Raw genomic sequence first — 57,671 nt, 5'->3', positions numbered from 1 at the left:
ACCCAAACACCCTTATTGGATTACCACTGATACGCTTGGTTAGTTGGCTAGAGAAAGAAGGAGTAGCGCTACCCTGCTGATAGCGCATGGTTGCCCGAACAAGCACATTGAGCTTGTTCGGGTATAGAAGATAGGCGCGCTTAGCTTAGCGCGTCACAGACCGCTTTAAGATCATCGGGAAGCGGCGCTTCTAGCTGCATGGTCTTGCCAGTGGCCGGATGCTCAAAGTTGATCCGCCATGCGTGTAAGAACAGTCGCTTTAAGCCTTTTCCCTTCATCTCGCTGAGTTGCTCGTTCTCGGCATACTTGTCGTCGCCGGCGATTGGGTGTCCAGCCCACTGACTATGAACCCGGATCTGATGGGTGCGGCCAGTAACCGGACTGGCTTTTAGTAGCGTCATATCGCTGAACTGGCGCTCAATCCGATAACGCGTCAACGATGGCTTACCTTCTTGCTGGTCGACAATCACCATCCGCTCGCCCGATGCCACGACGTTCTTACGTAAGGGCGCATCGATGCTACGCTGCTTTTTCGGCCAACTGCCATGGACCAAGGTCAGGTAGTCTTTTTGCACATGCTTTTCGCGAAGCTGTCGATGAAGCTCACGCAAACTGGAGCGTTTCTTTGCCACCAACAAAATACCAGAGGTGTCCCGGTCGATACGATGGACTAGCTCTAGGTAGCGGCAATCGCTACGCAATGAACGCAGCGCCTCGATAGCGCCGAAGCTCAAGCCACTGCCACCGTGCACCGCCAAACCACTGGGTTTGTTTAACACTAATAGGCAATCGTCTTCATAAAGGATGTGCTGCTCGAGTTGGCTAACCTTGTCGAGCTTGTTAGAAGGCAGCTCGCTAGGCTCAGCCAAACGGATCGGAGGAACCCTCACACTGTCTTCAGCTTGCAGCTTGTATTCGGGTTTTACGCGCTTTTTGTTAACTCGAACTTCGCCTTTTCGCAAAATCCGATAAATTCGACTTTTAGGTACCCCTTTCAGGCGCCTGACGAGAAAGTTATCTATTCTTTGGCCAGCTTCATCGGCAGAGACCTCGATGAACTGAACAGCTTGGTAATCGGTATTCATAGACAAAAGTGTAACATGTCCGGAAATTAGTTTGATGGAAAAAACTGGCTTTGCTATATTTGAACGGTTATATGCGCCTAATTTTCAAGTTTTCTATCAAGGCGCGAGCAAAAATCGGCGGATAAGACGTTCATAACGACGGTTTAATTATATGAAACCGTGCCGAGAAAAACAGAATTTATTGCAACCGTAGCAGGCAGTACCGCACGCCTTAATTAGCTATAGCGAACAGTTTTTACAGCTTGGCCAACGCATCCAAACACACAGCGTTGGCGGGGCTTGCATAATAGACACGCGACAATGCGCCCTAAAGGAGCCGCTAGCCGAGATGGCTACCATCTACTCTCGAGAACACAGGGCCTAGCCAGTTAAGGCAGGTTGGATGCTGTCTTGCGGTTGTGTAACAACACAATCCAAGGCATAGACATGAAAAGAATGTTAATCAATGCAATGCAGCTCGAAGAGATGCGCGTTGCATTAGTCGACGGCCAACGACTATACGACCTCGATATTGAGAGTCCTGGCCACGAGCAGAAGAAAGCCAACATCTACAAAGGTAAGATTACCCGCGTAGAGCCTAGCCTAGAAGCCGCTTTTGTTGATTATGGCGCTGAGCGCCACGGTTTCCTTCCAATGAAGGAGATCGCCCGTGAGTACTTCCCTGAAGGTTATACCTACCAAGGCCGTCCTAACATCAAAGAAGTGGTGAAAGAAGGCCAGGAAGTTATCGTTCAGATCGACAAAGAAGAGCGCGGTAACAAAGGTGCAGCACTGACCACCTTTATCAGCTTGGCGGGTAGCTTCCTGGTATTAATGCCAAACAACCCACGCGCCGGTGGTATCTCTCGCCGCATTGAAGGTGATGAGCGTACCCAGCTTAAAGAAGCGATGAATGGTCTGGAACTGCCGCAAGGCATGGGCCTGATTGTTCGCACCGCGGGTGTAGGCAAATCGGCAGAAGAGCTGCAGTGGGACTTAAAAGTACTGCTTAAGCACTGGGCGTCTATCAAAGAGAGTGCGGACAACCGCCCTGCTCCTTTCCTGATTCACCAAGAAAGCAACGTTATCGTACGTGCCATCCGTGACTACTTGCGTCGCGACGTGGGCGAAATCCTGATCGATAACCGCAAGATTTTCGACCAAGCCAAACAACATATTGAACTTGTTCGCCCCGACTTCGTTAGCCGCATCAAGCGCTACGAAGGCGAAGTACCGATGTTCAATCACTACCAGATTGAGTCGCAGATTGAATCAGCTTTCCAACGCGAAGTGCGTCTGCCATCTGGCGGTTCAATTGTTATCGACCCAACCGAAGCACTGACCTCCATCGATATTAACTCAGCCCGTGCAACCAAGGGTGGTGATATCGAAGAGACCGCCCTGCAGACTAACCTAGAAGCTGCTGACGAAATCGCACGCCAACTGCGTCTGCGTGACCTTGGTGGCCTGGTGGTTATCGACTTTATCGATATGACCCCAGTTAAGAACCAGCGCGAAGTCGAAAACCGCTTCCGTGAGGCCGTCAAGCAAGATCGCGCCCGCGTACAAGTCGGCCGTATCTCTCGCTTCGGCTTGCTTGAGATGTCACGTCAGCGCCTACGCCCATCACTGGGTGAGTCGAGCACTCACATCTGCCCACGCTGTAATGGCCAAGGTACCATTCGTGATAACGAATCGCTGTCGCTGTCTATTCTTCGCCTGTTTGAAGAAGAAGCACTTAAAGACAATACCTCTGAAGTTCACGCTCAGGTGCCAGTGCCTGTTGCCGCCTTCTTGCTTAACGAAAAGCGTATTGCCATTAACAAGCTGGAAAAACGCCACAATGTGCGCTTGGTCATTATTCCTAACCAGCACATGGAAACGCCACACTACGACGTTACCCGTATCCGTAAGGGCGAAGAACCAGAGGAAGTTAGCTACAAGCTGACCAACGAGCAGCCGTCTCCGGTTTATCAACCAAATGTGCTCGCCACCGAAAAAGCCCAAGCTGAGCAACCTGCTCTTCAAGGCTTTAGCGCACCAGCAGCGCCTAAGCAGCCAAGCAAGGCTAAGCCTAAGAGCCAGCCAAAAGCCAAGGCCCCCGCTAAGAAAGAGGCAGCGCCGTCGCTACTGGCTAAAATCGCCGCTTTCTTTAGCGCACTATTTGGTGGCACGGAAGAGAAAAAAGAAGCCGAGCAACCTAAACAGCAGTCAAAAGGCAATGGTAACTCTAATCGCCGCAATGACCGCCGCAACGACCGCCGCCGTGGCAACCGTTCGGGTGACAAACGCAGCAGTCGCTCAGGTGAGAATCGCAATGGCCGCGATGGCGAAAGCCGTAACAAGTCGCAAAAGAGCGATGAGCGCCGTGACAAGCCGTCTGGCAGCAAGCAACAACGCTCTGACAGCCAAGAAGAGGTCAAGCAAGAGAAAGCTAAGCAGTCCAACCGCCGCCGCTCACGCTCTCGCTCTGCCAAGGCAGACACTGCCGAGGAAGAAGGCAGCAAGAAGCAGCAACAGGTTCAGGAGCGTCGCCAGCGCCGCAATCTGCGCAAGAGCGTACGTAATCAGCCTGTAGAAGCCAAAGCAGATGCTCAGCAAACTGCAGAAGCGCCAAAAGCAGCACCAGAGACTAAGCCAGAAGCGCAAAGCAAACCCGCTGCGCCGGAGAAAGCTGAAGCAATCGTTGAAGCAGTAGATAGCTCGACCGAAGCCAAACCTGCCGAGGAAAAAGCGAAGAAGCCTCGCCGCCGTCGCCGCAGCTCAAGCCAAGCCGGTCGCAAACGCTTTAGCGATTTGCCAAAAGCCGAACTGTCTGCCGATGCAGCCGCAGAAGCTGCTCAAGAAGCAGCTCCTGAAACCGTAGTCGAGACCAACGGTGAAGCCGCGATTGATGCACGCTACCCAGAGCAGCAAGAGCAAGAAGTTGTTGCCAGCACTGAGGTAAACGAGGGTGTAGAAGCACCGCAACAGCTTGAAACGCCTGCTGAGCAAACACCTGTCGTTGAGCCAGTGGCAGACGTTCAAGCTGAAGAGCCAAAGGCTACTGAAGTTGCAAACGTAGAGCCAACTAATGCGCCAGCTGAAAATGTTGTTGAACAGCCCCAAGTTGCGACCGAGCAAGTAGAAGCTGCACCAGCTGAGGAGCTAGCACCTGCAGAGGTTCACGTTGAGGCAGCATCTCAAGAAGAGCCTGTTGAAGTTTCAGTTGAAGAAGTCGATCAGCCAGCAGAGCAAGCCTCAGAAGCTGAGGTTGTGGCTGAGGTGAGCGAAGCACCAAAAGCTGAGCCTGTAGAAGAGCAAGCTGTAGCTGAAAAAGCTCCTGAAGCAGAAGCAGAACAGCCTGCGGCGGTTGCCGAGCAGCCACAACAGATTGTGGTTAAAGGTGGACGCGCCAGCGCCGCCATGGCCAAGCCAGCTGAGTACCCACAAACCGAGTACCCAGAGGTTGAGGTGAAGCCCTACGAGCGCAAAGCAACGCTAAGCAGTACCCGTGTTGCGGGTACTAGCGATGCGGTGAACAGTGCCTCTGCACCAATGGCTAAACCAGCAGAGTTCTAATCACGCTGTGATATCTCGGGCCATTCCAGGCCCGAATCGAAACCGCCCTTAGCCTTGCTAACGGGCGGTTTTTTATTGCCTAAGAGATATTTGTGCCGGGCGACAAACAAAAATATGCACCCAAGTTTAGGCGCTTATGATATTGCTAATGAACATTAGCGATGTATGGTGTTAGCGATCATGTTGTTGATATGACGAAACCTTCCCCTCTTCCATCATATCGAGAAGTCGCTCCGACGCTTCTTCAATGATATCGAGCACTCGGTCGAAGCCCGCGACACTGCCGTAGTAAGGATCAGGGATCTCACCTTGCTCCATACCCACATAATCGAGCCAAAGGTGCAGCTTATGTTGAAACTCCGGCGGACAGTGTTTCTTCATATAATCGATATTGCTCGGCTCCGCGGCAAGGATCAGGTCAAAACGCTCGTAATCGATGGCGTCAATCTGACGCGAGCGGATCCCCTTAAAGCTGTAACCTCGTTTGGCTCCCACTCTCGCGCCGCGTGGATCAGCGCCCTGCCCGACATGAAAAGCAGCAACGCCCGCGGAATCGATATCCATGTCCATGCCTCTGCTGCGCGCTTTATGGCGTAGCACCACTTCGCCGGTGGGCGAACGGCAGATATTGCCAATACACACCACCAATACCGACGGAAACAGGCTGTCGCGTCGTTTACTAAATCCAAACATTAATTAAAGAAGTTCCCTAATACGTCTTTTACCTGATCGCGTAATCCTTCATCTTTAATCACGCGGTCGACTTCTTGTCCGACTTTCTCTTTCACTTCGCTACCAAACTGAGCCTCTAACAACGCTTTGAAATCAAGGTCGATCTTCGGTTGAGTCCAGGTACCAGCAATATCTATTGGGAATGTCACGCCGGACAAGTCGTTGTTACCTCCCTGTCCTTCAAGGCTTGATACCACTTTGACCAAAAAACGCAGATCAAGTGTTTCCTTAACCAAGTGAGTGCTGCCATCGCCATCTACCCGTAATAGTGGACTTTGCATGCTGGCCGTGTTGAGCTTCGCTACGCCCTTGCCCAACAGCACATCGAGGATGAGCTCACTAAAATCGGTCTTCTCTTCGGCAAGTTGGCTTGCATCGGCGCCGGTCAGGCTTGTCTTGGCTTGGCGGATCTTGTGGGGGATGTTGATGCCATAAATGGCCCCATCGGTGAACGTTGCCTTCAATGGCCCGGCAATCTTGCTACGCAGTGCGGATTCTGACAGGCCTATACCACTGAGATTGGCATCGGCATTGAGGGTGCCAGCAACGATTTCCAGATCGGCAGCGGCCTGCAAAAGAGGTAGAGCTTGCACGCCGTTTATCGCTGAGTTGAACTTAAATGGCGCTGGGCTTTTGTTGCTATCTAACTGACCGCTAAGGTTGATTGCCCCTTGATAGAGCTTGGCGCTGGTTTGATTTAGCTTTAACAGCCCGCTTTGCAAACTGGTGTGCTGCTCAATGTCAGTCACTTCTAGCTTTTGGAACAGCAGCTTTCCAATACTCAGCTTCCCATCCAAGTTGAACTGACTAAGCGCAGTGAGATCTGGCTCTTGTTGCTTATCCTGTTCACTTTTCGGCGCACTTTCCGGCTCACCGTTTGCGCCTTGCTCCTCGTTAGCCAAGTATGGGTTTACGTCTAACTCTGGGATCGAGAGTTGGTAACTAATTGTCGGCACGCCTGCGTAGCCAACCCCAAGCTCACCGGAGATGGTAATTTGCTCATCGATTTGGGTGACAAATTGCTTCCAGCTAAGCTGTTGGGCGGTTTGGTCTATGTGAATGTTGCCCGAGTTAGATACGCTAACCTTGCCGTTGGGAAGCGCTTCGCCCTCTGCCACCAATTGGTTACTAAGCTCTTCGATGGTAATTGTTGCCAGATCGCTCGCGATGGTCAGCATGCCTTCGGCCGACTGGGTGAGCGTGATCGCACCATCGTCATACGCGCTGTCTAATGAGAAGCGGTTCGCAGTACCTAAACTGAGCCCTTCCAAGCTGAGGTTAATAGGGCCAATAAGCTGCTGGGTGCCCGCCTGATGATCAATCAGATTGGCAGTTGCGTCTTTGATGTTAAGACCCGCTAGCGAGATAGCCCACGGTTCGGCGCTCGCACCACCTTCGCTTGTGGACTCGCTACCGGGATCTTGTGTGGAAGATTCGTCGCCTTGCAGCAAGTCATCAATGTTACTCGTGCCGCTTTGATTAACCTCATAGCGAATGCTGAGGCCTGATAGCTCAATGTCACCAAGTTCGATTTGACGATCAAGCAGTGGCATCACTGCCACCGACATCGATGCTAAGTCAAAGCCCAGAGTGGGCTGAGTGCTGAAATCAGGGTGATCCATCAGCTGAGTCTTACCCAGCTCAAAGCCAATACTTGGAAAGAAGCGCCAGCTGAGATCGCCTTCAATAACCAGCTCGCGACCAGTTGCTTCACGTACCTGTTTAACTAGAAGCTGTTTGACATCTTCAGTGTCCACCAGCAAAACGACAGCGGTGATTGCAATGGCAATGACCGCGATTAAAGCGACAAATACATAAAGCAACTTTTTCATGAGATATCCCTATGCTCAAACTTGCGGTTAGTCTTGGTTGATTCGACTCGCTACAGCGCCTTGCTGGTCTTTGTACTTAGCGTTATCACGCTTGTTATATGGCCGCTCGGCGCTACCCGATAAGGTTTCAAAGTTAAGCGCGCCGATACACATTTTCGGGCGCAGCGCCAAAGGCAGCTTACCGGAGTTGTAGAACTCTAATACGATGCGGCCACTCCAGCCAGGATCGATACGGTGGGCGGTTACGTGAACCATCAGGCCCAGGCGCGCTAGCGACGAACGTCCATCAAGCCAGCCGACGATATCGTCAGGCAGCGTAACGGTTTCGTAGGTGACGGCCAACGCGAGCTCACCGGGGTGGAGGAAAAAGGCGTCGCCATCTTCAATCAGGATCTCGTCGCTCATCACCTTTTCAAGCTGTTGGCTTACCTGCTCGCGTGGACCACTTAAATCAATATAAGGCGCGGTATGGTCGTTAAACACGCGGAAAGAGTTGCCCAAACGCACATCCACGCTAACACCTGAGATGGTGTCTTCACTTGGCGCGGGATCGATCTTGATACGTTGTTCGGCTAAGTAGGCTTTTATGTCTCGGTCACACAGACGCATTGAATAACTCCGTTACTGCGATGCCAACAAGTGGCGGATCTTTGAATTAATAATATCAATGGCGATTTTGTTCTTTCCGCCGCGCGGAATGATCACATCAGCATATTGCTTGGAAGGTTCGATAAACTGCAGGAACATAGGGCGAACCGTGGCGTGGTACTGGGCCAGAATCGAATCGAGTGAACGCCCGCGCTCTTTCACATCGCGCTGAATACGGCGCGCCAGGCAAATGTCCAACGGCGTATCGATGAAGATGCTGATGTCCAGCTGCTCACGGATGGCTGGATCGGTTAGCAACAAGATCCCCTCAACGACCACCACCTGGGCGGAAGCGATGTTCTTGGTCTCGGCGGTACGGTTGTGTTCGGTATAGCTATAAACCGGGCAGTCGATGCTTTTGCCCTGCTTTAACTGTTTGATCTGCTCCACCAGCAGCTCGTGGTCCATCGCAGAAGGATGGTCGTAGTTGGTTTGAACCCGCTGTTCCATGGTTAAATGGCTTTGGTCGTTGTAGTAGCTATCCTCTGCTACTACCGAAATGGTCTCCTTGCCTAACTCATGGCGGATGTCTCTGACGATGCTTTTTGCAAATAAACTTTTGCCGGATGCAGATGCACCAGCAATGCCGATAACGACACAATGACGATCTTGATTATTCATGGGAACTACCTGGAGGATTTGGCGTAAATTATAGGCCTTGTAATTGGTTACGTCATCCAAAGAATCACATACTTAAGCACGCTATGCGGTCTTTCCAGCCTAGGCATTCCATGCCGCTTGAGGTAGTATTAGCGCCCTATCCGATTAATCAATTCGCTTTGGCACGAAGTAGATCTCATGACAGAACAACAAAGAAACATTCTTGTTACCAGCGCCCTCCCTTATGCAAACGGCCCGATTCACCTTGGCCACATGTTGGAGTACATCCAAACCGACATATGGGTTCGTTTCCAACAGCTGCGTGGTCATAACTGTATCTATGTATGTGCGGACGACGCCCACGGTACCCCAATCATGCTGAAAGCTCAGCAGATGGGTATTACGCCGGAAGAGATGATCAACCAGGTGCACACTGAGCACAGCAGTGACTTCTCTGAGTTCCTGGTGAAGTTCGATAACTACCACAGCACCCACAGCGACGAGAACCGCGAGCTGGCGCAAAGCATCTACCTGAAGCTGAAAGAAAGCGGCCACATTAAGACCCGCACTATCTCTCAGCTGTTCGATCCTGAGAAAGGCATGTTCCTGCCGGATCGCTTTGTAAAAGGCACCTGCCCGAAATGTGGCGCAGAAGACCAAAACGGTGATAACTGTGAAGTATGTGGCGCGACCTACTCGCCAACCGATCTTAAATCACCTAAGTCGGTTATCTCCGGCGCTGAGCCGGTACTGAAAGACTCAGAGCACTTTTTCTTCGACCTGCCAGCATTTGAAGGCATGCTGAAAGAGTGGACTGCGTCTGGCTCGCTGCAAGATGAAATGGCCAATAAGATGAACGAATGGTTCGAGCAAGGCCTGCAGCAGTGGGATATTAGCCGCGACGCACCTTACTTTGGCTTTGAGATCCCCGGCGCCGAAGGAAAATACTTCTATGTATGGCTAGATGCGCCTATCGGTTACATGGGCAGCTTCAAGAATCTGTGTGACAAGCGCGATGATCTCGACTTCGATGCGTTCTGGTCAAAAGACTCTGACGCCGAGGTGTACCACTTCATCGGTAAAGACATCATCTATTTCCACAGCCTGTTCTGGCCTGCAATGCTCGAAGGTGCCGGTTACCGTAAGCCGAACAATGTATTCGCCCATGGCTACGTCACGGTAAACGGTGAGAAGATGTCTAAATCGCGTGGCACCTTTATTAAGGCGCGCACCTACTTGGATCACCTCCAGCCAGAGTACCTGCGTTACTACTACGCGGCTAAGCTTAATAACCGCATCGTGGATATCGACTTAAACCTAGAAGATTTCACCCAACGCGTGAACTCAGATCTCATTGGTAAAGTGATCAACATCGCCAGTCGCACCGCTGGCTTTATTACCAAGCGTTTTGACGCGACTCTGGCCTTAGAGTGCGCCAACGTTGATTTGCTGGACGAGTTCCTAGCAGCCCAAGACACCATCGCCGAGCTCTATGAGCAACGCGAGTTTGGTAAAGCTATGCGCGAGATTATGGCGCTGGCCGACAAAGCTAACCAATACATTGCAGAGCAAGCCCCTTGGCAGCTGGCTAAGGCCGAGGAAACCATGGTTCAGGCGCACAACGTTTGTTCGCTAGCTATCGAGTTGTTCCGCATCCTGCTGACCTATCTCAAGCCAGTGGTGCCTGAGCTTGCAGCCAAAGTTGAAGCCTTCTTGGGCCGTGAGCTGACTTGGGCCGGTTTAGAGACCACCATGTTTGGTCAAACTATTCAGCCATTTAAGGCCCTGATGCAGCGCATCGACAGCAAAGACGTTGAAGCCATGGTTGAAGCATCCAAAGAGAATCTGGCAGCAGCCGCTGCGCCGGTTAAATCGGATGCTCCAGCACAACAGTCAGCCACCAGCAGCGATATCGAGCCAATTGCCGACACCATTAGCTTTGACGACTTCGCCAAGGTTGATTTGCGCATCGCGCGCATCGTTAAGGCTGAACACGTGAAAGAGGCCAACAAGTTGCTGCGTCTCGAGTTGGATTTGGGGAATGAGACTCGTCAGGTGTTCTCTGGCATTAAGTCGGCTTACCAGCCAGAAGACCTTGAGGGTAAGCTAACCGTGATGGTCGCAAACCTAGCGCCACGTAAGATGCGTTTTGGCGTGTCAGAAGGTATGGTGCTGGCCGCGGGCCCAGGTGGCAAGGACATTTGGCTCCTGAACCCAGACGACGGTGCCCAGCCTGGCATGCGAGTAATGTAAACGCGCTCAACTAAGTACCAAAAAAGCCCACCTTTGCGTGGGCTTTTTAGTTGGTGCTGAATTGAGAATAGGTTCTGTCAGTAATCTCGTTAAGTGCAACGACGCTGACAGACTCCACATTTGCTGCCGGCGATCCTTGCTGTAGCCACAGCTGCAAAGCTTTAAGTGATTGCTCATCACCCTCTGCAATCACTTCAACCCGGCCATCAGCTAGATTGCGCGCGATCCCTACAAGAGACAGAGTGTTTGCTTGCTTCTGGGTGAAGTAGCGAAAACCGACTCCTTGCACTTTTCCGCTAACCAATGCGTGGAGTCGTTTCATCGGGTTGCCCTGCCTTCGTTAGCCGGTGAACTCGGCGTTCAATTCAACAAGGGGTTGATGGGCGTTGGGCTGGATAGGAGTTCTTGAGCGAAGGATTGTTTGGCGTGTTTACTGATGGGGATGGCGCACTTGTCGAGGTCGAGTTGGAAGAAGCGAGTGGGTTTGCCTTTACCGTTAACCCCATCAAGTTCGTTGAAGCCAAATTGGCCAAGGGTCCAACGCAAACGCTGGTTATTGCACTCACAAATCAAATTAAGCAAGGTATAACCACGTTCTGTCGCAAAGCGGCGCGACCAGTCAACCATCTGCTTGGCGTAGCCGACTCCCGCATAATCGCGGCGTACAGTAAGCTTGCGCATAAACATGCTTTCGCGGGTGCTTTTCTCGTCTAGCTGAAGGCTATGGGTTTGATTATTCAGAACCATCGCAGCGACGGGGACGCCACGACTAAAACCAAGGAACATCTCGTCTAAGCGGTACTTAGCGAGCAAGGCATGGGGGGTAATATCTTTACCGGTCCAGAACTGTTCGCCGGTATGCTCGGCCCAGTTGGCCGCTTCCATTAAAATGTCGCAGAACTGATAAAGTTCCAGACAAGTAATCGCTCTAATTTCCAAGCTGTTTTGGTGCTCGGTCAGCATAGTATCCCCAATATTTTCAGCGCTCTTATCGTCCTGAAGCGCACTTAACCGTTGTCTGCCTAGATGAATGAAAGACTTTCAAACGACCTAACTACTATTAATCGATGTGGATTAAAAGCGCAGTTGTCACGTGCTGTATTCATGAGCTTGATCTCATTTTAGTTGATCTGCACGCCAAGAGCAATGTAAGGAATCTGAAACATTGCGCTTCCATTGTTCTCAATCAAAAGATTTGTAATGCTAGCGCAAACGCAATAAAGCAAGGACAAATTGCCCCTATGGACCAATGCGCAAGCCCCGGACTTCTCGACTTCCACGCCGCCCTTACTCAATTGACCCAACACGTACCGCTGCTTTGTGGTGAAGAAAGCGTCGAGCTTAGCGATTTACTTGGACGAATCACTGCACAGGCTATCGTCAGCCCCATCAATGTGCCCGCGTTCGATAACAGCGCAATGGATGGCTACGCCTTTAACGCAGCATCACTTGAAGGCGACACCCTCACCATAAGAGGTAGCGTACTGGCCGGTGATTACGACGATTTGCCACTACAACCCGGAGAATGCGTGCGCATTATGACCGGTGCGCCTATCCCACCCAATGCAGATACGGTGGTAATGCAGGAAAACACCGAAGCAAGCGGCAACGTGGTGCGCATCTTAAAACACAAAGCGGGTTCAAACATTCGTCGTGCCGGTGAAGATATCAAGCAAGGTGAAACAGCGATTCCAGTAGGTCATCAGTTAAAGACCGCCGATATCGGACGACTGGCCAGTTTGGGGATTGCCAGCGCTATGGTACGTACACGCCTTAAAGTCGCGCTCCTATCCACCGGGGACGAGCTTACCCAACCCGGTACACCACTTGCTCCCGGGGCGATTTATGACAGCAACCGTTTCGCCTTGCACGCAATGCTATCCAAGTTACCGATTGAGCTGTTCGACCTAGGCGTAATCAAAGATGACTATCACGCTATTCATGACGCCTATGTCCATGCCAGTGAACTCGCAGACATCATTATTTGCAGTGGCGGGGTATCAGTAGGTGATGCTGATTACACCAAGACGGTATTGGACGAGTTAGGCAAAGTCGCGTTCTGGAAACTGGCGATGAAGCCCGGTAAACCCTTCGCCTATGGGCCTATTGGCGATAGTCACTTCATTGGACTACCCGGTAACCCAGTGTCAGCGATTGTGACCTTCTATCAGCTCGCTATGCCTATGCTGGCGAGCGCTATGGGCTGGGAACGTCCGTCACCGACTAGCGTCAAAGTTAAGGCGGGCTGCGCTATCCGTAAGTCGCCCGGTCGAACCGACTTCCAACGCGGCATCTTAGGTTGTGACGAAGATGGTAACCCCGTAGTGACGACCACCGGGGCTCAAGGCAGTGGTGTGTTCAGTAGTCTGAGCGATGCGAACTGTTTTATTGTACTGGAGCGTGAGCGCGGTGCAGTTGCAAAAGGTGAACGGGTTAACGTGGAAATGTTCCGGGCACCACTAGTGTGACGCTTGGCTTTCTTCGAGCGGCGCGTAGCCAAAGGCTTTAAGGATTGCGCGCCCCTCTTCTGATTCGATAAACGCTTATAGCTCACTGACTTCTTTGGTTTCATCAAGAACGGCGTAAAACTGCTCTAAGGGTTGATAGTAGTGCCGGGGTACTAACCAGTAGTCTCCAGCAGGCTGGTAAATCACTTGAGCCAGAGAGACAAAACCGGCCGGGACGCGATCTGCCAAAATGAAATGGTAGGCTTGTTCTACGTCGCTGGCGATAACCGGCGTCGCACGACCATCGATTTGACTAATCACCTGCTTAGCAGTTACGCCATAAGGGGCATTGAGCGGGTTAGCTAACACATACGGTTGCTGCCAATTCTGCCAGGTGGACTGATCCACCCTTCCCTGTTCACCTTTACTGGTGCTTGGCGCCCAAAACACTAAACGGCCTTGAACATAAGCGCTAATACGCGATGCTACACCACCATCATGCAAAAGCTTCGGCCGCAACTTATCGGCAGAAAAGAAAATGTCTATCTCTTCGCCCTGCAGAATTTGCTGGTAAAGAACGCCGCTTGAAGCGGCTTTAATCCGAAGGTGAGGCATATGGGTGCGTTGCTGATAACCTTTCACCAACGCTTGCAAGGCAGGCTCGAAGTTACTCGATACACCGATATCGAGGGTATGGGCGCCGGCTGGCGCCCACGACAATACTATGCTCAGTAAGCTTAAGACCAGCGCTTGCTGGCAACCCTGTCGCTTTCTCTCTGCTCGAGCCATTGTTCTCCTTGATCGCTAAGCTCCTTTTTCCAAAAAGGCGCTGAGGTTTTAAGGTAGTCCATTATGAACTCGCAGGCATCAAAAGCTGCCTGACGGTGGGCGGAATTAACGCCGACAAACACGATTTGCTGATTGACCTCTAACCGGCCAACCCGATGCACCACTGCCACATCGTTAATCGGCCAGCGCTGTTTGGCTTGTTCGACAATATCCGAGAGCGCGCGTTCCGTCATCCCCGGATAGTGTTCGATAAACAGCGCGTTGACTGCCGTGCCGAGGTTGAGATCGCGCACCAGACCGGTGAATGTCACCACGGCGCCGCTTGATGGGTTCTGCTGCAGGGCTTGGTATAGCGCAGCAACATCGAAGTCCTCTTTTTGCACTGAAATCACCCGACTATCCGCCTGTGACCGGGGGGAAAAAGGCGACTTCATCATTGTCTGCCAAACGATGCTCGCCACTGACTTGCTGCTGATTGACTGCACAGAGGATCTCTTGCGACTTTAACTGCGCCCAATTGTCGCCTCGAGAAGCCAGTTGGTCGGTAAGTGCCGCTACCGTTGCACCTTCTGGGCATTCACACTGAACGCTATCGCCCAATTGCTCGCGTAGGCGCGCGAACAAACGTACGTTAATCTTCATCGCCAGTTCCCTTGGTAGTGTTAGTATGCTGCTCGCCATGCTCTGCGATAAAGTGGCCTGACTTACCGCCGCTTTTCTCCAAAAGCTTTACCTCGCTGATCACGATGTCTTTTTGAACCGCTTTGAGCATATCGTAGATGGTAAGTGCTGCGACACTGGCTGCGGTTAATGCCTCCATCTCGACACCGGTCGTGCCAGTTAGTCGCACTCGGCTTTCCACCCGGATCTGATACTGCGCCTCGTCCAACTCAAACTCGATAGCCACCTTGGAGATCATCAAGGGATGACACAAAGGAATAAGGTCGCTGGTCTTCTTGGCCGCCATAATGCCCGCAAGCCGAGCGCAACCTAGTACTTCGCCCTTAGGATTGTTCTCGGCAGATAGCGCCGCCCAGCACTGGGCGGATAGCGAGACTCGCGCCTGAGCACGCGCCTCGCGCACCGTCTGCTGCTTGGCAGAGACATCAACCATCTCTGCCTCGCCGTTGTGGTTCAAATGACTTAGCAAGCGTCCACCTCCTTGACATGAGGGGCAAAGTTACACGGCTTGTGGGTCGAGTCTAGCTGCTCAAGCAAGATGCTGTTCCAAGCTGTTTTGCAGGCGTTGGTTGAACCGGGAACGCAGAAGATGGCCGTCTTGTTTGCCATTCCGGCAATAGCACGACTTTGCACGGTAGAGGTACCGATCTCTTGGTACGACACATAGCGGAACAGCTCACCGAAGCCTTCGATGGGTTTATCAAACAATACGCTTAGCGCTTCGGGAGTGTTATCACGCTCAGTAAAACCAGTGCCTCCCGTTGAGATAACACATTGGATAGTTGGATCCGCAATCCATTTGCTCACGATTGCGCGCAGCTTATATACGTCATCGATAACGATCTGCTTGTCTGCAACCTTATGACCGGCTTCGCTTAGCGCCTCGACCAGAAAAGCACCCGAGGTATCGTTTTCCTCGGTTCGGGTATCAGATACGGTAAGAACTGCCACGCGCAATGGCTTTTTTTCTGCACTTGCCAAATGGCCCATTAGTTACTCCTTAATTGTTGTATGTCACGCCACTGCTGGGGCGTATTCACGTTTCCAAATACCGCGGGTTGCTCGCTGCTTACTAGCGCTTCGCTTTGAGTCGTCTTGAGAAAAGCGCGAAGGCGGTAGTCTCCCTGAGCGAGTTGTTGTGAAATAACCGCGCGAGTGTCAGGGGTGTTTTGCACGATAAGGGGAAAGAGCGAGTCTTGAAAGTGATAACTGCCGGGCTTTGATTGATAACTGTGAGCAAGTTGCTCTAGCGCGCTTAACGATAACAACGGCATATCGACCGGACAAAACAGCCATGCAGACTTGCTCGGATTGGCATTAAGACAGCTTGCAATGCCACCGAGGGGGCCACGTTTTTCATATAGATCCGGGATACAAGCGAAACCTTCGTAATTGCCGCTTACATAGCACTGTTGGCACAACTGCGCTAATAGCTCCATGCTGTGTTGCAACCACGTTTTGCCTTGCCAAGGTAGCAAGGCCTTGTCCTGACCCATCCTTGTCGATAATCCGCCCGCTAGAACGGCTGCAGCAGGTACCACGTCTAACCCTTTACATCCCTATGCTTTTACAAGCTTCTACTTTGTTACCAGCATGCCGTTGCTATTAACAAAAATAAAGGCCTCTCAGCCATTTTTGACTGGAGGCCTCGATTATCATCAATGGTTTACTGATCCCAGCGGCGTAATATCAGCAAGCTTACCAACGCCACAGCGACAAAACCTCCGAGCAAAATGGTGGGTATCGCCGCATAGCCCAATACATGCCAAATAATTGATTCTAGTTGACTCATCTCGGCTCCTTATTGCCAGCCTTCAACACCGGCCATATCCGGCAAGCGGTGAGCAATGCCCTTATGGCAATCTACACAGGTCTTGTCGCCATCAGCCAGCGCGGTGGAGTGCTGTGCAACACTGCGAGGACCTTGTTCAGTGAAGTCCATATATTCGAACTCGTGACAGTTACGACACTCGAGTGAATCGTTCTCTTTCAAGCGATGCCACTCACGTTCAGCCAAGTGCTTGCGGCGAGCCTGAAACTTCTCTTCAGTACTGATGGTTCCCATGATGTGGGCAAACACCTCTTTACTGGCTTGCACCTTACGCACCATTTTGTCGGTCCAGTTGTGTGGCACATGGCAATCGGAACAGATTGCTCTGACCCCGGAGCGATTTGAATAGTGGATGGTAGATTGGATCTCTTTAACAATGGGCTGGTGACAGCCGGCACAGAACTCTTCTGTGTTGGTCAACTCCATCCCCGTATTAAATGCCCCCCAAAACATGATCCCACCGAAGAACCCCAACGCTAGCACAATACCAACCGCGGCCTTACTGGGACGTGAGAGGGCCTTAAAAAAGGCCTTTATCCATTTCATACTGCTGCCTCTTGGTTAACGGAGTGACTCTACTGGCTCAAACTGGTTGTCGACCAACTCTGGAGCATCGACCTGCGGCACATGGCACTGCAAGCAGAAATAACGACGTGGTGATACATCGGCCAACACCTCACCATCGCGACCGAGATAGTGGGTCACACTCACCTTGGTGGCGCGACTGGCAGGTGCATTCTTCCAGCTATGACACGACATGCATTTGTTGGCATTCAAGCTCATCTCATAGTTGCGAATATCATGGGGGATCAACGGAGGCTGAAAGATATAGGCATTGGGATAGGTGGTATCCTGCTCAATCACCGACTGCATGGTCGGCGGTTGGGCCTCTTGGTTCAGTTCGGTGCTACCACGCAGTGAGCTAAGCCCACCGTTGGTAACGTATTCGTCCGCAGTAACCTGTCCGATGGCAAAGCTGGCGAACAAAACAGCGAATAGGGTTTTAGTCATTGCTTGTTTCTCCTGCTCTATGCCTTGACCATGCGCACTGCGCACTTCTTAAAGTCGGTTTCTTTGGATAGTGGGTCGGTCGCATCCAGCGTCAGTTTATTGGTCAGCTGTTTGGCATCGAACCATGGCATGTAAACCAAGCCTTTCGGTGGACGGTTCCTGCCGCGTGTTTCAACCCGGGTACGCACCTCACCGCGACGGCTCTGCAGCAACACTTCATCACCGCGGCGTAAATCACGCTCTTTGGCATCGTCGGGGTGAACATAAACCACCGCGTCTGGGTAGGAGCGATACAGCTCTGGTACCCGGCGCGTCATCGAACCTGAGTGCCAGTGCTCGAGCACCCGGCCGGTGCTTAGCCACAAATCGAACTCTTCGTCTGGCGACTCAGCTGCCGGCTCATAAGGAGTTGCGATAATCAGTGCTCGACCATCGGGCTTACCATAGAATTGGTAACCAGCCCCCGCTTTCACGTACGGATCGCTGCCTTCACGATAGCGCCACAAGGTCTCTTTACCGTCGACCACCGGCCAACGCAGACCGCGTACTTCGTGGTAGGTATCGAAGTCAGCCAAATCATGACCGTGGCCACGGCCAAAGGTGGCGTATTCCTCAAACAGACCTTTTTGCACGTAGTAGCCAAAATGCGCTGACTCATCGTTAAGCGGTGAGTCAATTTGCTCCACGGGGTAAGAATCGATCTTACCGTTGGCAAACAATACGTCATACAAGGTTTTACCGCGATACTCTGGTTTCTTAGCAATCAGCTCTTCTGGCCACACTTCCTCTACACTGAAGCGTTTAGAAAACTCCATCAACTGCCAGAGATCCGATTTCGCCTTACCTGGTGCGGATACCATCTGATGCCAGAACTGGGTACGACGTTCAGCGTTACCGTAAGCTCCCTCCTTTTCTACCCACATCGCGGTTGGCAGGATCAGGTCGGCAGCTTGGGCGGTAACTGTGGGGTAAGGCTCTGAGACCACAATAAAGTTGGCGGGGTTACGATAACCCGGCAAGCTTTCCTCATTGATGTTTGGCGCAGCTTGCATGTTATTGTTACACATCACCCAGTAAGCATTGAGCTTGCCATCTTTAAGCATACGGTTTTGCAGCACTGCGTGATAACCCGGTTTGGGCGGGATGGTGCCTTCAGGCAGCTGCCAGATATCTTCAGCAATTTGACGGTGTTTCGGGTTGGCAACCACGTAGTCTGCTGGCAAGCGGTGAGCAAAGGTGCCCACTTCACGCGCAGTACCACAGGCGGAAGGTTGACCGGTTAGACTGAACGGGCTATTGCCTGGCTCGGAGATCTTGCCGGTAAGCAGGTGGATATTGTAAATCGAATTGTTGGCCCACACACCACGGGTGTGCTGGTTAAAGCCCATGGTCCAGAACGAGGTCACCTTGGTTTTGGGGTCGGCGTAGGTTTCCGCCAAACGCAATAAACGTTCTTCAGGCACGCCACTGAGCTCAGACACCGACTTCAGGTCGTAGTCTTTCAAGAACTCGCGATACTCATCAAAAGACATATCGCTCATGGCGCCGCTATCTGCATTCGCTGCGGCTTTTTGCAATGGATGCTCGGGACGCAGCCCGTAGCCGATATCGGTATCACCACGCTTAAAGTTGGTGTGCTGGTTCACAAAGTCCCAGTTAACTTTGTCGTTCTCAATGATGTAATGAGCGATGTAGTTGAGGATCGCCAAGTCAGTTTGTGGCGTGAAAATCATGCCGTTGTCAGAGAGCTCGAAACTACGGTGCTCAAAAGTAGACAGCACATGCACCTTCACATGGGGGTGAGAGAGGCGTCGGTCAGTAATGCGCGACCACAGCACGGGGTGCATCTCAGCCATGTTGGAGCCCCACAGCACAAAGGCATCGGCCGCTTCCATATCGTCGTAACAGCCCATGGGTTCATCGACACCAAAGGCGCGAATAAAGCCAACCACTGCTGACGCCATACAGTGGCGAGCGTTGGGGTCGATGTTGTTGGTACGGAAACCGGCTTTGTGCAGCTTGGCCGCAGCGTAGCCTTCCCACACCGTCCATTGGCCAGAACCGAACATGCCCACCGAAGTCGGACCTTTTTCTTTAAGCGCGGCCTTCCATTTCTCAGCCATCACATCAAAGGCTTTATCCCAACTCACCGGGGTGAACTCGCCTTGCTTGTCGTATTCGCCGTCGGTCATACGCAGCAGTGGCGTGGTAAGGCGGTCTTGGCCGTACATAATCTTGGAGAGGAAGTAGCCCTTGATGCAGTTGAGGCCCTTGTTGACCGGCGACTCTGGGTCACCTTGGGTGCCGACGACTTTGCCGTTCTGGGTGCCCACCAAGATACTGCAGCCGGTGCCACAAAAACGGCAAGCGGCTTTTTGCCAATTGACTCGGGTTTGATCCGATGAGGTGATCAAATTGGTTGCTGCTGCAGGTAGCTGGATCCCTGCCACGGCGGCCGCTGCGCTGGCAGCGTTCGCTTTAATAAACTGACGTCGAGTCCACTTCATCACCCTTCCTCTTTTTCGTTGTGATCGTTACTTTCGTATTGGTGGTATACCAAGTTGGCACACAGTACTTTCGGTAAACGGTTGATTTCTTCGATGACATCAACCAACCCGGAGCGCTCTCCGCCTTCTACGGTGACAACCAAACGACCTTCAGGGTGGAAGCCATGGACTTCTACACCTTCGTAGGCTGTGAGTTCTTCGATTAATGCTTGGATAGACGGAGGCTGGCAATACACCACCGCACTGCTGACATGAAATTCGTCCATTTGATTCCCAGGCTGCTGCTGCTGTGTTTCTTAAGTATTTGTATTGTATTAACCCTAGTAGCTATAAGCTTAAAGAGCGAAGACAAGATAAGACTAGTCAGACTGTGCCCGGTACGGTATACCCCTTTGGGGTGAAATTAGCCCAACGACATTGATTTAACGCAAGTTATCCGCCGATACTTGCCAAGTGCGGGGTAGCTCCCGTGTTCCCCTCTTGCAGAAAATGGCTGACCTTTTTCTCCCTCAGCGAGGCTTCCAGGAATGTCATCAACTCGCCTTGCTGTTGATCGTCTTCTAAAAGATGGCGCAGCGAGTAACCTTGCTCTCCAAAAAGACACAGATGCAACTTTCCGGTTGATGAGACCCTGAGGCGATTACAGCTAGCACAAAAATCCTGCTCATAGGGAAGGATTAACCCTACTCGGCCTTGGTAGTCAGGGTGTGCGAATATCTGAGCAGGCCCGGCATTATGGGAGGAAATCACCCGCTGCCAGCCATGATTTTTTAAGTAGGCCTTAAAACGTTGTCCACTGATATGGTTGCGGCGGAAGTAGTCGGGGTGCTGGCCCATCTCCATTAGCTCGATAAAGCGAACATCTAAGGCCCGGTTTTTAATCCAATCGAGATACTGGCCAAACTCACGCTCAGCGCTGCCCTTAAGCAGCACCGCATTCACCTTAACCCGTTCAAAGCCCGCCTGTAGCGCCGCTTCTACACCGTCCATTACCTTGGCGTAGGTTTTTGTGCCGGTGATCGCATTAAACTCGCGCGGGTCGAGACTATCGACACTAACGTTAACGCTGGTTAGCCCAGCGTCCCGCCACACTTGCGCTTTGCGGGCTAAACGAAAACCGTTGGTGGTCATCGCAACCTTCTCAACCCCCTCGACATCAACCACCCGCGCGATGATCTCATCGAAGTCTTTACGCAGGCTAGGCTCACCACCGGTAAGGCGGACTTTGTTAGTGCCCATTTTCGCAAACCCGCGCACCACGCGAGTGATCTCCTCACCGCTAAGATAGTTCTTGGGCTCTTGGCATTGATAGCCATCGGGCAGACAATACTGACAGCTGAAGTTACAGGCGTCTGTGATCGACAAACGCAAGTAGTAAAACTTGCGGGAAAATGAATCTTGTAGCATATGCACCTTTCCAATACGGGAGGCCTGCTCGTTTCCTTACAAACCCTGCTCAATCATTGTTGAGGGCCAAGCTGCCATATCGGGTGACTTAGGCAGTCGAGGCTTCGGTTTCTTTATTCAGCGTAAACGCTTTTTAGCACTTTGTTAAGTACCTGCATTCATTGTTACACTTAAGGAGTAGTTACGTTTTTAGCCCCATTCTGGAGTCAAGAGTGAAAGGATTCAGTAGTCGCCGCTCCTTGGGAACCATGGTCATTACGCTACTTAGCACGATGATCCTCATATTTGTTGTGGTTTCCTTGGTCTCGTTAACCAGCCTACGCAATAGCCTCAATGACGCCGAAGCGATCAACATCGCCGGTTCATTGCGCATGCAAAGCTATCGGCTCGCTTATTTGCAAGTGACCGACAACCAAGAACGTTTTGCAAAACTTGGCGAGTTCGAACGCTCGTTAGCCAGTCCCGCGCTGGTATTCGTCACTAAGCAAAATGATGAACTTGAACAGCTGTTTGCTGGAGTTCTCGACAACTGGCGCCAAATGAAACCCTACATCGAGACGGACGACCCTTACTATCCCCAGCATGTGGCCCGTTTTGTAAACCGCATTGATCACTTTGTAAATCGCACCGAATACTACTCCGAGCTCAAGGTTCAACGACTAAGCCAGTGGCAACTTGCAGGGCTCATCACCAGCTCGCTGATGGCCTTACTCACCCTTGCCTATTTGCGTTTCCGGGTTGTTCTGCCTCTGTATCAATTGGAGAGTTCTGCCCAGCAAATACAAGAAGGTAACTTTCAGATAGCCGCTCCCTCAGGAAAAGGTAGCGCCGAGTTGGAGCGCTTATCGGCGGCGCTGGTGGATATGGCCAAGCAACTCGATGTTTCCTACCAAAGCTTAGAGCGGCAGGTTGAAGCGAAAACCCGCGCACTTTCACAAGCGAATGCCGACTTGAGCTTTCTCTACCAACAAGAGCAACTGCTATTCAACAACCAGCTCGACGAAAAACTGCTGCAGCACAGTTTGGGCTTGCTGTCTGAAAACCTGGGCATTAGCCACGCCTCGTTAACCATCGATACCCTTGGCATCACGGTAAACCTGGGTGATGAGTCCCAAACCTACAACTACCAGCAAACCCTCACCAACAACGACCAAGCATTTGGACAACTGCGCTTACAAAGCGTGCCGGTCGGGCGTGAGGACATTGTTGCCAGCTATCAGCGAATCATCTCCAAGGTAGTTCGCTATGAGCAGGGCTTGTTGCAACGTCAAAAACTGCTGCTAATGGAAGAGCGTGCCATTATCGCCCGAGAGCTGCACGACTCGCTCGCGCAAACCCTCTCCTACTTGAAGATTCAAACCAGTCTCTTGCAACGTAGCCTTAGCGACCCAGCTATCGCGGAGGTCAACCCACCAGCAGGCTACGCCGATGAAATCCACCAAGTGATTAACGACGCTTACGTGCAGCTACGCGAGCTACTAAATACCTTCCGTTTAACCATCAAAGATGCCAGCTTGGCTGACTCGCTATCAGCCTTGGTCAAGGAGATGGGTCAGCAAACCGAAGTGACGATTAAGATCAACTCAAAGTTGGGCAATGACCTCGTACCAGCCCACCAACAAGTCCATATTATTCAGATATGTAGAGAAGCTATTGTTAATGCAATCAAACACGCAAACTGTGATAGCATCGAATTGAGTTGTGTCGATTATCCGACTAAGTTGTTGGTAAGAGTTAGCGACAACGGCCAGTCTGGCCAAAAACTTCAACAGCAGTCCGAACACTACGGGCTGCAGATTATGCAGGAACGCGCAGAACGCCTTGGAGGGCAACTAGAGTTCGGCAGCAGCCCCAGTGGCGGCGTCATCGTAACCCTCGAACTACCGCGCGAACAAGCTACAACAGGGAAAGTTAATGAGTCATCCATTGAATATAGTGGTCATTGATGATCATCCACTGATGCGCAAAGGCATCATTCAATACCTCAGTGTTGATCCTCAATTCAAGGTCGTAGGCGAAGCCAATAACGGCGCGCAAGGCCTTGAAGTATGCAGTGAGCTCGAGCCAGATATCGTGCTGCTCGACTTGAATATGAAGGGCTTATCAGGCCTGGACACCCTCAAGCTACTGCGCGAGAACCAAATCACCTCGACCACATCATCTTGACCGTCTCCGACGCTAAGCAAGACGTGATCAGGCTGATCAATGCCGGTGCCGATGGCTATCTGCTAAAAGATATGGAGCCCGAACAACTGCATATCCAGCTGCGTAAAGCGGCCAATGGCGAACAGGTGATGAGTGAATCGCTGCGTCCCTTTCTGCAGTGCCTCAATGAAAACGATGAGTTTGACAGCAAATTAGCCGCATTGACCAAGCGCGAACGTCAAACCCTTGCAGAAATTGCCAAAGGCTCCAGTAACCGAGAGGTGGCTAACCGCTTGAATATCACCGAGGGAACAGTCAAGGTCCACGTTAAAAGCCTGCTCAAGAAGATGCAGGCGAAATCGCGGGTCGAATTGACGGTGATGTATCTGGAACATAGCAGCTAGGAGCGGACAACGGTGGGACAAGTACTTGGACTGGCAGAATCAGCCACGTTAATCGTAGGTTTGGCGTTTGTGATAGTTGCCATTTGGCTTTACGGGAAACGCAAATCCGATTGGCTCGCGCCGGTTAAAATCGTGTTTAATCGCGTCGATGATATCCAGCCCAACGAGTTTGCAAAGCTGCGCATTGGTGTTGCACTGCTTATCGTTACAGTGGTGCTGCGTTTTGTTAACCATCTGATGTTCGCAGCCTGAGGAGCGCCATGAAGATTCTTTTGGTCGATGACACCCTTACTGAACGATTGGTATTAAATCGCTACCTCACCGCGATGAACCATGAAGTCGTGATGGTCGAAACCGGCGAACAAGCGGTAACGGCGTTCGTGGAAGCTCAACCCGACCTGGTACTGCTCGATGTGATGCTACCCGGTATCGATGGCTATCAGGTGGTGCAGAAGATCCGCGAAGTGGAAAGGCATTGGACCCCGGTCATCTTTCTTAGTGGTAAGAATACCGCTGAGGATATCAAAACCGGTATTGATGCTGGTGGCGATGACTACCTCACCAAGCCGGTAAACCGTTTGGTGCTTACCGCAAAGCTGCAAGCCATGCAGCGCATCGCGGATATGCGACAGACCTTGATCCAAACCCAGCAGCATCTCGAAGAAGCTAACCAAAAGCTCTCAGAGCAAGCGATTCGTGATGGCCTCACCGGCATCGCCAACCGTCGCCACCTGGAGCAGATACTGGATACCTCGTTTAAACGTGCTCAACGCACCCAATCGCCGCTAACTGTGATGATGTGCGATATCGACTGGTTCAAGCCCTTTAACGATCAGCTTGGTCACCTCAAAGGCGACGAGTGTTTGATTCAGGTGGCACAACTGATGTCTGAGGTCGTGCAACGCCCATATGACCTGCTAGCGCGCTATGGCGGTGAGGAGTTCTGCGTAGTATTAGGGGAAACAGACTTAGGCGGCGGGATGCACATCGCTGATATGCTACTGAACAAGATCCGCAACGCCGCAATCCCTCACCCCACTTCGCCTAACGGCATCGTCAGCATCAGTATCGGTGTTGCCTGTTCGCACAACCAGCCCGCCGAGAGCTATGAAGCCTTGCTCAAACAGGCCGATAAATCCCTTTACCAAGCGAAAGAGCAAGGCCGTGACCGCGCAGTTTGTTTCGACGCTTAGTTCTTTGCGAACTGCTTTTTGGTAAAGCGCGTTGCTGCCCGTTGCACACCCTGGTTGCGCATCGGTTTACCTCGGCGCGTTCCGGGGCTACCGCGGCGGTTATCAGCCGGTACCAGTTGGTGCTGGCCATTACCGATTAGCTTGGCCAAGCCCATGTTCTTCAGACCCTCGCGAATAATAGGCCAGTTGTCTTGGTCATGGTAACGCAGCAAAGCCTTGTGCAGGCGGCGCTGGCGCCCTTTCTTAGCCACCGACACCTTCTCAGCGTCATGGGCAATCTTGTGCAGCGGATTCATCAGGGTGTGGTACATCGTCGTAGCATTGGCCAGCGGCGACGGATAGAAGTTCTGAACCTGATCCAAGCGGAACTTGTTTTGCTTAAGCCACAGCGCCAACGCCACCATATCCTCATCACGGGTACCCGGATGGGCAGAGATAAAATACGGGATAAGATACTGCTTCTTGCCAGCCTCGGCCGAGTACTTATCAAACAGTTCCTTGAAGCGATGGTAAGTGCCCATGCCCGGCTTCATCATCTTGGACAGAGGACCGTCTTCGGTGTGTTCCGGTGCAATCTTCAAATAGCCGCCTACATGGTGCAGCGCCAACTCTTTCACGTAGCGCGGGTCTTCAATTGCTAAGTCGTAACGCACCCCAGACGCAATCAGGATCTTCTTAACCCCTTTAACCTTGCGGGCACGGCGATACAAGTCGATGGTCGGCGTATGGTCGGTGTCCATATGCTTACAGATGCTTGGATAGACGCACGACAATCTACGACAAGTTTTCTCGGCCTTCGGGCTCTTGCAGTTGAGGCGATACATGTTGGCGGTTGGGCCACCAAGGTCTGAGATAACACCGGTAAAACCGGGTACCTGATCGCGGATCTGCTCAATCTCGTTGATGATCGAATCTTCGGAACGACTTTGGATAATCCGCCCTTCGTGTTCGGTAATCGAACAGAAGGTACAACCGCCATAACAGCCACGCATAATGTTGATGGAGAACTTGATCATCTCATAGGCAGGGATCTTGGCTTTACCATAGCTAGGGTGCGGCTTGCGCTGGTAAGGCAGTCCAAATACCCCGTCCATATCTTCAGTGCTAAGTGGCAAAGCGGGCGGATTAATCCACAGTAAGCGATCGCCATGGCGCTGCACAATGGCTCGCGCACAACCGGGGTTGGTCTCCAAATGGAACACCCGGGACGCATGGGCATAGAGTACCTGATTAACCTTAACCTGTTCGAAGGCGGGTAAGCTGATATATACCTCTTCCCAAGGCTTTTTGTTGTCACGTTGCAGTACGATGGGCTTGGCAGCCTCGGCTATAGCCGGCTCAACCTGTTGTACATCGCTATCTTTGCTGCAGCTTTCCTCTTGCTCGGCATAGGGACTGAGGATCGGCTCAATTTTGCCCGGCTTATCCAAATGGGTCGAATCGATACCCGACCAACCGGGGATAGCTTGCTTGCGGATATGCGCAGTGCCACGTACTTCCGCTAACTGTTCTACGCTCTGCCCTTCATTCAAGCGATGGGCTACCTCGACCAATGGGCGCTCAGCATTACCGAAGATCAGCAGGTCTGCCTTGGCGTCAAACAACACTGAACGGCGTACTTTGTCAGACCAGTAATCGTAGTGGGCGATACGGCGCAGGCTAGCCTCGATACCGCCAAGGATCACAGGAACGTCTTTGTAAGCCTCTTTACAGCGCTGGCTATACACCAAGGTGGCGCGATCCGGGCGCTTACCGCCCACGTTGTTGGGTGTGTAAGCGTCGTCGTGACGCAGCTTACGCTCGGCAGTATAGCGGTTGATCATCGAGTCCATATTGCCGGCGGTGACGCCGAAGAATAGCCGCGGCTTGCCCAGAGCCATAAACGCGTCTTTGCTGTTCCAGTCGGGTTGGGCAATGATACCCACGCGGTAGCCTTTGGCCTCCAACATACGCCCGATCACTGCCATACCGAAGCTTGGGTGGTCGACGTATGCATCACCGGTAACGATGATAATGTCGCATTGATCCCAGCCTAACTGTTTCATCTCCTTGCGCGACATCGGCAAGAAAGGCGCAGGTTTAGCGATTCGGTTGGCGCAGGTTTGCGGCTGAAATAGGACACTGGCTGTTTGCATGGATTGGGGCTCTTTGACGCTCGGGGGCGCAATTATAACCAAATTAAACTTTGACGATAGCCTAAGTTAAGCACATAAGAAAAAGGGTATAATAAACAATCAGATGACTAGGTAATCAGGAACACATTTGTCGTTAGTACGCCGTATCTTTGCTTGCATGCTCACACTGGCCGTCAGCTTCCAGCTGTTTTCTTGCGCCCAGCGCCCAGAGCAAAGCCATATTGACGCACTTAAACACCCCAGCGAGGCGATATTACTCGACCCGGCCAGTACACTGGCAGAGGCCGCATCCGAGCATGCCATGCTTCTCACTGGCAGCAACGGCGTCACCCTGTTAAGTAGCGGTATTAGCGCCTTTGCTGCACGTTGGGAGTTGATTGAGCACGCCGAAGTCAGCGTAGATGCCCAGTATTACCGACTCAACAACGACCTTACCGGCAAACTATTTCTCGTTGCCCTACTCCGAGCGGCTGAGCGCGGCGTGCGGGTGCGCTTGCTGGTAGACGACATCAGTACTTCCGGGTTTGACCAACTGCTGAACACCCTCGCCGCTCACCCCAATTTATCTGTACGGGTTTACAACCCCTTCTACGACCGCCGCTATCGTGGCAGCCAGTTTGTGCATAGCTTCTCGCGCTTAAACCATCGTATGCACAATAAATCACTCACTGTCGACGGCGCTTTTTCGATAGTCGGCGGGCGAAACATTGGCGATGAGTACTTCAGTGCTCGCCATGATATGGAGTTCAGTGACCTCGATGCTATCGTCTTCGGTCCGGTGGTGGCCGACATTCAGCAAAGTTTTGACGAGTATTGGAATCACCACATCGCCTACCCCATCGAAGCCTTGGCGAACCCGCCTGCGGATACCCACAAGGTCTTACTCGAGCTTGAGCAACAGCTCTATGCGCAATCATTGCGCCCTTACCTACAGGCAACCCAACGCTTTGAAGACTATTTTTCTCAGCAAGGTAGCGAGCTAACGCTATTTGGCTGCGAGGCCACCTTGTTGAGTGATACGCCCGGGGTATTGGTGGGCTCACAGGTTGCAACCAAGCTGGGGCTGAGCATGGTGCGCTCAGCCGAAAGCATTGTGGTAGCGTCGCCCTACTTTGTTCCGCGTAAGCATGGCGCTGAAGGGCTGGCGGACCTCGCCGAGAAAGGTATCGAAATCTCGATTCTTACCAACTCACTGGCCTCCACCGATGTAGTCGCCGTGCACTCTGGCTATCAGCGCTACCGAAAGCAGTTGCTGGAAGCTGGGGTTAATCTGTTTGAGCTAAAAGCGGATGCACCTCAAGATAAACGGGTGAAGTTCTTCGGTAATCAAGCTCAGCGCTCAAGCCTGCACAGCAAGGTGTTCGTATTTGATCAAACACAGGTGTTTATCGGTAGCTTTAACTGGGATCCGCGCTCCATCAATATCAACAGTGAGATGGGCCTGCTGTTTGATTGTCCAGAGCTGGCCAGCTTTGTCTACCAAGGGGCATTCAGCGACTTGAAGCAAGATGTGTACTTTGTTGAGCTGGAGGGTAAGCGTGTAAGATGGCGGGAGTATCAGGGTAACGGTGAAGTACGGCAATACCGCTCAGAACCAAACGCCTCTTGGTGGAGGCGTTTCCAAGTATGGGTAGCATCATGGCTACCCATTGAAGACCAGTTATAGCTGCAGCAAGAATGGCCTAGTGGCCCTTGCCACCACAACATTCATGATCGTCGTCTTCATGGCCTTTGCCACCACAACACTCGTGGTCATCGCCCTTATCGTGGCTACCACAGCCGCCGTTACCGCCACAGCAACTGCTGCTAGGCTGATGGGCGTGGCCGTGAGCGATCTCTTCTTCAGTCGCTTCGCGGGTTTCGACGATTTCAACGTCAAATGCCAGGCCCACGCCAGCCAAAGGGTGGTTGCCATCAACAATTACATCGTCGCCTTCAACGGCAATCACCATCACCGACTGCTCGCCTTCTTCGGTGGTTGCACGGAACTGCATGCCCGCTTCCACTTCTATCTCGCCAAACATCGACAGCGGTACCGCTTGTACCAGGTTGTCGTTGCGCTCACCGTAGGCATCGGCCGGTTCTAACTCCAGCGCGAAGGCGTCACCGGCTTGCTTGCCAATAAGCGCAGCTTCCAGGCCTGGAACCAACTGCATATGGCCAATAAGTACCGCCAACGGGGCTTTGCCGGCAGTGGTGTCTAGCTGCTCACCGTTTGCTTTAACGGTGTAGTTCATGGTAACAACGGTGTTTTGGGTAATCGCCATTAAGCTTTCCTGTGAATGTGCTTGCTTAGCATATCGAAAAAAGGCGAGTTTACTCTTATGCCGCCTCTGGCTCCAGTATTTCTGTTTAACCTTGATGTTTTGGATGTAGTCTCGTGGACCTCACTAACCTTTTGTTGTTTATTCCTACCTTCTTTTTAGTCTCCATTACCCCCGGTATGTGCATGACCCTCGCGATGACGCTGGGTATGACTGTGGGTATTCGCCGCTCGCTATGGATGATGGCTGGCGAAATGGTAGGCGTAAGCCTGGTCGCCATTGCCGCCGTGCTTGGCGTGGCTGCCATCATGCTCAGCTATCCTCAGATGTTCACCGTGTTTAAACTGATTGGCGGCAGCTATTTGGCCTACCTGGGCATACAGATGTGGCGTTCGCGGGGGAAGATGGCGATTCCAGATACCCTATCAGCCCCGCCAAAGATTGGTCGAAAGGATTTGGCCACTCAAGGCTTTGTCACCGCAATCGCCAACCCGAAAGGCTGGGCGTTTATGATATCCCTGCTGCCGCCGTTTATCGAACATGGGCGAGCTCTTTGGCCGCAACTGAGCACTATGGTAGTGATCATCGCACTGAGCGAGCTGACCTGTATGCTTATCTACGCCAGTGGCGGCAAGAGCCTGCGCTTGTTCCTTAATCGCAGTGGTAATGTTCGCTTGATGAATCGCATCTCGGGCAGCCTGATGATTGGCGTCGCGCTTTGGTTGGTATTGGGGTAGTCGCGTTCTTCAGACATAAAAAAGGCCAGCATCATGCTGGCCTTTTTTCTAAAGCGTGAACGCTTATTTTAGCTTAGCACCTACAGGGCTTGCGCTACCCGCTTGGTCTTTCCACATCGGATCAACCAACTGCGCTTCAAGGCCCGGTACGGTAGCTGCGTTAAAGCTCGGCTTCTTACCCGCTTTAAGTTGCTTCTCGTAATCGGCAAATACAGCGAAGGCAACCTTAGACAGAGCAACGATAGCCGCGATGTTAACCAGTGCCATTAGGCCCATCGATACATCGGCAAAGTCCCATACGATGTTCAGAGAGGCTACAGAGCCCACCATTACCATCGCCAGAACCAGGGCACGGAATACGTACAGTGCAACCTTGTTCTTGGTCAGGAACACCAGGTTAGTTTCTGCGTAGCTGTAGTTGGCGAAAATAGAGGTAAAGCAGAACAGCATAATTGCGAAGGTCATGAAGTAAGCAGTCCATGAACCCAGTGCATCAGCCAGTGCTGATTGCAGCAGGCCGATACCGCCCAGCTCGCCACCGAAGTCTACACCCACAATCAGTACCATAGCAGCAGTTGCAGTACAGATAACGATGGTATCTGCGAACACCCCCAGCATCTGCACAAAGCCTTGCGCCGCAGGGTGGTTAGGGTTTGGATTAGCACTTGCCGCGATGTTAGCAGCAGAACCCATACCGGCTTCGTTCGAGAACAGACCACGAGCCACACCAGCCATCAGCGCGCCCATCAGGCCGCCAGCAGCTTGTTCCATACCAAAAGCGCTCTTAACGATGGCTACCAGTACGCCCGGCAGTTCGCTAATGTTCAGCAGGATCACAACCAAAGAGATGCTCAGGTAGGCCAGCGCCATAACAGGCACCAAGGTTGAAGCAACTTTACCGATCTTCTTCAGACCGCCGGTGATAACCCAAGCGGTAGCTGCAACGATGGCGATACCTACATAGGTTTCGTTAAAGCCGTAGGCGCTGCCCAGAGAGTCAGCAATGGTGTTAGCTTGTACGCCGTTGAAGGCGAAACCGAAGGCAATAATCAGCAATACAGAGAACAACGCGCCCAACCAACGAGCGTTCAGTCCTTGCTCCATGTAGTAGGCCGGGCCGCCACGGTATTGGCCATCGGCCTCTTTCACGCGGTAAACCTGAGCCAGAGTAGACTCTACGAATGCGGTAGCCATACCTAGCATGGCAATTGCCCACATCCAGAATACGGCACCCGGACCACCGGCGGTGATAGCGACAACAACGCCCGCCATGTTACCGGTGCCCACACGGGCTGCCATAGAGGTCCAGAAAACTTGTTTAGAAGAGAGGCCAGAAGCGTCTTGAGATTGGCCGCCTTTTAGTACGGATACGCCGTGTTTGAACATGCGGAATTGGACAAAGCCAAGGCGAAAGGTGAAGAAGATGCCGGCGCCAACCAGTGCATAAATAATCAGGTGGCTCCACAGCAGACCATTTAGTGTGTTGATGGCAGTTTCGATCAAACCTGCTTGCTCAACCACTTCTGCGGCCTCGATTAACTCAACCGCTTCTAACATCTCCGGGGCGTTTGCGGCTACAGATTCTGTTAGTTCTGCTGTTTCTAAAACTTCAGTCATGAAAGTGCTCCAATGTTGTGTCTGCCGTGCACTATTGAACTCACGGCAAATTGGTTTTTCCTCAACCGACTGCATCAAATGCCTAACTTATTAACATCTTCCTTGAGTGACCAAGCATCAATATTGGCACAAATAAGCAGTCAGCCTGGTGCTAAAACGCGGCGGAATATAGCACCAATCACTGGCAAAAGCGATATTTATGGAATTAAACGTTATTTATATGCGAATCGATAACTCTTTGCACTACTAGATGTAGTGCAAAGAAAACACTGTATTTTCCGTTACTTAGGTAGTCGGAAGGTGGATGTTAGGGCCCTAGTTAGGCCCATGCAGTCGCAATGCTAAGCCCGAGTCACGTTGGGTGTACGACTCGCAGCAGCCCAACAAGCTTCGGCGGTTTGCAAACAGTGTTAAGGCCTTTTTCGCTCGAGTGATCGCGGTATATAGCAACTCCTTAACGAGCAAACTACTAAAGCCTGGCTCCTCGGGTAGGCAGATTGCCACGGCAGAAAACTCCGAGCCCTGCGACTTATGAATAGTCATCGCAAAGGCCGTGTCATGGCGTGGCAAGCGTGCAGGCAAAATCCGTCGAGTAGTGCCATCTACGCCCGCAAAATGTACGTAAAGTTGCCCTGACGCAGGGTCAAGCAAGGTAATACCGATATCACCATTGTAGAGTTTCAACTGGTGATCATTACGGGTGATCATCACCGGCCGCCCCGGATAGAACTCTTGCTGTCGCGAGATCAAGTCGCGAGCCGCTAAGCGCTTCTCGATGGCTAGGTTCACCTCCAAAGTCCCCAGCTCGCCCTTGCGACTAGCACACAGCACGCGGAACTGCTCAAAGCTATTCAGCACGGCAAGGGGCTCACCATCGAGCATCGCTAAATAGTCTTGATAGTGACTAACGGCTAATTCTACCGTGTGCTTAAGCAGATGTTCTTGGACCCAATTGATATCGTCAAGCTCGCGCTCTTGCAGCAAGCTAAGGGCCTGTCGACTGTCGCCTGCGTTCACCGCACTTGCCAAGCTGCCAATGCCACCGCCAAAGCGCCAGCTCTTTTGCAGCATGGTCAGGCTATCGGCCACTGGCGATACCGCACGGATATGCTGCTGCAGCTCTGCCCCGGTCGCCGCCCCCAAGAATTCCGCCTGAGCTTTGCTATAGCTCATCAGCGCTCCACCGGCTGTGGGGCGGATCACCGAGCACACGTCACCTAATATACTCCCCGCCTCCACCGAGCTCAGCTGGTCTTTATCGCCGAGTAAGATCAGGCGGCAATGGCGAGGAAGCGCTGCCAGCAGCTTGGCCATCATCGACAGGTCGATCATCGAGGCTTCATCGACCACTAGCACATCAGCGTGCAGTGGCGCATCTTGATCGTGGCGAAAGTGAATAGAGCCGGGGATCGGTCCTAATAGACGATGTAAGGTACTGGCCTGCTCGGGGATTAAGTCCACCAGGCCAGCATCCAGCGTTAATGACGATTTGGCATTGCGGATCGACTCGCTCATACGCACAGCCGCTTTACCGGTAGGCGCCGCCATACGGATTACTAACGACTCGGGCTTCTCATGCAAAGCTAGCAAACTGGCCAACAAGCGAATTACCGTGGTGGTTTTACCGGTACCCGGGCCACCGGTAATCACCGACAGCCCACTACGGCAAGCACTGGCACAAGCGAGCTGTTGCCAATTTGGCTGCTCACCTGCCTCAAATAACTGACCAAGCAGGCCGTGTAAGCGCGCATCATCGACCGAATGCTGGATAGTAGCGCGCTCCACCAAGCTGTTCGCTACCTGCGTTTCATAGAACCAATAACGCCCGAGATATAGCCGGCCGAACTCGACCACTAAGGGCAACGCGCACTCAGCCCTTTTCTCCGCCCGTCTAGGCTCGCCTGCTACACCAGACGCTTGTAGTGTAACTGCCCAGCTATTCGCGTCGGGAAACTGGTAGCCAGCGTGTCCTTCAAAGACCACTAGTTGGCTGTGCTGGTAGTGCTCCAAACGAATACATACGTGGCCATCACCCTGACGCTGACTAAGCAGCAGCGCACTGTAGAACACCAGCTCATGATGGGCACTGGCCTGCTCTGCAATAAATCGGGCAAAGCGCCAGTCGATGGCTCTTAGCTGGCCCCGCTCGCAGGCCTCAGTAAACGCCGCGTGGTCGATAAAGGAAAGGTGCTCTGGTTGCTTAAGCATGACTGCTTCCTCCCAGTAATCGATCCAAGGCCTCTATCAGCGCCAGCGGCGGCTTGATAAATAACTGACCATAGCCGCCCTCCGTGCCATCAATGCCGCGTAAGAACAGATACAAGGCCCCGCCAAAGTCGCGCTGATAGTCATAATCGGCAAGTTGCTGCTTAAGGAAGCGATGCATCGCCACACAATAAAACAACAGCTGGGCATCATAACGATGATCGGCCATCGCATGGCTCATCGCTTGCTCGCTATAGTCCTCAGTGCAATCGCCCAAATAGTTACTCTTGTAGTCGCACACGTAGTAACGACCGTTGGCCTCAAAGCTAAGGTCGATAAAACCGCGCATCAGGCCATGAAAGCGACTGAAGTCGAGCCCGGCAACGTTCTGGGCGAGCAAGGGGTACTCCTTTAATAAGCGGTTAAACTGCTCGGCGCTCACGCTGCCATCAACTGACAGCATAAACTCCATCTCTGGCAATACTTGCCTCAATTCGAGTGATGCCAAGCTAACGACGTTCTCATCGTCAAGCATTAAGGGCGTAGTCATCACCGTGCTTAGCCAGTTTGCTACCACGGCAGGCCACGGCGCCTCAACACTCAAGCCAGCCCGCTGCATGGCATCTTCGGCCAGCGATTCCACTGCCCGAAGGTCCAAGCGCTGAAGATCCCCTGCGTTACCTTGGAACAGCGCTTCTAGGATATCGTGTAAGGCATTACCCGCATCAGCCCCTTTGGCAAAGCTAAACTGGGTGGGCTCAGGCGCCAGCGGCAGCGGAGAATCAAGTTCTACTTCTATCGAGCTTTGCTCTTCTAACACCTCATCCCCAGCCCCCGGCTCGAGCTCCGGGCTATGAAGCTTTCTGGCCATGGCAGAATAAGAGGTTAAGCGCCAGCCTTTATCGATGGTGCCGTCAAAGCGCTTGGCGGGCGATCTACTTTGCTCGCCATCTTCATTGGCCTGATACCGACTAAAAGCGTCACTCGGCTTGGCTAAGGCAACCAGCCCGCTGTTTTGCGCTACCAACTGTGCGAGGGCTTCATCCCGTTCTGCCACGTCACCGCCCGGACAATTAAGTATGTAATCCAGTGCCGTGATACCTTTGGGCTTACTCAGCGCAGCTACGCCCAAGTAACAGGCAAAGCCTGCACGGGTGATTGCCACATAAAGAAGTCGCAAGTCTTCGGCCAATCGTTCGGTATCGGCAATCTCCAAGTTCTGCTGCTGGCCACTAAAATCGACGGTGGTTTCGCCCTGTTGTGGGAACACGGCCAACTTTGGCTGACGACTGGCCAAGGCATAGGGCAGCATCACTACCGGATACTCCAAGCCTTTACTGGCGTGAATGGTGACGATTTGCACCAGATCGCGGTCACTTTCCAGATAGCGTTGCTGACCACCGTACTGTTGGGTGTCAGCGCCGCTTAACAACTGTTGAAACAGATTGAGCAAGGCCTGCTCGCCTTGCAGTGCGCTAGCATAGTGCTGCAACAGCTCACAGCAATGCAGCAGATCGGCCATCTGCCGTTCACCTTGTAGTGGGTCGGCTAACAGTTGAGCAGGTATTTGATAGATCTCCATCCAACTGAGTAGCGCCGCCATCACCCCTTGCTGTTGCCATAACTGCTGCAGATCGCTGAAATGGCCAAGGTGTTGCTGCCAGCTGAGTTCATCTTCGCGAAGTACTGACAGCTCCTTGGCGCTTTTGGCGCACAGAGGCAGCGCCATAGCCGCCATCACCAAGCGCTCGTTACGTGGCTCATACATCGCCAATAAAACGCGATATACCGCCTCGGCGGTGGCGGTGCTAAACACGCTGTCGCGCGATTGAAATACCGAGCGCACCCCGCGCAAGCGCAGTTGGGCAGAGATCTTCTCTGCCTCGAAGCGGCTACGCACCAGTACCGCAATATCGCCGGGATTAAGCCTGCGCTCGCCGAGCGTGGCGCGATCCTTAACGGCAAGGTTGAGCATATCGGTGATCTGCTGGGCACAGCAGCGTGCGGCGCAATCGCCGACCATAGTGTCTTCATCAAACTGCCAGATCTGTAGACTTGGCTGCGCCTGACCGTCTAGCTCAAGTGCGCCCTTATTGCCCTGATCGTGACTTTTTACCGCACTAAAAGGGATCTGCGCGTCAATAAAAGCCGAGTCCTTACATGCGCTAAACAAGGCATTGGTCGCCGCCACCATGGATGCTGCCGAGCGGTAGTTCTTATCGAGTGTGTAGTGCGCCGCTTGCTGGGTATCTTGCTTGGCTTCCACATAGGTATGGATATCGGCGCCGCGAAAGGCGTAGATGGACTGCTTAGGGTCGCCAATCATCATCCAGCTACAGTCGTCGTGGTTAAACAGCTGCTCAAAAATGGCAAACTGCAGCGGATCGGTGTCTTGGAACTCGTCGATAAGCGCAACTGGGTATTGCTGGCGCAACTGCTTAGCGATCCGCTCGCCGCTCTCGGGCTGGGCCAACAGCTCGGCCAAACGGGTCATCAGATCATCGGGGCTTTGCAGGCTCAGTCGCGCCTTCTCATGGGCCAATTGCTTGGCAAGATAATCCAGCGCCTGACTTTTCAATGCCGCCGCGATATCCAACTCGCTGGCTGCGGCTTGCCATTGCTGCAACAGCGCGCGGCAATGGCTTAGGTCCACATCCAGCCCCTTGTCATCGGCCGTAGCGACTTTTTCAGCGATATAGTCGAAGGCCACTCGGCTGGCTTTCGAGGGTTGCGCCGCTTCGCTGTCGTCGATAATGGCTGCGCAGTGCTTATCGATGGTTTTGCGGTTTAAGCGCGGCAAAGAGGCAATCTCGACTGCCACTTGCTCCAAGTTATCTTTGATAGCAGCTACAAAGCCTTGCCAAGCCTGCTTACTGCCCGCCAAGCGCTGAACCACCGCACTTGCCGGATCGACTGCTAATGGCTTGGGCGACAAGTTGAGTGATTTTCGCGATAGCAAAGGATATAGCGTTGGGAACAAGGCATCCGGCTCCTTGCATCCCAGCGCGCTCACCACCGCTTGGTAATCCTCACCGCGCAGTGGGTAGATGGCTTGGCGCCAGAAATCGGCCAGACATTGTTTGGCCAACAGGCTATCGTCTTCTAGTAGCTGGCTCTGCGCACTAGGCGATGCGGTGACTTGCTGATCGCTCAGCGCCCGGTGACAAAAACCATGAATGGTAAAAATCGCCGCCTCGTCCATCGACTTTTCAGCGGCATACAGGCGCTTAAGCACCTGTTCGCGCTCATCGGCATAGCGTTCCAGCAGATCGTCGATGATCTCATCGCCCTCGCTGGGCTTGCCCTTAAAACAGTTCACCGCACTGTGTAGTCGCGCTCGTATCCGCTCGCGTAGCTCGGCAGTGGCAGCACGGGTGAAGGTCACCACCAGTATATTTTCCGGCGTAAGGCTGCGCCGCAAAGGCTGCTCCACCACATAGCGCAGGTACAAACTGGCAATGGTATACGTTTTACCGGTACCGGCGCTGGCTTCGATAATACTGCGCCCGGGCAGCGGGACGGTCTTGGCATTAAGGACCTGCATGTGCGCCCTCCTGCTCTAAGAACTTAAAGAAAGCGCTGTGGCTTAACATATCGGTTTGCTTCTTCCTAACTTCATGCCATTGGGTGTGTTGCTCAATTGGTTTAAGCAAGGTCGCGCAATGCTTAACAAACTCGGGATAAACCGGCGCAAGCAAAGGATGGCAACGCTGAATATAAGGGTCGTTACCATCGCCTTTATGGGCAGAGTAGATGTCCTGCGGTGCCCAGGCCGCTTCGAGTTTTTGCTGCAATGCCTCGGGCTCTAACCGTTGATTGGCAAGCCAGCTAAACCCGCTGTTTAAAAAGAATGGCAGCGCGCGGTGCTGGGCTGATGTAAATACGCCAATGGCTTGCTGCAAATACTCCAGCGCCAGCTCTTGTGGCAACGCGCGATAGAGCAAGGCCTTGCCATCATCGATAAGTACGCTATCGGCAGATACCCCAAGGGCCGCACTTACCAGATGCTGCAGCCAGCCATGCAATCGGTCTTTAGCGCTAAGATTGCCGTTTTTCACCCGCCATAGCCGTCCCTCGATGGGTGCGACCGTTTGGCCCAGTAGCTCGGGCAAATCATCGCCAAGGCTTAGCCGAAACTCTTGCGGCACAGACGGATTGCGCAGCGCATCCGGCAGATATTCCATCAGCGAATCGCTAGCAGAGATGGCCTCTTCCAATTTGCGCTCACCGGCATCCCCCACCGGTAAACTGCCGGTTAATCCTTGCTGGCGTTTAAAGCCCGGCACATTTTGGTAGTAAAAACGACTCACAAAGGCCTGTTGCTTGAGCTGCCAACCGCTTAGCGCATCTAGCGCAAACGGCTCGCTATCAGGTACTTGCTCTGCAACCCCGTCGAAGTACACGCCCAATCGGCGCTGCAGAAAATAGCGGCAAGGGTTGCTCAGCGCTGCGGCAACTTCACTGAGTTCGACGCGCAAGCGCTGTTCGACGCTTTCCTGTGCACCTAATTCGGCATCACTAAAGGGCTCAGGTAGTTGCGGCTGAACCGCCCAAAACTGCGAGTAGGAGTGCAGCGGCGACCCTTGTTGGTAGTACTGGGCGTTAAACGCTTGCAAGGGATGCTCAAAGGTCATGGCATGCAAAACCTGCTTACCGGCTTTGTCGGGCGCTAAGCACTCATCGCCGCTCACCAGCCACGACTCAGCAATATAGTCTCGCAGCTCCATCAACAGCACCGACGGCGGCAGCTCTTGGTCGCTGCGAATATCCTTGCCCACCCATGAGATATGCAAATGCTGGCGGCAAGAAAGCAAAGCTTCAAGGAACAGGTAGCGGTCGTCTAACCGGCGCGAACGGTCGCCACGACGCCGCTGCTTTTGCATCAAATCAAAACTGATAGTGGGGTTTTGCCGCGGGAAGTCGCCGTCGTTCATGCCGAGCAGGCAGACAACCTTAAACGGGATACTACGCATCGGCATTAGGCTGCAAAAGTTAATCGCCCCCGCTTTAAAGCGGCGACTGGACTGGGCAGCGTTGAGGGTATCGAACAGTAGCTCTCGGACAATCTCCCGCGATACCGGCTGCTCATAGCCGGTCTGCTCTTGGGTATCGCGAAACGCCTGCATCGCCTCAACCACCGCCTTAATATCGCGGCTACCTTGCTCATCGGCGATATAGAAGTCACTTAGCACCTGATTAACACATTCCAGCCACTGCTCAGCAGTATGACTTTGGGTAAGTAACTCACTGGTCTGCTCAAGCCGCTCGATAAAAAGGCTGAACTTACCCAGCGCCTGTGCCTGTGCGCCCTCAATCTCATCGAAGGGCAAGGTGTCGGCGTAATCGCCCATGCTTGGGTGCATCGCATAGCCGAGTAGCATGCGCTTGAGACCAAATAGCCAGCTATTTTGCTCAAAATCCCCCACCCCAAACTGAGCGCGGTGCTCCGCATCTACGCCCCAGCGCACGCCCACATCGCGTAGCCAGTGCTTGAGCAAATCAAACTCATCTTCGCTAATGTCGAAGCGCGCCAAGGTGGCGGGCACTTCCAGCAGCGCCAGTACCTCGCTTAAGCCAAAGCGGCTCTCAGGCAAGCTAAAGATCTGCAGCAGAGAGTTGGCCAACACCGATTGCTGAACTGCCGACAAATCACTAATGCTAAACGGAAAGCTCGGGCGTTGCGGATTATAGGCAAACACTCCGCGGATAAATGGCGCGTAGATCGACACATCGGGCATCATCACCACAACATCGTTGGGACTAAGGCTTGGGTCGCTGTCAAACAGCGCAAACAGTTGGTCTTTTAATACTTCCAGCTCGCGCAGTGGTGAGTAGCACTGGTGGAAACGCAGATTAGCCAGTTCCGCTTGCTCAAACGCTTGCTTGTCGTCATTCGATGAGAGCTGTTGCGGGCTCAGGGCATCGAACTGACCACGACACTCAAGATGAAGGATCTGCTGCTGCAAGTAGTTAAGCGCGCCTGTTGATGGGAACGGGAAATACTGCTCGTACAAGTCGCTCTCTAGCTTTTCCAGCATCAAAGACAAGTTCTCTCGCCCTAAGCCACCGAAGGATGCCAGCAGCGGGTTGCCCACCAGGTAGTAATGATCGCTATCGAGATCTTCAAGCTTACCCACCAGCTTGCTGGCTTCGATCTTGGCCAGCGCCTTTTCATCGACAATATCCAGCCAAAAGTGCTCACAGGGGTTGAGTTGAAACCAGTGAATATCGATATGCTTGGCCAGGGCATTAAGCAGCAACATGGTTTGCTCTGGCAGCGAGCTTAAGCCAAAGATGGCAATACGCGGCGGTAGCCCACGGATCTGTAGGTGATCACTGTGATCTAATACCTCAAGAGTTTGCTGCAACAAGCGTCCCCGGTGTAGGTCTGACCCCGCCCTAGCGGTGATATCGTTGCTCACCATCCGCCACAAGCGCGCCTGCCATTGCTGCTGATCACCTAAGCCCTCGACCTGCTCGTCTTGCTCCCAACTGGCAATCCAACCTGGGCGATACATCAGGTATTGGTCGAAGGTATCGGCGATGGTTGAACACAGGCTAAACAGCTTTTGCTGTTGCCGCTCAGGCTGGGCATCTGCCAGTTCACTTTGCATCCATTGGAACTCGGGTTCGCTCATATGCTGCGGCAGCAGGCGCATCAGGGTCCAGGTCATAGCCGATTTAGCAAATGGGCTCTGCTCAGGTAGTGAGCTAAACGCTTGCTTAAAGATCTGCCACAAAAAGGATGAGGGTAGCGGAAACTGGATGTTGGCTGCGATGCCCTGCTTTTCGGCAAGCGAGATCTTAAGCCACTGCGCCATATCCGGGTTTTGCACCAAGATCTGCTCAGGTTCGAACACCGAGCAACCCGCCGGTCGCTGCTGATAGACATCGGCTAAGGTGTCGAGCAGCTTTTCGGTCAGGTTGGATTGATAGATAGTTAGCATTCTGGGTTGGGCGAGATAGTTATTCTTTTTAGGTAACGTGTAGCTTACCCGTATGTATCAACGAAACAAACCACTACGTTGCGCTAAGATTTTGTTAGATCACAGAATTCACGCTGCCTACCCTGGCCACTTTTCAACCCGATTGAGTTGTTACCACTTTCGGATTAGTTTAAGTAATCATAACAGCGTATTTTTCCTAAGCTTTCTTGAGAGAAGCAGATACTGATTTTTGATATATTTCAGCGCATTAACCCACCTATAAGAGTTAAAACATGCTGTCCGATTTAAAAATCTCCCAACAAGCCACCCTAAAACCAATTAGTGAAATCGCCAAGCAGGCGGGCATTCCTGATCAAGCCTTGATCCCTCAAGGCGCATCGAAAGCCAAAGTAAACCTCAACCTGCTAAAGGACAGCAGCGATAACGCACAGGGTAAATTGGTACTGGTGACCGCCATCACCCCAACCCCGCTGGGTGAAGGCAAAACCGTTACCACCATTGGCTTGTCGCAAGGCTTGAAGAAGCTCAATCAAAAGGTGATGGCCTGTATTCGCCAGCCATCGATGGGCCCGGTATTTGGTGTTAAAGGCGGTGCTGCTGGTGGCGGTTACAGCCAAGTGGCGCCGATGGAAGAGCTTAACCTGCACCTCACCGGTGACATCCACGCCGTTTCTGCCGCCCACAACTTGGGTGCCGCCGCTATCGATGCGCGTCTATACCACGAAGAGCGTTTGGGCGAAGGCTTTACTGCGAAAACTGGCCTTGAGCGCCTGAACATCGATATCGAGCGTATTACCTGGCGCCGTGTGGTCGATATGAACGACCGTTGCCTGCGCCGCATCAAGGTCGGCATCAACCGCGAAGGCTCTACCGTAAACGGTATCGAGCGCGAGTCGGGCTTTGATATCACCGCCGCCTCTGAGCTAATGGCGATTCTGGCGCTGGCCACCGACCTTAAAGATCTACGCAAGCGCATCGGTCAAGCGGTGATGGCCTACAACACCGATGGTCAGCCTATTACTGCCGAGCAGCTACAAGTTGCCGGTGCCATGGCTGCCATTATGAAAGACGCCGCTCAGCCTACCCTAATGCAGACCCTCGAAGGCGTGCCTACCCTGCTACATGCTGGCCCATTTGCCAACATCGCCCACGGTAACTCATCTATCATTGCTGATCGCATTGCACTGAGCCTTAGCGATATCGTGGTAACTGAAGGCGGCTTCGGCTCCGACATGGGCTTTGAGAAGGCCTGTAACATCAAAGCACGTGCGGCGGATAAAGGCCCAGATGCGGGTGTGGTCGTTGCTACCCTGCGCGGCCTAAAAGCCAACTCAGGTAAATACGACCTGCGTCCGGGCCAAGCCCTGCCAGAAGCGATCTTCGAAGCAGATAACGATGCGTTAGAAGCAGGCTTTGCCAACCTTAAATGGCACATCGAGAACGTGAAGCGTTATGGCCTGCCGGTTGTGGTTGCGATTAACCGCTTCCCGCAAGATACCGACCAAGAGCTGGAGTTGCTGGCTAGTTGGGTGCGTGAGCTGGGCGCGAAAGTGGCTATCTCTGAGGCCTTTGTTAAAGGCGGCGATGGTGCTACTGAACTGGCCGAGCAAGTGCTGCTGGCACTGAACGAATCCGAGCAGTTCAAGCCGCTATACGATGTGGAGCAAAGCATCGAAGCCAAGCTGCTGACTATGGTAGAAGCCGGTTACGGCGGTGCAGGTATCGAGCTTAGCGAACAAGCCAAAGCGGATATCGCCCAGCTTAGCGAGAACGGCTTCGCCAACCTGCCACTGTGCATGGCCAAGAGCCCGCTGTCGATTAGCCACGATCCCTCACTGAAGGGCGCACCGACTGGCTTTACCGTACCAATCCGCGAGCTAAAACTGTGCGCGGGCGCAGGCTTTATCTACGTGCTGACCGGAAACGTGCTGACCATGCCAGGCCTGCCAGAGCGCCCCGGCTACCTGAACATCGATATCGATGAAGATGGCAATATTGTGGGTATCGACGAGTAAGGCGCTCACTTAACGCAGTAGCGCTCCCTCAATACTCTTATCAAGCCCGCAACTGCGGGCTTTTTTCGCCGCTAAGTTGGCTATTGCTGTAGGGCCCTGTTCAAGGCAGACTTTGGCTATCTCTTAAATCAAGGAACGACATGCTAAACGCCATCCACCACACTGCACTTATCTGCTCTGATTATCAGCGTTCGAAACACTTCTACAGCGAAGTACTCGGTCTTACCATTGTCTCCGAGTATTACCGCGAACATCGCGATTCCTACAAATTAGATTTAGCCCTGCCCGATGGCAGCCGCGTCGAGCTGTTTAGCTTTGCCAACCCACCAGCACGTCTGAGCCATCCTGAAGCCAGTGGCCTGCGCCATTTGGCGTTTAGCGTAACGAATCTTGACGATGTGGTGAGTAAACTTACTGCACAAGGCATTGAGGTGGAGCCGATCCGCGTCGATGAGCTCACAGACAAGCGTTTTACCTTCTTTGCCGATCCCGACGGCTTGCCCTTAGAGCTTTATGAAGAGTAAAAAAACTAAGTAGCTGATCAAAGCCTAAAACGACAAAAGCTCGGAGAACCCGAGCTTTTGCTTAAACAGAGCAGCTAATAAGGCGCTTAGTCGCCAAGCTGCTGCGCCTGAATAGAGCTCACCGCATCCGCTGCCAGATTACGCTTCAGCAGTAACTCACCAGCCACCGCCAAGCGGTGATGCTTGCGGCACACCGATACATAGCGATCTTCGCCGCCAATCTCGGTTTGGGCGCCAGCGCTCATAGCGCGGCCTTGAGCATCAACCCGCGCCACCATGGTTGCCTTGCGGCCACAGAAACACACGCCTTTGATCTCTTCAATGCGCTCAGCCCAGGCCAACAGCCAACGGCTTCCCTCGAACAGTTCGCCAAGGAAGTCAGTACGCAGACCATAGGCCAGTACCGGGATATTCAGCTCGTCGACCACTTGGCAAAGTTGCTCCACCTGCTCTTTGCTGAGAAACTGAGACTCATCCACCAAGATGCAATCGAGTCGCTTGCCCTGCTCGGCAATCACCTCTTTCACTACCTCAAACAGGTTTAAGCCATTATCGAAAGGATGCGCCGGCGCACTTAAACCGATGCGCGAAGAGATAATGCCCTTTTGGATACGGTCATCGATGGCCGCCGTAAACAAATAAGTGCTCATATGACGTTCGATGTAGTTAAAGTTTGCCTGAAGCAGGTGGCTGGATTTACCCGCATTCATGGAAGAGTAGTAGTAGTGCAGAGAAGCCATGTAAAACCCGTGATTAAGATTGCAGTGCGCGAATGCCAGCATTGTATGCGCTGTCAAAGCCCGGCGATTTTACCTAGCCGCTTTGGCATTTTCCAACCTTTCTGCACCGCAGTGTGAATAGCCAACAGGCATACCCTCAGGGCGGCCTCGCAAAAGCTTACTCGCGACAAGGGCTTGCCCTAAACGCCATGCTGGTTAAACTAAGCGCTTACAGAAAAAAGAGTGTTGTTATGGCCTACCGAATTATTCCAGTTACTCCTTTTGCCCAGAACGCCAGCATCATCTGGTGTGAACAAACCCAAAAAGCCGCCATTGTCGATCCCGGCGGCGACCCAAAAGACTTGCAAGACGCCGTTGAAGAACTCGGTGTTGAGGTTGAGAAGATTTTGCTTACCCATGGCCATCTCGACCATGTTGGCGCCACCGAGATTATCGCCCAGCGCTTTGCCGCGCCGATTGTCGGCCCACAGCAAGCCGATGATTTTTGGCTAAGCCAGCTGCCTATGCAAAGCCAGATGTTTGGCTTCCCACGGGTGGAGAGCTTTGCCCCTAGCCAATGGCTAGAGCATGGTGAAGTAGTGACCATCGGTGAAATGGAGCTCGAAGTGCGCCACACGCCGGGGCACACGCCGGGCCACGTGGTGTTTATTGATCATGCCGCTAAGCTTGCCATAGTAGGCGATGTGCTGTTCAAGCGCTCCATCGGCCGCACCGACTTCCCTCAGGGTGATCTCCCAACCTTGATCAAAGCGATCAACGAGCAGTTATACAGCTTGGATGATGATTACCAGTTCATTCCCGGTCACGGCCCAATGTCGACCATTGGCGAAGAGAAACGGATGAACCCGTTCACTCGCTAGATTACTAAAAGGCCGCATCAGCGGCCTTTGTTGTATCGAACAGACCAACTACAAAACCTGTGTAAGCCCGTCTGTAAATGCGTCGAAGTGACGAGGCACTAGTCCTAACACCTTTTCTACATTACCACTCACTGTTACGACTACGCCTTAGCAGTTTCAGTAGTTAAGCTTGCCACCGTTTCGCGTAACTTAGCCTGCAACTCAGAGTTAGTCAGCCGCTGCTCAGCTAGGTCGAAGTTATCGTAAAAGCTTGGGATTGAGAGCGAGCCTTTCACCTCGGCGGCAAAGTAAGGTGCGCTGGTCACTGCCGCGCCCAGTACCGACTGTGCGCCACCCGGGCCCGGCGAGGTTGCAAGATAGACCGCTTGCTTGCCTTGGAACACCTTCTGGTCAATCCGCGAGGTCCAGTCGAATAGGTTCTTGTAGGCGGCGGTATAGCTGCCGTTGTGTTCGGCAAAGGCGATAATCAGGGCATCGGCGCTACCGATTTTATCGAAGAAGGCTTGCGCTAATACCGGTACCCCGCCAGCCGCTTCGCGGTCGCTGCTGTACAGAGGCATCTCGTAATCATTGATGTCGAGCACTTCTATCTCTGCGCCTTCTACAAAGGTCGCTGCATAGGTCGCCAGCTGACGGTTAATCGATTGGGCGCTGTTAGATGCTGCAAATACCAGTAGTTTCATGATTCATCCTTAGTGAGTTTGCCGAGTCGGCGACACCATGTGTTTAACTTGTAAACACTATAATTCCCTTTTCATATTTGATTAATGGGGCAAATGTGTAAGAATTATTTCCATATGACTCGCAATAAGCTGTGAATGCCTCAATTCCCGCTTATCGAAAGACAGGGACGACGATGAATAGCCAACTGTTCGATGGCATGGTGATCTTCACGGAATTGGTTAAACAAGGCAGTTTTACCAAGGCCGCACAAAAGCTTGAACACTCCACTTCGTACATCAGCAAAGAGCTGACCAAATTGGAAGAGCGTTTGGGTGTGCGGTTATTGCAGCGCAGCACCCGCTCGTTAAACCTCACCGCCGAAGGCCAGCTCTACTACGCCCAAGCCGAACAGCTGGTAGACGATGCCGCAGCGCTGGAGCGCGCCATGCAGGGCCAGCAGGCCAGCCCATCCGGCGTACTACGAATAAGTTGCCCCACCAGCTTTGGCATCAACACTCTGCCGAGGTTCTTAGAGCACTTTAACCAGCGCTACCCCAGAGTCAGTTTCGATATCGAACTGAACGATAAGAAGGCCGACCTGATTGCCGATGGCTTCGATTTAGCGATCCGCGCCACCACCGCACTGGACGACTCCAGCCTGATCAGCCGCAAATTCGCCACCTTTCGCGCGGTCATGGTAGCGTCGCCAGCCTATTTAGAGCGCTTTGGTACGCCGCAAACCCCAGATGACCTGCGCAATCACAAGCTTATCTGCTACAGCAACTTGCCCAACTACAACCAGTGGCGCTTTACCGGCCCCGACGGCCATCAGACTGAACTGGCACTCCATAGTTTTGTGGCAACCAATAGCTCGCAGCTAGAGGTTGAGTTATGTGTCGCGGGGCAAGGCATTATGCGTATGCCGGAGTTTAACTTAGGCGATGAGCTGAGCAGCGGCAGGCTGGTGGAGATCTTAACGGATTACCCAAGCGGCGATGTGGATGTGTATTTGGTGTACCCGAATCGAAAGCATATGTCTTCGAAGGTGCGAAGCTTTATTGAAATGTTTTTGGAGCACAAGGAGTGTATTGGGGCGGGGCTTGTTAGTGGTAGCTAATGGATCTATCTGGTCACGATCAGTTGTCTCCCTACTATAGGTTTACTCAAGCATCACTGCTTAGTCCCATTTTTGTTAGTGAATTTTCGCCTCTTTCACACCGTTTAGATCGTGTCGAATGATCTAACTTATGTTAGATAGGATTTTCATATAGTGATAAAGTTGATAACAAAGGCGCGATACATTGAAAACTGACCGGGGTCAAAGATTGCATTTTGCACTCGAGTAAACGGTTATCATAAAAGGAGGCAATACAATGGAATGCAGCTCATGCGGAAGTCAAACATCAATTAATTTTGGCGATGCTTCAATGGTTTTGTGCCAGTCTTGTGACTATGCGAAAAAGTCTGGCAAAGAAGTGAAACCAGAAGAAAGCAGCCGTTCGTCAATGGATCCAACAGATTCCTATAGTGTTTTATCTAACTACTCCACAGCTATAGGCGTTTCAAAATTTCTTGGTTATTGCGGCTGGTTTACCGTCGTAGTTGGCGTGATTGTAGCGTTTGCAGGGTTAAGTCAAGTCAGTAGATATGCAAACGGTATTCAGCAACTTTTTGCCCTCGGTCCTGGTGTTGGAGTCGCGATATCTGGTTTGTTCATGGTTGCGGCTGCACAAGTAACAAGAGCGGTTGTAGATACAGCCGATAACTCGAGGAAGATGCTGTCTATTATGGAGGCAACAATTTCCTCACAGTCCAAAAACTAACAATAGTAATCAAGCTGCTCGCTTTACTCGCCGGATCGGCCATAGACCGGTCCGCTGTTACTGGCATTTTGTGCAAAAAATGATGCTCCAATCCGATATACGATCCACTTGGCTCACAATATACGCTGATAACCACCTGTTACTTAAGCGCACTATGCTGGCAGTAGCTAAGTTAATATCATCCTAATTTATAGCTTAAACTTGGATAACCAATAGTTTTAGGTAGCAAAGAATCGCTACGGAAACTTATTGGTTTACTTGCGAAGATAATGTAGCGCAACTGTCAAAACCCGAAAATAGTGCAAACGGCTCATTGCTTTAACTGAGCTGGTATAGGTTACCAACCTATCTGGCGTTTGCTTTGTAGTTGTAGGGACTCATATTTGAGTAACAAACACATCAAATAGACACCATCGCCACTGTGTGGATGGACGCGCTGACACGCCCTGCCGCTTTGGGCGTTGATAAATCTACCTGCTAACGCACAAGCGTAAACTCCCACAAAGCACTAGAAGGCATGTCCCCACGCCTTCTGGTTTACGCTCAACCCTACTCCGCCAACGTCAACGGCGGCAATGGCGCACTGCGCAGCGGCTCATCAACCATATCATTCACTTCCAGCCAGGTATCTACATCGCTGTCGAATACGTGGGGGCTGCCGGTAATCGGGTGTGTGCCGGTCCAGAACTCGATACTGTTTAGCACCATTGCATCGCCCATTAAGGTGAAGGCGTAGACTGGCGAAAGCGCGATATTCAGGCCACCTCGGGCATAGCGGTTATCTACCGCTTCAACGTTTTTCTCCAGCAGCATGCCGGTTAGCACGTTACTGCCAACACAACCGCTTAGCAGGCCGGGTAATACCAAGGCCAGTCCCAATTTCTGTAAGTCTTTTAACCGCATTTTGGCTCCAATAGTCGTGCGCTCTGTGGCGCACTTGAAATAGTGCGCCGATGATACACACAAGCACTGGCAGGTTCACGGTAACGCGAACCGTTCGCTTATTAATTCGACTAAATGAGCGATTTAGTGAAGCTAGCTTGGCGACAGGCTTTAGAACTGGGCCTTGGGCCGCGTTTAGAAGCCGAGTACATCCAGCACAAAAAATGGTGCCAACAGCACTACCACGGAGCCTAGCAGGCACACTAGGCTCAGACCAAATACGCGCCAGTTGGAATGAAATACATGGTTAGGTGAGTCGATAATCGCCTGTTTGGTCATTTGATGGCGCTCAGCTACCATGCGGCCTACCAACACGTAGCACACAGTAAACGCCGTACTCGGGAAGCCGTCTGGCAATAAGGGCAAGAACACCCACATGGCCACGATGGCAATCAAACCGATCACCAAGGTCTCCTTTTTGAGCGCATCGTTCTTCAGCACCGCAAAGTTCACCATCAGAAAATAGATAACCGCCACCGGGCCACCTAGCGCGGAGGCCGCACCGATTTGGTTAGGCGAGTACATTTTTGTTGGGTTGATTGCTTGTGGTGAAGCGGGTGTTGAGAGATTAGGAGAGTGAGAAGAATTGTGTGCTTCCACGCGAGTGTTCCTTGAGTTTGTTCGATGAATCAAGCATGCCCAAATGGCGCTACATTGCCTAGCTGAATTTTAGATATTATTTTTATATATCAATAGCTTAAAGCGAGCATGCAGGCATGAATTATTACACACTTAAGGGCTGTTACGCTATCATCTCAATCTCGACGATCTTGGAACGAGTCATCACCACCTTCCAGCGCTGGATCACCGGCTGATCATCATCGTCGGTACTGCGAATAATCAGGTTAATAAGATGGCGTTTCTCTACCGATTCTTTAAGCACCTTGCCCTCTTTGAGTCGATAAACCCGCTGAGAGCCTTTTTCCATAAGCCGGGAGAATACCCGTAGATCTAACAGCATGGACTCGCGGGTTTTCTCGTAGCCACTGAGAAAACGAGTGCTACTGAGGTTGGCGCGGCTTTTGTAACGCAGCACTACTTCTTCTTTTTGCGAGACCTTGCCGCGGCGGGCCTTCTGAATATCGCGATCTAGTTTGCGAAAGCTTAGATATTCCAACCACTCGAGCTTTCTGCCGAGCGGCTTGCCCGAGGTGCCATCGAGATAAGTTTTACGCCACTTCGGTCGACCTTTGTTGATCACCCGCCATAGCGCATTGGTCACATCGTCCTTAAACACTTCGCGCAGCGCATAAATACCCGATAGCGTCACCACCAGCAGCAAGGTCACTCCATCCAGATAAGAGCGCGCTTGTAGCACCATGTAAGAGACGAACAGCATCACAAAGGCGGTGGCGCCGGCCTTTACCCATTTCTTGGTGTTTAGGCTGAGGTCGAGCGTTTTCTCGCGCAGGGTGACCGGGTATTCAATCAAGCGGCGCAGCAGGCGCATCTTGTTCGATAGTCGGGTCATATCCTTCATGGCATGGCGCGAGTTGTACTCACGGGCCTTGCGATACTCCGCTTCGGCATTAACGGTGGCCAGCAGTTGCTCTTTGGTATCGCCATACATGCCGCCGCGCGGTAGGTGCGCCACCAGCGACAGGCAGCGTTGCTCGGTAAACCACGACAAGTAGTTATCGATGTTTTCGAAATACTTAAGCAAATGCGCATCGCTGGGCTTGTTGCGGCGCAGCTTACGCAAAATGCTCTCGGCCAGCTCGCGCTGCTCGCTCACCAAATCCCAGAACTCATTGGCCTGGTAGGCCTCGTCCAGCATGTCGTCATGCTCCTGGTTGTCGCGCTTTTGCAGTACAAAGGGGTGCTTAAGCAAGCGGTGAGCGGTTTTCTCTAGCGCGATAACATATTGGTAGGCATACAGACTCAGGCTCAGTCGGTACTGCTCAGGTGGTAGCTTGCCGCGCGATGCCAAGCGGCTATGTACCAAGGGGAGCTGGTTCTTGTCGCTGTAGTAGGTGCGCTTACTGTGGATGGCGGCGTGGTAGAACTCGTCTTCAGATAACAGCTTTGGGCTTAGTTCCAACTCGCCCGGCACAAACAGAAAGATCTCCAGCTCACCCTGTTTGCTCTCGCTTTGCACGTGCGCAATGCGCAGTTGCATGCCATCTCGCTGTTCTACTGTTACCAATCGCCTACTCCCGTTATTGCTGCGGCATATCTGCGTATGCTCGGTTTAGGTGCGAGATAATAGCATTTCACCGCAGAAAATCCCCGTGGCATCAGCAATCTAAGCGAGCAACCAAGGAAATACCCAACACCAAGGAGTAACTAGGCTAAGTTTTTACTATTCCCTATCACAAAGGAGGTGCTGTGGGGACGTTTGTATTAAACACAGCCGCGACGGAATCACTTCACCCAGAGCTTCAGACTGTTTATAGCCAGCTACAAGGTCAACTACTGGGCAAATCGACGGTGATCAAGCAGGCTATGGCCTGCTTGCTGGCCGGTGGGCATTTGCTATTGGAAGACTTGCCCGGTGTGGGCAAGACCAGCTTGGCCAAATGGTTAGGCAGTAGCTTTGGCATGAGCTTCCAGCGGATCCAGTTCACCAGCGACCTGTTGCCCGCCGACATTATTGGGGTGTCGATTTTCGAGCAGAGTGAACAAGCCTTCCGCTTTCACCCCGGTCCGCTATTCCATCAGCTGATTTTGGCCGACGAGCTCAATCGCGCCAGCCCTCGCACCCAAAGTGCATTGCTGGAGGCCATGGAAGAAGGCCAAGTCAGCGTGGATGGTGTAAACCACACACTGCCCAGCCCCTTCTTTGTTATTGCAACCCAAAACCCCCACGAGCAACTGGGTACCTTCGAGCTGCCCGAATCGCAACTCGATCGTTTTGCGATGCGCCTTAGCATCGGCTTTCCCGATGCCGATAGCGAGCTGGAGATGCTCAAGCAAAGCAATCAAGCGGCGCGCTCAGATAGCCCACTAGTGGTTGAGCAACTGCCGCAACTGCAAGCCCAGAGCCAACAGGTGCATGCCAGCGATGCCCTGCTCGGCTACCTGCTGCGGCTTATCCATGCCAGTCGCACGCTCGAGCATGCTCGCCCGCTCTCTCCGCGCTGCTCAAAGACTCTGCTAGCGTGTGCCCGCGCCTGGGCATTTATCCATCACCGCAAACACGTCGAGCCAGAAGACTTGCAAGCGGTATTTGTGGCAGTAAGCGCCCATCGGCTAGGACGCGGAGAGCAAGGTGTGCAGTTCGCCAGCCAACTGCTAGGCGGTGTGGCCCCCTACCATGATCTCGAATAGCAAGCGCCGCCTGTTTGACCGTGAGCGCTGGTTAAGGCGCAGGCTTCCTCCAGCGGCGTCCACACAACTCGGGCGGCGCAACCTGTTTATTCTGCCCACCGGTTTTGGCTGCTGCTACCTGATTGGGGTGCTGGTGCTGTACTTACTGTCGACCAACTATCAGAACAACCTAGTGCTACTGTTGGCGCTGTTTCTGCTGGTGCTATGGGTGGTGACTTTACACCTATGCCACTTCAACCTGTCGGGGCTGCAAGTCACGCGTAAAACTCGCCCGCTCGGACTTGCCGGCGACACACTGGTGTTGGAGCTGCAGATTCACAAACCCGCTAGCCTGCGTGGTTTGGCGCTGGCGGGCTCAATTAGCGGGCTTAGCGACCAGCATTGGCGGTTGGATGACGGCCATGCCAGCCTCAGTTTCACCCTCGACCAACGAGGTGTGTATCCACTGCCTAGGCTAAAGCTTTCCAGCAGCTTCCCCTTTGGGCTGTTTCGATGCTGGACCTGGCTCGACTTAGACTGTGAGAGTATCGTCGCGCCGACGCCAGAGCCCGGTTACCCCTGCCCTCGTGGGGGTGAGCAAGAAGCTACAAACCACACTACCCAAAGTCATACCCTGCAAGACGAGTTCGCCGGACTTGTTCCCTACCGCACAGGCGAGCGCTTAAGTTTGCTCTCATGGAAGGCCTTAGCGGCCGGGCGCGGCCTACAACGAAAGAGCTTCGAGTCTTACCACGCGCAAGCACTAGTGTTGGACGAGTCGAGTTTACAGCAGCTTGAGCGAGAGCTTCGTTATCGAGTGTTGTGCCACTGGGTGTTACAACTCAGCCAGCAAGGGCAACGTTTCTCGCTTAGCGTTGCAGGCCAGCAACTCCCAATGGGTGAAGGCGAAGCCCAAAAGCAGGCAGCTTTAGAGATGCTGGCGAGGGCGCCGCGATGAGCCCCCTCAAGCCGGCCACGCAAGCGCCCGACCAGCGCAAGGCAGCATTGACGTACTTGCCCCTTGGCAAGGCGCAGTCTCTGCTCTTTTTGCAGTGTTTTATCGCTACCAGCTTGCTGCTTTGGTCGGTGGCGCCGTTATGGCTGTTAGCTACCGGTGGCGTGCTTGGCCTTTGGCGCTGGCGCTTAAGCCAAGGGCGTGCGCCGGATTGTCCGCGTTGGCTCAAGCTACTGATCACGCTAGCCATGGCGCTTTTGACCATCGCCAGCAGTTGGCAACAGGGGCAATTCGAGATCGCGGTGAATGTGGTGATGCTTGGCTACTGCCTAAAGCTCCTCGAGCTGCGCCAGCGCCGCGATTTGCAAGCGTTTGTACTGTGTGGCTGGATACTGGCCGCCCTAGCGCTGCTGCTTAATGTTGCGATTGTCTATGCAGTGCTAGCGTGTGTTAGCCTGCTGCTGCACCTACTGTTACTGCTTAGTGCTGATGTACCGCTATCATTGCCGCTGTTACGTCGACTCGCGCTGTGGAGCGGCTCAGCCCTGCCGCTAACCGCGGTGCTGTTTGTAGTGTTGCCACGGCTTGGCCCATTGTGGCAAATGCCAACGCTGCAATCAGCCACCACCGGATTATCCGAGCAAGTACGGCCCGGGGATATCAGCCAACTTATCCGCTCCGACCGCTTAGCCTTTCGCGCAACCTTTGACACCCCGCAATCAGATTCACAGCAGTTCTATTGGCGCGCCTTAGTGCTCGATCAGTTCGATGGGGAAAGCTGGTCGCGCAGCAATCACGCTAAGCTACTTCGCACATCGGGCGAGCTTAGCTGGACTGCAGGCGGCATGCCCTACTCGATTATCTATCAGCCCAGCGATGGCGTGTGGGCACCGAGCCTTTGGCCCAGTATGGTATCGCAAGGTGCACTGCGGCTAACCCGCGACAACAGCTGGCAACGCCGCACCAGCATTAACCAGCGTAGTCAAGCATCGTTTATTTGGCTAAGCAATGCGCCAGATGAGACACTCGCACCAAGCCTATTACGCCGGCTAAGCACCCTTCCCGCGAACACCGAGCAACGAATAGTTAGCCTCGCCGAGCAGTTCGCCGCCGCCCCTCAACCCTTAGCGGCCATGCGCGACTGGTTCTTACAAGCACCCTTTGGCTACACCCTAAATCCGCCCACCTATCCGGGCAGCCAAGGCCTGGGCGATTTCCTGTTCGAAGGCCAACTGGGATTTTGCGTGCACTACGCTCAGGCGGTGGCGGTGCTGGCCCGCAGCATGGGCTATCCCGCGCGGATGGTAGCGGGCTATCTTGGTGGCGAGTGGAACACCCAGCGTAAGGTGATCACCGTACGTGACTACGACGCTCACGCCTGGGCTGAGATATGGGTAGACGGCAAATGGCAGCAGATTGACGCAACAGGCTGGATAGCGCCTGAACGGGTGCAACTGGGCCTACAGCAAAGTGCTGAGCATGCTAATCAATGGCGGGAACTATCGCCATTCGGTAGCCGCCTGTGGTACAGCCAACAGCTGTTGGCATTGCGTTCCTTGCTAGAGCGTGCTGATTATCTGTGGGCCCAGTGGGTAGTCAACTTTGATAGCAATCGACAAAACCAGCTTCTCGATGAGTTGCAGCGCCGATTTAGTTTAGACAGCTTGCTGGTATTAAGCGTGGGTCTGCTATCTACCGCAGCCGCCCTCACCTTGCTGCTGTTTGCTCGCCCTTGGCAGTGGCGCGTACCCGATCTACCATTGTTGCGACTGAGAATGCAGCTAAGTTATTGGCGACTAAGGGGAAGGCAGCGCGCGCCAAACGAAACCTTAAAGCAGTTTTGCCAGCGCCTTCGCACTGAAACTCCTCGTGCCACAAGACGCTTGGAACTAGCGGTAGATGCCTACTATCGCAGCCGTTATCACAGCAACACATAAGCAAGTAACAGCAGGCCAAGGCGGTGTTTGCTTGCGCAAGTCAGAACCGCCACTCAATTTAACGCACAAGGACGTGTAATGGTCGATTTAGTGATTTATGACGAGTCAGAGTTTAGTGAGATTGAGCAACAGCTCTCCGCCCTGCTAGAACAGCGAGAGGCGTTCTTCCTCCCGTATACAAGCTCACTTGAGGTGCCTGAACAGGCGTGTCACATCTGCTGGCTGTTTCTTAGTGATGAACAGCTACGCAGCACGCTGCCGCTGTTCCTTGAAAGTGAAACGCAACTGGCGGTGCTGCCCCACCCTAACGCGGCCATGGCCAGTAAGGGCTTAGCGCTGGATAGCAAGTTAGACCAAGCAGTAGATCACTACCTGCAGGTAGAACCAGAAGCGGTGGACCTGCTGATGTGTAACCAACTGCCAGTTCTGCAATCGGTGACCATCGGCGACATGTATGGCTTTGTTCCCGGCGCTGAAGTATCGGGCTTTAAGGCCAAACTGCTCAAATTTAAGCACTACATAAGCAAACTTAGCAGCATTCAACCGAAGGCCTATCATCTAACCACGCGTAATAACGAAGCATTCTGTACAGCCGCCGTTGGGATAACAGTGGTAGAGCACGGCCGTAACTCTACCATTGGAAAACGCCTGCTCAGTGACTCCCACCTTAACGACGGCATGTTTCATATCTTGCTCTTAGCGCCACGCAGTGTAATGGAGTTACTCGCTGTGATGCTAGTGGCGCTGTTTGCCCGTCAACAAGCCACCTTGCCGCGCAGCGTGGGCACACTCAAAACCGACGAGCTAAAAATTGCCTGCGATCCGGGTATAGAATACAGCCACGATGGAACCAGCATGTGTTCACGCGAGCTCAGCTTTACCAACCACCCACGAGCGCTTCAGTTGCTGCCTTCGAGCAAGCTAAGTATTGAACGAGCAGCTACCCCGGAAAAAGAATCGCGACGTATGCAACACCTACCAAAAGGCGAAGGCATCACAGAGCTTTGCGCCAAGCCACTGCGCTGGGTCGCCCACGCAGCTCAAGATGACTTCCGAGAGCTCTACCAAACCCTAAGAGAGCAAGCGAGCCCCTCTCCGGTGTTCCTCACCTTAATGATCCTCTCGACCTTACTCGCCTCGCTGGGGCTGTTTGCTGACTCACCGCCGGTGATCATCGGTGCGATGATCCTCGCACCTTTGATGGGGCCAATCATCTCGCTGTCCATGGCACTCGCGCGGCAAGATGAAAGTTTGCTTAAAGGCAGTGTCACCACGCTAAGCACGGGCTTGGGATTGGCTCTGCTGTTTGCGGTACTGTGCACTTGGTTGTTACCGCTGCAACACACCACCAGCGAGATTGCAGCGCGAGTAAGCCCAACTTTGTTAGACCTTGGCGTCGCAGTGATATCCGGTATCGCGGGCGCTTATGCCCATGCGCGTGCTGCTGTTACCAAAAGCTTGGCTGGGGTAGCCATCGCCGTCGCACTTGTTCCCCCGTTAGCAGTAGCGGGTATTGGCCTGGGCTGGATGGAGGTTGAGCTAGTCGCCGGTGCATTGCTACTGTTTCTGACCAACTTAGCCGGCATAGTGCTGGCCGCAGCCGCAACCTTTTTGGTACTGGGCTTTGCCCCCTTCAAGCGCGCCCGCAAAGGTTTGCTGTTCTCGGCTTTAGCGGTCGCTCTGGTGAGTGTTCCACTGGCCATTAGCTTCAACAAAATGGCGCAAAAGACACAAGTTAACGAGGCGTTAGAAGGCTTTACCAGCGGCAAGATAATGATTCAACGGGTGCAAGTGCTACAGGTGGACCCGCTAACTATTAAGCTCGATATTGTCAGCTCGACACCACTTGAGGCCGAAGATTACCTCGAGTTAAAACAACTGGTTGAGCAACGGATTGGCGAAGGTGCAGAGCTTCAGGTAGATAGCTCTTTGCGTTTGTGAGTATTTAAGCCTCCCCTCGCAATCTTCAGAGGCTAAGCCATAGGCGTGTGTAGATCTGCCAGACAAGCAACGAGCGGGTGCTCGCGGTGTACTGCTATGTATCAAGCTGAACGTTAATGGCATTAGCCCGGCACCACTCGATAACCGCTGATTTAAGCGCTTCCTCTTCAAATCGATACCACTGTTCAATCAGGCCATTTGCGGTAAGCAAGTCTTTAAAGCGTGAGTAAGCGCCACGCCGAGAGAACATGTGGTGCACGTGCTCTAGCCGTTCCGGTAAGCTCTGGGCGGTAAACGTAAACACAAGTCGCTGTCCTAAGTCGAGATCTCGTGCGGAGGGGATTTCGATGTAAATGGGGTTATCGTAAGCATCGTCAGGAAACTCATCGCTATCAATGGCATCGCCAGCGTACAACAGCTGCCCCGTTGCTGTATGCAAGACGACAGCGTTATCAAGAGCCTCGCCAAAGGACACAAAATCGACGGCTACGACTACGTCGCTGAGTTTTACTGTGATTGCTCTATCACTTGGCATACTTAACTCCTGCCTGGACACGACCTGTAAAGCCGCAGCGGGGTTGTGAGTCAGCATTGTGCGCTGATTGGCCACTGGAGCAGCCCAACCGACACAGCATGGCAGGTGATGCCCCAAACGCGCAGCGTCTCACAAACTAAGTGACCAGTTTAGCGAACTCGCCTTGATTGATGACAACAGCAGCAAAGCTGCCATGATTGGAACTAGCCGCAACTTAACCAGCGCTTCGCCGCCCCCATACCGCGGATACGCAGCTGATGATGGCAGGCTTTGTACCGGAGCAGGCTGGTATCGCGCCCGACTACAGTGCCAAAATCCTTCTCCAACTGAGTGGTTAACACCAGCCAACACTCGGCATCGATACTTAAACGCTGCAATATAGTGTAGTGGCATAGTGAATTTGGCCACCTGAATAGACGAAGTGATAGACTCACTTCCGGACAAAAGGTGGTAGAAATGAAGAACACAAGACCGACA

Annotated in this window: 49 protein-coding genes, 2 pseudogenes and 1 riboswitch (1 of these 52 running past the window's edge); of the genes and pseudogenes, 19 read left to right on the top strand and 32 right to left on the bottom strand. The window is 52.8% G+C overall.

The window, feature by feature from the left end:
• Positions 1 to 80: the end of a Maf family protein gene (locus G462_RS0110845; protein WP_026959013.1), read on the top strand. Its footprint begins 517 nt before the window's first position; the window shows 80 of its 597 coding nt (coding positions 518-597); the start codon falls outside the window, past its left edge; it ends in the stop codon at positions 78 to 80.
• A 60-nt stretch (positions 81 to 140) separates the two neighbouring features.
• Here the strand turns inward: G462_RS0110845 and rluC are convergent, their stop codons facing one another.
• On the bottom strand, positions 141 to 1,085 hold the full coding sequence (gene rluC, locus G462_RS0110840) for a 23S rRNA pseudouridine(955/2504/2580) synthase RluC (protein ID WP_026959012.1): 945 nt from the start codon (positions 1,083 to 1,085) through the stop codon (positions 141 to 143).
• A 426-nt stretch (positions 1,086 to 1,511) separates the two neighbouring features.
• On the opposite strand from rluC, the gene rne reads away from it, so the two are divergent.
• Positions 1,512 to 4,625: a ribonuclease E gene (gene rne, locus G462_RS0110835; RefSeq protein ID WP_026959011.1), complete on the top strand. Its 3,114-nt coding sequence runs from the start codon at positions 1,512 to 1,514 to the stop codon at positions 4,623 to 4,625.
• A gap of 171 nt (positions 4,626 to 4,796) precedes the next feature.
• On the opposite strand, the gene G462_RS22520 is transcribed toward rne, so the two are convergent.
• From G462_RS22520 to udk, 4 genes are read right to left on the bottom strand one after another with little or no spacing between them, the layout of a single operon-like run.
• A complete protein-coding gene (locus G462_RS22520; protein WP_051326685.1) occupies positions 4,797 to 5,318 on the bottom strand; it encodes a low molecular weight protein-tyrosine-phosphatase in 522 nt (173 codons plus the stop codon).
• On the bottom strand, positions 5,318 to 7,189 hold the full coding sequence (locus G462_RS0110825; RefSeq protein WP_026959010.1) for an AsmA family protein: 1,872 nt from the start codon (positions 7,187 to 7,189) through the stop codon (positions 5,318 to 5,320). Before G462_RS0110825 ends, G462_RS22520 begins: the two co-directional genes overlap by 1 nt.
• Positions 7,190 to 7,216: 27 nt before the next feature.
• A complete protein-coding gene (gene dcd, locus G462_RS0110820; RefSeq protein ID WP_026959009.1) occupies positions 7,217 to 7,798 on the bottom strand; it encodes a dCTP deaminase in 582 nt (193 codons plus the stop codon).
• 12 nt (positions 7,799 to 7,810) lie between these two features.
• Positions 7,811 to 8,458: a uridine kinase gene (udk, locus tag G462_RS0110815; protein ID WP_026959008.1), complete on the bottom strand. Its 648-nt coding sequence runs from the start codon at positions 8,456 to 8,458 to the stop codon at positions 7,811 to 7,813.
• Positions 8,459 to 8,635: 177 nt separating this feature from the next.
• On the opposite strand from udk, the gene metG reads away from it, so the two are divergent.
• Positions 8,636 to 10,690 (top strand): methionine--tRNA ligase, encoded by a 2,055-nt coding sequence (metG, locus tag G462_RS0110810; protein ID WP_026959007.1) that lies wholly within the window; start codon positions 8,636 to 8,638, stop codon positions 10,688 to 10,690.
• A 46-nt stretch (positions 10,691 to 10,736) separates the two neighbouring features.
• On the opposite strand, the gene G462_RS22515 is transcribed toward metG, so the two are convergent.
• Together G462_RS22515 and G462_RS0110800 are read right to left on the bottom strand one after the other, a co-directional pair.
• Positions 10,737 to 11,012 (bottom strand): acylphosphatase, encoded by a 276-nt coding sequence (locus G462_RS22515; protein WP_035477498.1) that lies wholly within the window; start codon positions 11,010 to 11,012, stop codon positions 10,737 to 10,739.
• A 38-nt stretch (positions 11,013 to 11,050) separates the two neighbouring features.
• Entirely contained in the window at positions 11,051 to 11,653 is a 603-nt protein-coding gene (locus G462_RS0110800; RefSeq protein WP_026959006.1) for a GNAT family N-acetyltransferase, read from the bottom strand.
• 278 nt (positions 11,654 to 11,931) lie between these two features.
• Here G462_RS0110800 and moeA point away from each other — a divergent pair, with 278 nt between their 5' ends.
• Positions 11,932 to 13,158 carry a molybdopterin molybdotransferase MoeA gene (gene moeA, locus G462_RS0110795; protein ID WP_026959005.1) on the top strand — a complete coding sequence of 409 codons (1,227 nt, stop codon included), beginning with the start codon at positions 11,932 to 11,934 and terminating at the stop codon, positions 13,156 to 13,158.
• Positions 13,159 to 13,233: 75 nt separating this feature from the next.
• Here moeA and modA read toward each other — a convergent pair whose 3' ends face one another.
• The 12 genes from modA to moaA all read right to left on the bottom strand — a co-directional run bounded on the left by modA (position 13,234) and on the right by moaA (position 21,363).
• Positions 13,234 to 13,926 carry a molybdate ABC transporter substrate-binding protein gene (modA, locus tag G462_RS0110790; RefSeq protein WP_084405024.1) on the bottom strand — a complete coding sequence of 231 codons (693 nt, stop codon included), beginning with the start codon at positions 13,924 to 13,926 and terminating at the stop codon, positions 13,234 to 13,236.
• Entirely contained in the window at positions 13,875 to 14,360 is a 486-nt protein-coding gene (gene moaE, locus G462_RS0110785) for a molybdopterin synthase catalytic subunit MoaE (protein ID WP_157378604.1), read from the bottom strand. Before moaE ends, modA begins: the two co-directional genes overlap by 52 nt.
• Positions 14,323 to 14,568 (bottom strand): molybdopterin converting factor subunit 1, encoded by a 246-nt coding sequence (gene moaD / locus G462_RS0110780; RefSeq protein WP_026959002.1) that lies wholly within the window; start codon positions 14,566 to 14,568, stop codon positions 14,323 to 14,325. The genes moaE and moaD overlap by 38 nt, the downstream gene beginning before the upstream one ends.
• A complete protein-coding gene (gene moaC / locus G462_RS0110775) occupies positions 14,558 to 15,040 on the bottom strand; it encodes a cyclic pyranopterin monophosphate synthase MoaC (protein ID WP_051326693.1) in 483 nt (160 codons plus the stop codon). The genes moaD and moaC overlap by 11 nt, the downstream gene beginning before the upstream one ends.
• Positions 15,041 to 15,069: 29 nt before the next feature.
• A complete protein-coding gene (gene moaB / locus G462_RS0110770) occupies positions 15,070 to 15,597 on the bottom strand; it encodes a molybdenum cofactor biosynthesis protein B (RefSeq protein WP_026959000.1) in 528 nt (175 codons plus the stop codon).
• Entirely contained in the window at positions 15,597 to 16,148 is a 552-nt protein-coding gene (gene mobA, locus G462_RS0110765) for a molybdenum cofactor guanylyltransferase (RefSeq protein ID WP_026958999.1), read from the bottom strand. The genes moaB and mobA overlap by 1 nt, the downstream gene beginning before the upstream one ends.
• 125 nt (positions 16,149 to 16,273) lie before the next feature.
• Positions 16,274 to 16,399 (bottom strand): TIGR02808 family protein, encoded by a 126-nt coding sequence (locus tag G462_RS24255; RefSeq protein ID WP_084405023.1) that lies wholly within the window; start codon positions 16,397 to 16,399, stop codon positions 16,274 to 16,276.
• A gap of 9 nt (positions 16,400 to 16,408) precedes the next feature.
• A complete protein-coding gene (locus G462_RS0110755) occupies positions 16,409 to 16,984 on the bottom strand; it encodes a NapC/NirT family cytochrome c (protein WP_026958998.1) in 576 nt (191 codons plus the stop codon).
• A gap of 15 nt (positions 16,985 to 16,999) precedes the next feature.
• Positions 17,000 to 17,449 (bottom strand): nitrate reductase cytochrome c-type subunit, encoded by a 450-nt coding sequence (locus G462_RS0110750; protein ID WP_026958997.1) that lies wholly within the window; start codon positions 17,447 to 17,449, stop codon positions 17,000 to 17,002.
• Between the two features lie 17 nt (positions 17,450 to 17,466).
• The gene (gene napA, locus G462_RS0110745; RefSeq protein ID WP_026958996.1) at positions 17,467 to 19,956 is read right to left on the bottom strand and encodes a nitrate reductase catalytic subunit NapA; all 2,490 of its coding nucleotides are present in this window, start codon (positions 19,954 to 19,956) and stop codon (positions 17,467 to 17,469) included.
• The gene (locus tag G462_RS0110740; protein WP_026958995.1) at positions 19,956 to 20,222 is read right to left on the bottom strand and encodes a chaperone NapD; all 267 of its coding nucleotides are present in this window, start codon (positions 20,220 to 20,222) and stop codon (positions 19,956 to 19,958) included. Before G462_RS0110740 ends, napA begins: the two co-directional genes overlap by 1 nt.
• 166 nt (positions 20,223 to 20,388) lie before the next feature.
• On the bottom strand, positions 20,389 to 21,363 hold the full coding sequence (gene moaA / locus G462_RS0110735) for a GTP 3',8-cyclase MoaA (protein WP_026958994.1): 975 nt from the start codon (positions 21,361 to 21,363) through the stop codon (positions 20,389 to 20,391).
• A riboswitch (molybdenum cofactor riboswitch) is annotated at positions 21,352 to 21,485 on the bottom strand. It overlaps the preceding gene by 12 nt.
• Before the next feature lie 90 nt (positions 21,486 to 21,575).
• Here moaA and G462_RS0110730 point away from each other — a divergent pair.
• From G462_RS0110730 to G462_RS0110715, 4 genes and pseudogenes are all read left to right on the top strand, one after another.
• A complete protein-coding gene (locus tag G462_RS0110730) occupies positions 21,576 to 23,309 on the top strand; it encodes a type IV pili methyl-accepting chemotaxis transducer N-terminal domain-containing protein (protein ID WP_157378603.1) in 1,734 nt (577 codons plus the stop codon).
• Positions 23,278 to 23,912, top strand: a pseudogene (narL, locus tag G462_RS22510) (two-component system response regulator NarL). Before G462_RS0110730 ends, narL begins: the two are co-directional and overlap by 32 nt.
• A 12-nt stretch (positions 23,913 to 23,924) precedes the next feature.
• On the top strand, positions 23,925 to 24,164 hold the full coding sequence (locus G462_RS0110720) for a hypothetical protein (protein WP_051326683.1): 240 nt from the start codon (positions 23,925 to 23,927) through the stop codon (positions 24,162 to 24,164).
• A gap of 8 nt (positions 24,165 to 24,172) precedes the next feature.
• Complete coding sequence (locus G462_RS0110715) at positions 24,173 to 25,105, top strand: diguanylate cyclase (RefSeq protein ID WP_026958991.1); 933 nt, start codon at positions 24,173 to 24,175, stop codon at positions 25,103 to 25,105.
• Here the strand turns inward: G462_RS0110715 and G462_RS0110710 are convergent.
• The gene (locus tag G462_RS0110710) at positions 25,102 to 27,240 is read right to left on the bottom strand and encodes a YgiQ family radical SAM protein (RefSeq protein ID WP_026958990.1); all 2,139 of its coding nucleotides are present in this window, start codon (positions 27,238 to 27,240) and stop codon (positions 25,102 to 25,104) included. The genes G462_RS0110715 and G462_RS0110710 overlap by 4 nt on opposite strands.
• Positions 27,241 to 27,367: 127 nt before the next feature.
• Here G462_RS0110710 and G462_RS22505 point away from each other — a divergent pair, with 127 nt between their 5' ends.
• Positions 27,368 to 28,906, top strand: a complete 1,539-nt coding sequence (locus tag G462_RS22505) for a phospholipase D family protein (RefSeq protein WP_051326682.1) — start codon at positions 27,368 to 27,370, stop codon at positions 28,904 to 28,906.
• A gap of 16 nt (positions 28,907 to 28,922) precedes the next feature.
• Here the strand turns inward: G462_RS22505 and G462_RS0110700 are convergent, their stop codons facing one another.
• Positions 28,923 to 29,507 (bottom strand): FKBP-type peptidyl-prolyl cis-trans isomerase, encoded by a 585-nt coding sequence (locus G462_RS0110700; RefSeq protein WP_026958989.1) that lies wholly within the window; start codon positions 29,505 to 29,507, stop codon positions 28,923 to 28,925.
• A 113-nt stretch (positions 29,508 to 29,620) separates the two neighbouring features.
• Here G462_RS0110700 and G462_RS0110695 point away from each other — a divergent pair, with 113 nt between their 5' ends.
• Positions 29,621 to 30,241, top strand: coding sequence for a LysE family translocator (locus tag G462_RS0110695; protein WP_026958988.1), 621 nt, complete (start codon positions 29,621 to 29,623; stop codon positions 30,239 to 30,241).
• Positions 30,242 to 30,304: 63 nt separating this feature from the next.
• Here G462_RS0110695 and G462_RS22500 read toward each other — a convergent pair whose 3' ends face one another.
• The 4 genes from G462_RS22500 to recC all read right to left on the bottom strand — a co-directional run bounded on the left by G462_RS22500 (position 30,305) and on the right by recC (position 41,010).
• Positions 30,305 to 31,798 (bottom strand): alanine/glycine:cation symporter family protein, encoded by a 1,494-nt coding sequence (locus G462_RS22500; protein WP_051326692.1) that lies wholly within the window; start codon positions 31,796 to 31,798, stop codon positions 30,305 to 30,307.
• Between the two features lie 375 nt (positions 31,799 to 32,173).
• The gene (gene recD, locus G462_RS0110685) at positions 32,174 to 34,066 is read right to left on the bottom strand and encodes an exodeoxyribonuclease V subunit alpha (protein ID WP_051326681.1); all 1,893 of its coding nucleotides are present in this window, start codon (positions 34,064 to 34,066) and stop codon (positions 32,174 to 32,176) included.
• The gene (recB, locus tag G462_RS0110680; protein WP_026958986.1) at positions 34,059 to 37,607 is read right to left on the bottom strand and encodes an exodeoxyribonuclease V subunit beta; all 3,549 of its coding nucleotides are present in this window, start codon (positions 37,605 to 37,607) and stop codon (positions 34,059 to 34,061) included. Before recB ends, recD begins: the two co-directional genes overlap by 8 nt.
• Positions 37,594 to 41,010 (bottom strand): exodeoxyribonuclease V subunit gamma, encoded by a 3,417-nt coding sequence (gene recC / locus G462_RS0110675; RefSeq protein WP_026958985.1) that lies wholly within the window; start codon positions 41,008 to 41,010, stop codon positions 37,594 to 37,596. Before recC ends, recB begins: the two co-directional genes overlap by 14 nt.
• 272 nt (positions 41,011 to 41,282) lie before the next feature.
• On the opposite strand from recC, the gene G462_RS0110670 reads away from it, so the two are divergent.
• Positions 41,283 to 43,025 carry a formate--tetrahydrofolate ligase gene (locus G462_RS0110670; protein WP_026958984.1) on the top strand — a complete coding sequence of 581 codons (1,743 nt, stop codon included), beginning with the start codon at positions 41,283 to 41,285 and terminating at the stop codon, positions 43,023 to 43,025.
• A 140-nt stretch (positions 43,026 to 43,165) separates the two neighbouring features.
• A complete protein-coding gene (gene gloA2 / locus G462_RS0110665; RefSeq protein ID WP_026958983.1) occupies positions 43,166 to 43,549 on the top strand; it encodes an SMU1112c/YaeR family gloxylase I-like metalloprotein in 384 nt (127 codons plus the stop codon).
• A gap of 86 nt (positions 43,550 to 43,635) precedes the next feature.
• Here gloA2 and G462_RS22495 read toward each other — a convergent pair whose 3' ends face one another.
• Positions 43,636 to 44,289, bottom strand: a complete 654-nt coding sequence (locus tag G462_RS22495; RefSeq protein ID WP_051326680.1) for a thymidine kinase — start codon at positions 44,287 to 44,289, stop codon at positions 43,636 to 43,638.
• 230 nt (positions 44,290 to 44,519) lie between these two features.
• Between G462_RS22495 and G462_RS0110655 the strand changes: the two genes are divergently transcribed.
• Complete coding sequence (locus G462_RS0110655) at positions 44,520 to 45,149, top strand: MBL fold metallo-hydrolase (RefSeq protein ID WP_026958982.1); 630 nt, start codon at positions 44,520 to 44,522, stop codon at positions 45,147 to 45,149.
• 140 nt (positions 45,150 to 45,289) lie between these two features.
• On the opposite strand, the gene G462_RS0110650 is transcribed toward G462_RS0110655, so the two are convergent.
• A complete protein-coding gene (locus G462_RS0110650) occupies positions 45,290 to 45,832 on the bottom strand; it encodes an NADPH-dependent FMN reductase (RefSeq protein ID WP_026958981.1) in 543 nt (180 codons plus the stop codon).
• A gap of 173 nt (positions 45,833 to 46,005) precedes the next feature.
• Here G462_RS0110650 and G462_RS0110645 point away from each other — a divergent pair, with 173 nt between their 5' ends.
• Positions 46,006 to 46,929, top strand: coding sequence for a LysR family transcriptional regulator (locus G462_RS0110645; RefSeq protein WP_026958980.1), 924 nt, complete (start codon positions 46,006 to 46,008; stop codon positions 46,927 to 46,929).
• A 256-nt stretch (positions 46,930 to 47,185) separates the two neighbouring features.
• The gene (locus G462_RS22490; protein ID WP_157378602.1) at positions 47,186 to 47,635 is read left to right on the top strand and encodes a hypothetical protein; all 450 of its coding nucleotides are present in this window, start codon (positions 47,186 to 47,188) and stop codon (positions 47,633 to 47,635) included.
• Positions 47,636 to 48,184: 549 nt separating this feature from the next.
• On the opposite strand, the gene G462_RS22485 is transcribed toward G462_RS22490, so the two are convergent.
• The 3 genes from G462_RS22485 to G462_RS0110625 all read right to left on the bottom strand — a co-directional run bounded on the left by G462_RS22485 (position 48,185) and on the right by G462_RS0110625 (position 50,723).
• Positions 48,185 to 48,538 (bottom strand): DUF3332 family protein, encoded by a 354-nt coding sequence (locus G462_RS22485; protein WP_051326679.1) that lies wholly within the window; start codon positions 48,536 to 48,538, stop codon positions 48,185 to 48,187.
• A 174-nt stretch (positions 48,539 to 48,712) separates the two neighbouring features.
• Positions 48,713 to 49,177 carry a hypothetical protein gene (locus tag G462_RS22480; RefSeq protein ID WP_157378601.1) on the bottom strand — a complete coding sequence of 155 codons (465 nt, stop codon included), beginning with the start codon at positions 49,175 to 49,177 and terminating at the stop codon, positions 48,713 to 48,715.
• Positions 49,178 to 49,319: 142 nt separating this feature from the next.
• Positions 49,320 to 50,723, bottom strand: a complete 1,404-nt coding sequence (locus tag G462_RS0110625) for a hypothetical protein (protein ID WP_026958979.1) — start codon at positions 50,721 to 50,723, stop codon at positions 49,320 to 49,322.
• A gap of 269 nt (positions 50,724 to 50,992) precedes the next feature.
• On the opposite strand from G462_RS0110625, the gene G462_RS0110620 reads away from it, so the two are divergent.
• From G462_RS0110620 to G462_RS0110605, 4 genes are all read left to right on the top strand, one after another.
• Positions 50,993 to 51,847, top strand: coding sequence for an AAA family ATPase (locus tag G462_RS0110620; protein WP_245579554.1), 855 nt, complete (start codon positions 50,993 to 50,995; stop codon positions 51,845 to 51,847).
• Complete coding sequence (locus tag G462_RS0110615) at positions 51,834 to 52,784, top strand: DUF58 domain-containing protein (protein ID WP_026958977.1); 951 nt, start codon at positions 51,834 to 51,836, stop codon at positions 52,782 to 52,784. The genes G462_RS0110620 and G462_RS0110615 overlap by 14 nt, the downstream gene beginning before the upstream one ends.
• Complete coding sequence (locus G462_RS0110610) at positions 52,781 to 54,718, top strand: transglutaminase TgpA family protein (protein ID WP_026958976.1); 1,938 nt, start codon at positions 52,781 to 52,783, stop codon at positions 54,716 to 54,718. The genes G462_RS0110615 and G462_RS0110610 overlap by 4 nt, the downstream gene beginning before the upstream one ends.
• A 78-nt stretch (positions 54,719 to 54,796) precedes the next feature.
• The gene (locus G462_RS0110605; protein ID WP_026958975.1) at positions 54,797 to 56,659 is read left to right on the top strand and encodes a TIGR00341 family protein; all 1,863 of its coding nucleotides are present in this window, start codon (positions 54,797 to 54,799) and stop codon (positions 56,657 to 56,659) included.
• 94 nt (positions 56,660 to 56,753) lie between these two features.
• Here G462_RS0110605 and G462_RS0110600 read toward each other — a convergent pair whose 3' ends face one another.
• Positions 56,754 to 57,194 carry a UPF0158 family protein gene (locus tag G462_RS0110600; protein ID WP_026958974.1) on the bottom strand — a complete coding sequence of 147 codons (441 nt, stop codon included), beginning with the start codon at positions 57,192 to 57,194 and terminating at the stop codon, positions 56,754 to 56,756.
• 203 nt (positions 57,195 to 57,397) lie between these two features.
• Positions 57,398 to 57,671: pseudogene (locus G462_RS24770) on the bottom strand (hypothetical protein); the annotation flags it as partial.

Source organism: Aliagarivorans taiwanensis DSM 22990 (assembly GCF_000429505.1).
In the GTDB taxonomy this organism is placed as follows: domain Bacteria; phylum Pseudomonadota; class Gammaproteobacteria; order Enterobacterales; family Celerinatantimonadaceae; genus Aliagarivorans; species Aliagarivorans taiwanensis.
The sequence above is the reverse complement of the archived record's forward strand: the minus strand, read 5'-3'. Positions and strand labels throughout refer to the sequence as shown.

Bases quoted from the DNA above. Each gene is read 5' to 3' on its own strand.
- rluC (WP_026959012.1), bottom strand. From the start codon at position 1,085: ATGAATACCGATTACCAAGCTGTTCAGTTCATCGAGGTCTCTGCCGAT.
- rne (WP_026959011.1), top strand. From the start codon at position 1,512: ATGAAAAGAATGTTAATCAATGCAATGCAGCTCGAAGAGATGCGCGTT.
- G462_RS22520 (WP_051326685.1), bottom strand. From the start codon at position 5,318: ATGTTTGGATTTAGTAAACGACGCGACAGCCTGTTTCCGTCGGTATTG.
- G462_RS0110825 (WP_026959010.1), bottom strand. From the start codon at position 7,189: ATGAAAAAGTTGCTTTATGTATTTGTCGCTTTAATCGCGGTCATTGCC.
- dcd (WP_026959009.1), bottom strand. From the start codon at position 7,798: ATGCGTCTGTGTGACCGAGACATAAAAGCCTACTTAGCCGAACAACGT.
- udk (WP_026959008.1), bottom strand. From the start codon at position 8,458: ATGAATAATCAAGATCGTCATTGTGTCGTTATCGGCATTGCTGGTGCA.
- metG (WP_026959007.1), top strand. From the start codon at position 8,636: ATGACAGAACAACAAAGAAACATTCTTGTTACCAGCGCCCTCCCTTAT.
- G462_RS22515 (WP_035477498.1), bottom strand. From the start codon at position 11,012: ATGAAACGACTCCACGCATTGGTTAGCGGAAAAGTGCAAGGAGTCGGT.
- G462_RS0110800 (WP_026959006.1), bottom strand. From the start codon at position 11,653: ATGCTGACCGAGCACCAAAACAGCTTGGAAATTAGAGCGATTACTTGT.
- moeA (WP_026959005.1), top strand. From the start codon at position 11,932: ATGGACCAATGCGCAAGCCCCGGACTTCTCGACTTCCACGCCGCCCTT.
- modA (WP_084405024.1), bottom strand. From the start codon at position 13,926: ATGGCTCGAGCAGAGAGAAAGCGACAGGGTTGCCAGCAAGCGCTGGTC.
- moaE (WP_157378604.1), bottom strand. From the start codon at position 14,360: ATGAAGTCGCCTTTTTCCCCCCGGTCACAGGCGGATAGTCGGGTGATT.
- moaD (WP_026959002.1), bottom strand. From the start codon at position 14,568: ATGAAGATTAACGTACGTTTGTTCGCGCGCCTACGCGAGCAATTGGGC.
- moaC (WP_051326693.1), bottom strand. From the start codon at position 15,040: ATGGTTGATGTCTCTGCCAAGCAGCAGACGGTGCGCGAGGCGCGTGCT.
- moaB (WP_026959000.1), bottom strand. From the start codon at position 15,597: ATGGGCCATTTGGCAAGTGCAGAAAAAAAGCCATTGCGCGTGGCAGTT.
- G462_RS24255 (WP_084405023.1), bottom strand. From the start codon at position 16,399: ATGAGTCAACTAGAATCAATTATTTGGCATGTATTGGGCTATGCGGCG.
- G462_RS0110755 (WP_026958998.1), bottom strand. From the start codon at position 16,984: ATGAAATGGATAAAGGCCTTTTTTAAGGCCCTCTCACGTCCCAGTAAG.
- G462_RS0110750 (WP_026958997.1), bottom strand. From the start codon at position 17,449: ATGACTAAAACCCTATTCGCTGTTTTGTTCGCCAGCTTTGCCATCGGA.
- napA (WP_026958996.1), bottom strand. From the start codon at position 19,956: ATGAAGTGGACTCGACGTCAGTTTATTAAAGCGAACGCTGCCAGCGCA.
- G462_RS0110740 (WP_026958995.1), bottom strand. From the start codon at position 20,222: ATGGACGAATTTCATGTCAGCAGTGCGGTGGTGTATTGCCAGCCTCCG.
- moaA (WP_026958994.1), bottom strand. From the start codon at position 21,363: ATGCTACAAGATTCATTTTCCCGCAAGTTTTACTACTTGCGTTTGTCG.
- G462_RS0110715 (WP_026958991.1), top strand. From the start codon at position 24,173: ATGAAGATTCTTTTGGTCGATGACACCCTTACTGAACGATTGGTATTA.
- G462_RS0110710 (WP_026958990.1), bottom strand. From the start codon at position 27,240: ATGCAAACAGCCAGTGTCCTATTTCAGCCGCAAACCTGCGCCAACCGA.
- G462_RS0110700 (WP_026958989.1), bottom strand. From the start codon at position 29,507: ATGGCGATTACCCAAAACACCGTTGTTACCATGAACTACACCGTTAAA.
- G462_RS22500 (WP_051326692.1), bottom strand. From the start codon at position 31,798: ATGTTAGAAGCGGTTGAGTTAATCGAGGCCGCAGAAGTGGTTGAGCAA.
- recD (WP_051326681.1), bottom strand. From the start codon at position 34,066: ATGCTTAAGCAACCAGAGCACCTTTCCTTTATCGACCACGCGGCGTTT.
- recB (WP_026958986.1), bottom strand. From the start codon at position 37,607: ATGCAGGTCCTTAATGCCAAGACCGTCCCGCTGCCCGGGCGCAGTATT.
- recC (WP_026958985.1), bottom strand. From the start codon at position 41,010: ATGCTAACTATCTATCAATCCAACCTGACCGAAAAGCTGCTCGACACC.
- G462_RS0110670 (WP_026958984.1), top strand. From the start codon at position 41,283: ATGCTGTCCGATTTAAAAATCTCCCAACAAGCCACCCTAAAACCAATT.
- gloA2 (WP_026958983.1), top strand. From the start codon at position 43,166: ATGCTAAACGCCATCCACCACACTGCACTTATCTGCTCTGATTATCAG.
- G462_RS22495 (WP_051326680.1), bottom strand. From the start codon at position 44,289: ATGGCTTCTCTGCACTACTACTACTCTTCCATGAATGCGGGTAAATCC.
- G462_RS0110655 (WP_026958982.1), top strand. From the start codon at position 44,520: ATGGCCTACCGAATTATTCCAGTTACTCCTTTTGCCCAGAACGCCAGC.
- G462_RS0110650 (WP_026958981.1), bottom strand. From the start codon at position 45,832: ATGAAACTACTGGTATTTGCAGCATCTAACAGCGCCCAATCGATTAAC.
- G462_RS0110645 (WP_026958980.1), top strand. From the start codon at position 46,006: ATGAATAGCCAACTGTTCGATGGCATGGTGATCTTCACGGAATTGGTT.
- G462_RS22490 (WP_157378602.1), top strand. From the start codon at position 47,186: ATGGAATGCAGCTCATGCGGAAGTCAAACATCAATTAATTTTGGCGAT.
- G462_RS22485 (WP_051326679.1), bottom strand. From the start codon at position 48,538: ATGCGGTTAAAAGACTTACAGAAATTGGGACTGGCCTTGGTATTACCC.
- G462_RS0110615 (WP_026958977.1), top strand. From the start codon at position 51,834: ATGATCTCGAATAGCAAGCGCCGCCTGTTTGACCGTGAGCGCTGGTTA.
- G462_RS0110610 (WP_026958976.1), top strand. From the start codon at position 52,781: ATGAGCCCCCTCAAGCCGGCCACGCAAGCGCCCGACCAGCGCAAGGCA.
- G462_RS0110605 (WP_026958975.1), top strand. From the start codon at position 54,797: ATGGTCGATTTAGTGATTTATGACGAGTCAGAGTTTAGTGAGATTGAG.
- G462_RS0110600 (WP_026958974.1), bottom strand. From the start codon at position 57,194: ATGCCAAGTGATAGAGCAATCACAGTAAAACTCAGCGACGTAGTCGTA.